Genomic DNA, 56,622 nt, shown 5'->3' on the forward strand with positions numbered 1-56,622 from the left:
TGCAAACTCCACCATAACGATGAACCCGGTGGCCACCAGCGACGCCGCATTCCGGGGTGGGGCATGCCCCACCCCGGAATACACCATCGCCTACACCGGAAATTACACCACGAGCGCGGACGCTAACTTTTTCCTCCATGGCGTCGAGGAAACCGCGCGAGCCTCAGCCGGCGTATTTCGGTCAATTCTGGCGCTCAAGGAACGCATTGAACGCGAGGTTCTGCCGCGCTTCAGCCATCGCCGTCAAGCAAACTCCCAGCAGCTCATGCGCAACCTTTATGCCCGGCCCGTCATTGACGTGAAGGCGGCTACCGAAATGCTGTCCACCACAACCAATACGGCAGCCTCGCTGATCAACGATATGGTTGAGCATGGCGTTCTTCTGGAGGTGACAGGCCAGCGGCGAAACCGGCTATTTTTGTTTCACGAGTATCTTGAGCTGTTCCGCAAGTAGTGCCGAGGGGCGGAGTGAAGCACGCCTCAGCGCTCGCCGCGGGGGCGCACCGATAGCGCTAGCAGGCCCTGATGGGCGATGACGTCGCCGGCGCCGCCGGCGGTCTTGATGGCGCGCTCCGCCTCCAGCATCCGGACAATGGCGCTCTTCAGCCGCTCGGCCGACCAGCGGCGGGCCTGGCCTGCCACCAGTTCCTTTTCCTTCCAGAAAACCGGCGGCCGCAGCGCGCCAATGGCGGCGTCCAGCGCCTCGCCATCGGCCATGCGGGCGCGGATGTCGAGCAGCTGCCACAACCGGCGGGACACAGCGCGCAACAGCGCGATGCCGGCCTCGCCTTCCTCGGCCAGCCGGTCGATCTGGCGGGCGACCTCGTCCGGGCGCTGGCCGAGCACGGCGTTGACCAGCTTGTCATAGCCGGCCTGGCCGAAATCAGCGCCAATGGCTTCAAGGTCGGCCTCGGTCACCGCGCCATTGCCGCCGGTCGCCACGCCCTTGTACAGCGCCAGCTTGTCCAGCTCGTTGCGGGCGATGTCGCGTTCCGGGCCAACCGCCCGCATCAGCAGCTCCAGTGCGTCGCGGTCCAGCGACAGCCCGCGCGCCTGGGCCTCCGTCTGGAGGAACTGCGTCAGCCGGGCGCCTTCCTCGGCGTAGCAGGCGATCGCCAGTGCCGCCGGGCTCTCCTCGGCCAGCTTGCGCAGCTTGGAGGTCTTGGCCAGGTCCCCGGCCGTGGCCACCACCAGATTGCCCGGGGTCGCCAGTTCCAGCAGCGCCTCGACGCCGGCCAGCGCGGCATCGGCGATGCCGGTGACGCGGATCAGCTTGGCGTCGCCGAGAAACGGCAGGCTGGCGGCCTCGTCGGCCAGCCGGCTGGTGTCTTCCGCCGCCTGCTTGCCGTCCAGCTCCACCACCGCGAACGGGTCGTTGAGGTCGGCGACCACCTGGGTGGCGAAGGCCCGCGCCCGCTCGCGGATCAGTGCGTCGTCCGGCCCGAACAGCAGTACCAGGCGAACGCCCGGCTCCAGCCGTTTCAGCGCCGCCTGAAGCTGGGCGGCGTTGGGTTTCACCGGGTGGCGCCGGCGGCCGCCGGCCCGCTGGTCCTGAAGTGCAGCCCGAGCCGGGCGGCGATGGCGCGGGCGGCAAGAGTGGCGTTGCGTTCGCGCGCGGTCTGCTCGGCGGCGACCACCGCGTATTCGCTCTGCACCACGTCGATGCCGGCGTCCGACCGCGCCCGGTCGGTGAGCACCACCTGATTGCTGGCGAGATCGACCAGCTGATAGTCGGCGACCAGCGACACCCGCTTGCGCGCCACCGATTCGTCGCCGCGGATACCGAAGCCCTCGATGGTCTCGGTCATCTTGATGTCCAGCCGGTACCGGACGCTGCCTTCCGGGCGGATCACCCGCAGCAGCTCGTCGCGCAGTAATTGCCCGGCGCGATCCGGCAGCAGCGGCACCTCGATGCCCGCCAGCTGCTGTGCCGCCACGCCCTGGCTGCCGTCGGCATAGATCGGCTGCAGGCCACAGCCGGGCAGGCCCGCCATCAGCGGGGCGGCCAGCAGCATCAGGGCGAGACGGCCGCGCATCAGGCGACCAGATTGACCAGGCGATCGGGCACCACGATCACCTTTTTCGGCGTGGCGCCGGCGAGCGCCCGCTGCACCTTGTCGGAGGCCATCGCGGCGGCCTCGGTGGCGGCCTTGTCCAGACCCTTGGCGAGCACCAGCGTATCGCGCAGCTTGCCGTTGACCTGGATGGCGATGGTCACCTCGTCGACCGCCAGCAGCGCCGGATCGGCCACCGGCCAGGCGGCTTCCGCCACCAGCCCGTCCTGACCCATGTCGCTCCAGGCTTCCTCGGCCAGGTGCGGCATCATCGGCGCCACCAGCTGCACCAGCACCAGCAGGCCCTCGCGCTTGGCCAGGCCCAGCGCGTCCGGGGTGCCGGCCAGTGTGTTGACGAATTCGTACAGCTTGGCCACCGCCTTGTTGAACTGCAGCCCGGCGACATCGCGGGTGACGCCATCAATGGCTTTGTGGGTCGCCTGACGCAGCTTGCGGGCAGCGTCGGCATCGCTGTCGGCGTCGGCGTCACGGACCTCAGGCCAGCTTTCGGCGACCAGCCGCCAGATGCGCTGGGTGAAGCGCCAGGCGCCCTCGATGCCGGACTCGGTCCAGTTGAGGTCGCGTTCCGGCGGGCTGTCGGAGAGCATGAACCAGCGCACGGCATCAGCACCGTACTGATCGACGATTTCCGTGGGATCGACCGTGTTCTTCTTGGATTTGCTCATCTTTTCCGAGCGGCCCAGAGTCACGGACAGCCCGGTTTCCTTCTCGAACACGCCGTCGTCGCGCTTTTCCACCTGGCCCGGTTCGAGCCAGCGGCCATCGAGCGCCTTGTAGGTCTCGTGACAGACCATGCCCTGGGTGAACAGACCCTTGAACGGCTCCTCGATGTCGATCTTGCCGACCGCCTTCAGCGCGCGGGTGAAGAAGCGGCTGTACAGCAGGTGCAGAATCGCGTGCTCGACGCCGCCGATATACTGGTCCACCGGCAGCCACCACTCGGCGGTGGCCTTGTCGAACGGCCGGTCGCCGGGCTGGCTGGCGAAGCGGATGAAGTACCAAGAGGAATCGACAAAGGTGTCGAGGGTGTCGGTCTCCCGCCGGGCCGGCTTGCCGCAGCTCGGGCAGTCGACATGCTTCCAGGTCGGGTGATGGTCGAGCGGGTTGCCCGGCTTGTCGAAGGTGACGTCGTCCGGCAGCGTCACCGGCAGCTGGTCGCGCGGCACCGGCACGGCGCCGCAAGCCTCACAGTGGATGATCGGGATCGGCGTGCCCCAGTAGCGCTGGCGGCTGACGCCCCAGTCGCGCAGGCGATAGGTGGTGGTGCCCTTGCCCCAGCCCTCGGCCTCGGCACGAGCGATGGCGGCGGCCTTGCCGTCCTCGACGCTCATGCCGTCCAGAAAGCCGGAGTTGGCCAGCCGGCCGGGGCCGTCATAGGCTTCCGCGTCCACCGCGAAGGTGGCCGGGTCGGCATCCGCCGGCACCACGACGGCCTTGACCGGCAGATCATACTTGCGGGCGAAGTCGAGGTCGCGCTGGTCGTGCGCCGGGCAGCCGAAGATGGCGCCGGTGCCATAGTCCATCAGCACGAAATTGGCGATGTAGACCGGCAGCTCCCAGTTCGGGTCGAACGGGTGACGGACGGTGAAGCCGGTGGCGAAACCCAGCTTCTCGGCGGTCTCGATGTCGGCGGTCGCGGTGCCCGAGCGGCGGCACTGGGCGATGAAGGCGGCGGCCTCCGGGTTGCCTTGGGCGACCGCATCGGCCAGCGGATGGTCGATGGCGATGGCACAGAAGCTGGCGCCGTAGAGCGTGTCGGGCCGGGTGGTGAACACCTCCACCGTTTCCAGCGTGTCGCCGCTGGCCAGCGTGGCCGGCCGGGCGAGCTGGAAGCGGAACTTCAGACCGGTCGACCTGCCGATCCAGTTCTCCTGCATCAGCCGCACCTTCTCGGGCCACTGGTCGAGCGTGCCCAGCCCGGCGAGCAGGCTGTCGGAGAAGGCGGTGATCTTGAGGAACCACTGGGACAGCTTGCGCCGCTCGATCGGCGCGCCGGAGCGCCAGCCGCGCCCGTCGATCACCTGCTCGTTGGCCAGCACGGTCATGTCGACCGGATCCCAGTTGACCCAGCTTTCCTTGCGATAGACCAGATCGCCGGCCAGCAGGTCGAGGAACAGTGCCTGCTCCTGACCGTAATAGGCGGGGTCGCAGGTCGCCAGCTCGCGCGACCAGTCGATGGCGAAGCCCAGCAGTTTCAGCTGGTCGCGCATGGTGGCGATGTTGGCGTAGGTCCAGTCCTTGGGGTGGACCTTCTTCTCGAAGGCGGCGTTCTCGGCCGGCATGCCGAAGGCGTCCCACCCCATCGGGTGCAGCACTTCATAGCCCTGGGCGCGGCGGAAGCGGGCGATGACGTCGCCCATGGTGTAGTTGCGCACGTGGCCGATGTGGATGCGCCCCGACGGATAGGGGAACATCTCCAGCACATAGGCCTTGGGCCTGGCCGTCTGGTCATGGGCGCGGAAGGTGGCCCGCTCCTCCCACACGCGCTGCCACTTGGCCTCGGCGGCCTTCGGATTGTAACGGGTCATTGCGGTTCTTCGGACTGTCGTCGGTTGCTATGCGGATTTCAGGAGGCGTCGCCCACCGAGCCCTGGCGCAGCTGCCGGGCCCGGGTGAGGATCGCTTCCTCCAGCTTCTGCACGGTGCCGGCCCGCACCACGGCATCCACCCAGGCGCCGTTCTGCAGTTCCTGACGCTGGGTCGAGACCTTCAGCGCGTCGGCGCGCAGATCCTTGTCGAGGATGAACACCGACACCTTGACGCGCTCGGCGGGCGTCTTGGGGTTGACGTACCAGTCAGTGAGGATGACACCGCCGTTGGAGTCCACCTGGGCCATCGGCATGAACGCCAGGGTGTCGAGGGTGGCGCGCCACAGGTAGCTGTTGACGCCGATCTGGGTGATGCGCGCCGGCGCCAGCTTGGCGGGTGCCGGCCGGTCGCTGCCGCCGCACGCGGCCAGCAGGCCAACCATGCCCAAAACCATCAAGTTCCGCCCGCGCACTACCATGTCTGCCTCATTCGACTCGGGGGACAATGTGTCCCGTAAGCGGTCCTTATAGACATGCGCCGGCCAACAGGCCAAGGCCTCAACAGCGCGTCGGCGGCTGCCCGGCGCACGAGTCTGTGGATTCGTCGCCACAGTTTCGCCCCATTGGACTTCAAAAGGCGGATAAAGCGACGGAAAGTCTGGAAATACCACGTATCAAACGCCATAGGAGGGTCAGGGAAGAGTCGAATCATGACCAGGTGGGCATATCTTGCGGGTCTTGCGATGACGGTCGTGGCAGTCAATGCCGCCGCCGCCAGTCCCGTGCGCGCCACCGGCACCAGTCAGTCCCGGGATGGCCAGGCTAGGGATTCCCAGGCCCGGGATGCCAAGGCCTCGACCTCCTACCTCTATTTCCGCGAGAGCGACTCCAGCATCAGCCTCGACCCGCAGGGACCGGGCGCGCTGAAGCCGGCGCTGATCGATGCCAGGCAGCCGGCACGGGCCGTCGCCTCGCCGCTGCGCGACGGCCGCGCCCGCAGCGCCGAACGTTCGTTCCTGTTCACGCCATCGGGCAAGGTTGACCGCAAGGCCTTCACGGTTGGCGTGACCTCGCGCGCCGCTGTCGCCAGCGCCGCCGACAAGACCGCGCCGACCTTCGACGTCGCCGGTTATAATGTCGGCATGGCGCTGGGCTATCAGGGCTTCTCGGTCGAGGCCGGCTACAGCCGCGTCGACGACATCCGCCGCGCCAGCGCGTCGGCCGAGGGCGTCGATGTCGGGCTGTCCTACCGCGGCAAGGACTGGAAGACGACGCTGCAGGTCGCGGGCGAACGCTATGGCGACGCTGACCACCCGACCACGCTGGGCATCGACAAGAGCTACAGTGTCGAGCTGGGGGGCAGCTATCTGCTGACGCCGCGCCTGAGCGTCAACGGCGGTGTCAAGTATCAGGTCACCCATCCGACCGCCGCCATGCGCGCCGGCGAGTCCGACCAGGTCGGCGGCACCGTCTACCTCGGCACCAACTTCAAGTTCTAAGGCGTTTCGCGGCGCAGTGCTGGTGTCAGTGCGCAGGTCGGCCGTGCCACGCGTCGATGGCCCCCCAGCCATGCGCCCGCCGCAAATGCCCCGCCTGATGTGACGTCATGCCACCCAATGCCAGCACGGGCAGGCCGGCGGCGCGGGCCAGACGGGCGAAACCAAGCGGCCCCAGCACCTTGCCGCCTGGGTGGCTACGGGTGGCGAATACCGGCGACAGGAAGGCGGCATCAGCGCCCAGCCGGCGGGCGCGCACCAGCGCCGGCCGGCTGTGCGCCGCCACCGTCAGCCGGAAGCGGCGGTGCGGCCGTCGTTTGCCTGCGCACCGTGCCAGCTGTTCCGGCAAATGGGCGCCGTCAGCACCGGTCCGTAACGCGGCCAGTATCGGCCCTGCCACCAGTACCACATGGCGGTGGCGGCGGGCGGCGCGCACCAGGGCCGCGACCCGTGCCCGCCCGCCCTCGCGAACCCGGACGATGACGCCGACATCGCGCGGCAGCCCGGCGATCAGCGCCAGGGCATCGTCGCCCAGACGATCGTCGGTGAAAAACCAGCGGGAAGGGAGCATCGAGGGAAGCATCAAGGACATCGCGGCACGGGTCTGCAGGTTTAACCCATTGATTATAAATTGATTCACGTTTGAGAGGGCTGCGACATCGCTTCCATCCCGAACGATCAGCCTGTATAGCTCGGCCATGCCCGATCCAGCCACCCCTGTTCCCGCTCCCGCTCCCGCTCCCGCTACGGCCGCCGGACGACTGACCGCCGTGTTCGACCGCATCGCCCGAGCCGCCCGCCCGGCCGGCCGCGATCCGGCCGATGTACAGCTGATCGCCATTTCCAAGACCTTCGGCGCCGATGACATCCGGCCGCTGCTCGCCGCCGGCCAGCGCGCGTTCGGCGAGAACCGGGTGCAGGAAGCGCAGGCCAAATGGCCGGCGCTCAAGGCCGACTACCCGGACGTGCGGCTGCATCTGGTCGGCCAGCTGCAGTCCAACAAGGCGGACGACGCGGTGGCGCTGTTCGATGCCATCCACAGCCTCGATCGCGAGTCGCTGGCCCAGGCGCTGGCGCGTGCGATGGCCAGGCAGGGCCGCCGGCCGGACCTGTTCATCCAGGTCAACATCGGGGCGGAACCGCAGAAGGGCGGCGTCGCGCTCGACGAGCTGCCGGCGTTGCTGGAACAGGCGCGCGGCCTCGACCTGCCAGTGGTCGGCCTGATGTGCGTGCCGCCGGCCGACCAGGCGCCGTCGCCGTTCTTCGCGCTGCTGGCCAAGCTGGCCCGCCGCCATGGCCTGGCGCGGCTGAGCATGGGCATGTCCGGCGACGTCGAGGCAGCGGTGCAGCTGGGCGCCACCGACGTGCGGGTCGGCTCGGCGCTGTTCGGCGCCCGCTGAGGCGACCGGCTGCCGCGCGCGGCTAGCGGATTTCGAGAGTCGAGCCGGTGTCGCAGCCGGCGACAATGGCCAGCAGCGTCGGGCGGGGCACGGCGATGCAGCCCAGCGTCGGCTTCAGGGCGCCGGCGTCGTCAACTTTGCTGCAATGCAGGAAAATCGCCGAGCCCAGCCCCGGTATGACGGGGCGGTCGTTGTGGCCCAGCACGACGATGAGGTCGTAGAGCCCGTCGGCGCGCCACAGCTGCTCGGCACTCACCGGGCAGGGATGGCGTACCGGCTGATTATAGGTGGGGGCATCGGCGGCGTCGCACCAGCCGGCGTCAGGCGTCAAGGCCTCGATCGCCAGCCCGGTGACCGGACGATCCAGCCGGTCGGGGCGGTAATAGAGCCAGCGCAGCGGATAACAGCCCAGCGGCGTCGCGCCATCGCCCTCGCGCTTGTCGGCCGCCGGCCGCACGCCGCCCTTGCCCAGCGCGCAATCGACCGTGCCGCCTGACCAGGTCAGGGTGCGGGTTTGGCTATCGACCAGCAGATGTTCGCTCATGACCGCCACCATACCGAAGCAGCCGCGCGGTGGCGACCGGCCTTACTGGGCGACCTCGGCCTTCTTCAAGCTCTGCAGCTTGTCGAGATTGGCGGCCATGCGGTTGGCGAAGTCGTCTGAGCCAACTTGTCCGCTGGCGGCATCGGCGCCGACCTGGGCCGCCTTGCGGGTCTGTTCGTCCTCCGCACCCTGGCCGAACGCGGTCAGCAGCGCCGTGAACTGGGCGGAACTCATGCTGACCGGCGCCACACCGGCGCCCGTGCCACCTGATGTGGTGCCGGTCGCGGTGGCGCCGGCCGCCGCCACCGCGGCTGCCGCGTTCTGGCTGCCACCGGCCGTGGTCGCCACCTTGCCCGCCGTCGCGCCGGCGGTCGATGTCAGCGGCGGTGTGGCGGTCGCCGTGGCGGTGTCGCCCTTGCTCCCGCCGAACAGGCCGCCGAAGATCTTCTCCACCAGATAGACGCCGGCGCCGACCGCCAGCCCGACCGGCCCGGCCACCGCCGCGCCCAGCCCGAGATGGCCGACGATCTTGGAGGTCTCGGAAATCTTGTCGCCGGTGACGGCGCGATACGCCTGCGACACCCCCGGCACATGCTGAAGCGGATTGACCGCGTCCAGCGCCTGGGCGAACAGCGTCGGCTTGCGGCCCTCCACGACGGTGGTGTTGCTGTAGGTCGTCGCGGCCGATGTGGTGCCTGCGGGCAGGCGCATGTCAATAGTGGTCGAAGCCATGGGTCACCTCTTTGCTGATCCTTGAAGCAAACCGCATGCCAGAAGAAATATCTTTTAATATCAGCCGGTTGCATCTGGCGACGCGCCAAGGCCGGCAAGCCCTGCCGATGCCGGCGCCGCGGGTGCCCTACAGAAGATGCCCGGTGCGGGCCTTCTTGGTCGCCAGGTAGTGGGCGTTGTGCGGATTGGCGGGGAACTGGTGCGCCACCCGTTCGACGACGCGGATTCCGCGCGCCTCCAGCCCGGCCACCTTCTCCGGGTTGTTGGTCATCAGCCGCACCGCGGCGAAGCCGAGCAGCGACAGCATCCGCGCCGCCGGCCAGAAGTCGCGTTCGTCGGTCTCGAAACCCAGCCGCAGATTGGCGTCCACGGTGTCGAAGCCCTGATCCTGCAGTGCATAGGCCCGCAGCTTGTTGACCAGCCCGATGCCCCGGCCCTCCTGGGCAAGATAGAGCAGCACGCCGCCGCCGGCATCGGCGATCGCCTTCAGCGCGCCGCGCAACTGGGGCCCGCAGTCGCACTTCAGCGACCCCAGCAGATCGCCGGTGAAGCACTCCGAATGCAGCCGGGCCAGCACCGGCGCGTGCCGGCTGGGCTCGCCGATGACGATGGCCAGATGCTCCAGCGCCCCGTCGTCGGCGCGAAAGGCAACGATACGCGAGTCGACCGCATCCACCAGCGGTACCCTGGCCTGGGCGACGATCTTCAGCCGGCTGGCGTGGGCCCGGCCATAGTCGAGGATCTCGGCCGTCGCCACCGTGCGCCAGTCGTCGGTGTCGGCGGGTTCGAGCACCACCAGGCCGGCCGGCAGCAGTCGGGCCAGCTTGGCCAGCTCCAGCGCGGCGCGTGCCGCCACACCGTGGTCGCCCAGCGCCAGCGGCCGGAATGGCCCCTTCATCGGCGTCGCCATGTCGGTCACCGGGTCGGCGGCGGCCAGCAGCTGGCCAAGGTCATCCCAGGCTTCGCGTCCCAGCAGCACCGCCTGGTGGCCGGCGGCGCGGCCGTCACTGGTGACTTTCAGGATCTCGGCCCGGCGGCCGGTGATCAGCAGCCGGGCGGTCTGGCCAGCGGTCGCCTCGAAGCGGGCCAGACTGTCGTCGCTGGCAAGATCGAGCGCCATGATCGCCAGCTGCCGGTCGCCGTCGGCCATCACCACCGGGCGGCCGCGACGCAACTCGTCGATGGCGCGTTCGACCGCCAGGCAGGCGGCGTCATCACCGTCGCCCGTCGCGGTGGGTGGCGTCACCACGCGAAACGCGCCACCAGCGGCGCATGGTCGGACGGCTTGGGCCAGCTGCGGGCGTCTTCCAGTACGTCGCAGTGCACGGCCGCCGGCGACAGTTCGGGACTCAGCCAGACATGGTCGAGCCGGCGGCCACGATCGGAGGCGCGCCAGTCGGCGGCACGATAGCTCCACCAGGTGAACAGCCGTTCCGGCGCCGGCACGGTGCGGCGGCCGAGGTCGACCCAGCCGTGGCTGGCCTGCAGCCGGTCGAGCTTTTCCACCTCCATCGGCGTGTGGCTCACCACGTCGAGCAGCTGTTCGTGGCTCCAGACGTCGCTGGGCAGCGGCGCGATATTGAAGTCGCCGACCAGGATGGTCGGCTGGCGCAGCGCTTCCGACCACGCGGTCATGCGGTCGAGGAAGTTCATCTTCTGGCGGAACTTGGGGTTGGTCTTGACGTCCGCCACGTCGCCGCCGGCGGGGACGTAGACATTCTCCAGCCGCACGCCGCCGGGCAGTTCAACGCCGATGTGGCGGGCCTCGTCGTTGCCCTGCCAGTCGTGGCTGACGGTTTCCCTGAGCGGAATGCGGGAGATGATCGCTACCCCGTGGTGCATCCGCTGGCCGTGCAGGTGCAGGTCGGTATAGCCGCGATCGGCGAAGAAGGTGGCCGGGAAGTCGCCATTGGCGGCCTTGGTTTCCTGCAGACACAGGATGTCCGGCTTCTGCTCGTCGAGCAGCCGCTCGACGATGGGCAGCCGGGCCCGGACGGAATTGATGTTCCAGGAAGCGATTTTCAATGAAACGGTCATGGTGCGTAGGTAAGCGAGCACAGGCGGCGGGGCAAGCCGGATGGCGCGCGCGGACGGCAAAACGAAAGGACCCCGCCTCGGGGGCATGAGGCGGGGTCCGGACTGCGCTCGTCACGCATACAGCAGCGGGGTCGGGCAACAGGGGGCAAATCCCGACAGGAGAATTGCTGCTGCCCTTCTAAAATAGGACTCCGCTGCTGAAATTTCAATAACGGCACGACGTGGCGGCTGAGTTTGATCGCCGCCACGGCACGTTCCGTCGTCGTCGGGCAAGGAACACTGTGTTTCCGGCCGTTCGGGAAGGGACGGCGCGCCGGCGGCCGCCGGCGTGCCATGCCATGGGCCACGCTGTTACTTGGGCGCGATCACCATCAGCATCTGCCGGCCTTCCATCCTGGGGTGCTGCTCGACCTTGGCGTACTCCACGCTGTCGGCCTGCACCCGCTCCATCAGCCGCATGCCGAGCTGGTTGTGCGCCATTTCACGACCGCGAAAGCGCAGGGTGATCTTCACCTTGTCGCCGTCCTCGATGAAGCGCTGGATCGCCTTCATCTTGGTCTCGTAGTCGTGCTGGTCGATGCCCGGCCGCATCTTGATTTCCTTGACCTCCTGGGTCTTCTGGCTCTTGCGGGCGGCCGCGGCCTTCTTCTGGTTCTCGTACTTGAACTTGCCAAGATCGAGAATCTTGCACACCGGCGGATCGGCGTTGGGTGAGATTTCCACCAGATCAAGCCCGACCTCGGCGGCAAGGTCGCGCGCCTCCCGGGTATACATCACGCCAAGATTTTCGCCGTTCTGATCGATGACACGGATGCGCGGCGCCTTGATGAACTCATTATAGGCGGGACCGGTCAGCGGCGGCGGGGGCGCCAGGGGGCGCCGGGACGACATGGGCGGACGGATGGCTCAATCTCCTTGATCGTTTCTGACTGCGGGCGGTGCCGGGACGTCCTGTCGGGATTACTCCCCCCGGGTGGACACTCCCGGCCCCCGCCGGCGCGCCACACAGGGCACGCAGGGCGTTTTCGCTATCATGAAACGTCAAGGGCGTAAATGTCGCAATTCGTTCCGGCATTGGCGCGCCGGGCCGGGAACGCTAGCATGAGCGACAGTGTGACGACGTTGCAACGTTTTTGTTCAGGATCATCGCCTGTCATGTCAGTCCTGCCCGGTTCGCAGTCCCGCCCCGCCCTGCCGCTGTCGGTGCTCGACCTCTGTCCGGTGCCAGCCGGCGCCACGCCGGGCCAGGCGATCGCCAACAGCCTCGACCTCGCCCGCGCCACCGAGGCGCTGGGGTACACCCGCTACTGGCTGGCCGAGCACCACAACACGGCGATGCTCGCCTGCTCGGTGCCCGAACTGCTGATCGCCCGCATCGTCGCCGAGACCCGGCATCTGCGGGTCGGCGCTGGCGGCATCATGCTGCCCAACCACGCGCCGCTGCATGTGGCGGAGACCTTCCGGGTGCTGGAGGCGATGGCGCCGGGGCGCATCGACCTCGGCCTGGGTCGGGCGCCGGGCACCGACGGCCGTACCGCCGCCGCGCTGCGCCGCTCGCTGGGCACCGGCACGGCGACCGGCGGCGAGGATGATTTTCCGCGCCAGCTCGCCGAGTTGCTGGCGTTCCTGGAGGACGACTGGCCCGCCGGCCACCCGTTCGCCAGCGTCCAGGCGGCACCCACCGGTGCCGGCATGCCGCTGCCGTGGATTCTCGGCTCCAGCCTCTATGGCGGCGATCTGGCGGCGGCCAACGGCTTCGGCTTCGGGTTCGCCCACCACATCCAGCCGGAATATGCTGAAGAAGCAATGGCGCGCTATCGCCGCCATTTCCGCCCCTCGCGCTTTGCCGCCAAGCCCCACGCCATCCTGGCGGTATCGGCGATCATCGCCGCCACCGACGACGAGGCCGAGGCGCTGGCGGCGACCTATGATCTGGCCATCGTGCGCATCCGGCGCGGCGAGGCCCGGCTGCCGCTGCCCAGCCCGGCGGAGGCGCGCGCCTACCGCTACGATGCCGACGAGGAGCTGGTGCGCCGCCATGCCCGCGGCCGGCTGCAGGTTGGCTCGCCGGAAACGGTGGTCGCCCGGCTGCGGGCGCTGGCGGCGGCGACGCAGGCGGATGAGCTGATGGTGACAAGCCTGGTGCACGACCACGCGGCGCGGGTGACGAGCTATCGTCTGCTCGCCGGGGCGTGGGGGTTGGCCAGGGCCTAGGGGCGAGCCCGCCGTTCCGCCCCTCAGCGGTTGCGCATGAAGTCGGCGACGCCCAGCAGCGCCTTCTCCAGCGCCTCGCGGAAGCGCGGATCGAGGTCCGGCAGGTCGTCGAGCGCCTTGTGCATGCAGAACATCCATTCGTCGCGGGCGGCGGCGTCGATGGCGTAGGGCTTGTGGGCGGCGGTGATGCACACGCTGCCGGTGCGCTGGGCGAACAGCGGCGGGCCGCCGAGCCAGCCGCTCAGCCACTCGAACAGCTTCTGGCGGATGCCGGAGAGGTCCCGCCCGTGCATGGCGCGGATGGTCGCGGCTTCCGGGGCTGAGTCCATGATGTCGTAGAAGCGGTCGACCAGGGTGCGCAGCGCCGTCTCGCCGCCCAGCAACTCATAGGGCGCCACCCGGCGCGGCGCCGCCCGCGGCTCGGCGGCCGGGGTCGCCTGGGGCGTCGCGCAGCCGCCGGCGGCCGCGTCCTGGGCCTGGGTCTGGGTGGCGGTGTCGGTCATCATGCTCTCCCGCTCGGGCGGACCGTCACGCGCCTCGACGGCCGGCCGCTGACCTCGACAGTGGGGCGGTCCGCCTGCCCTGTCAACGCGTGCACCGTGCCACGCGACGGTGCGTCGCAGCGGGGTCCGGCCGCGCCACTTATCGCCTGGCGATCTTCATGCCGGGCTCGCAACAACTTCGGGTTGGCTTGCTCTTGGCGGTCAGGGGCGCTAGTGCCAAGCCGGTATGCGGTAAGGACAGGTTCAATCATGCGGCGTGGCATTATTCTCGCGGGCGGTTCCGGCACGCGGCTTCATCCCCTCACCCTGCCGGTCAGCAAGCAGTTGATGCCCGTCTATGACAAGCCGATGATCTATTATCCGCTGTCGGTGCTGATGCTGGCGGGCATCCGGGAGATCCTCATCATCACCACGCCGGACGATCAGCCGGCCTTCCGCAACCTGCTGGGCGATGGCCGCCAGTGGGGCCTGACGCTGGCATACGCCGCCCAGCCCCGGCCCGAAGGGCTGGCGCAGGCCTATCATATCGGCGCCGACTTCGTCGGCGACCGTCCGTCGGCGCTGGTGCTGGGTGACAACATTTTCTATGGTCATGGCCTGCCGGACCTGTTGCGTCGGGCAGATGCGCGCGAGACCGGCGCCACCGTGTTCGGCTATTATGTCCGCGACCCCAGCGCCTATGGCGTCGTCTCCTTCGACGCCGGGGGCCGGGCGGCGACCATTGAGGAGAAGCCGGTCCAGCCGAAGTCCCACTATGCTGTCACCGGGCTCTACTTCTATGACGGCCGCGCCGTCGACCTCGCCCGCGACATCAAGCCGTCGGCGCGCGGCGAGCTGGAAATCACCGATCTCAACCGCCTGTATCTCGAAGCCGGCCAGCTCAACGTTGAACTGATGGGTCGCGGCTTCGCCTGGCTTGACACCGGCACCCACAATTCATTGCTCGACGCGGCGCAGTATGTCCGCATCATCGAGGAGCGTCAGGGCCTGAAGGTCTGCTGCCCGGAGGAAATCGCCTGGCGCCAGGGCTTCATCGACGATGACCAGCTGCGCGCCGTCGCCGAGCCGCTGAAGAAGAGCGGGTATGGCGACTATCTGCTGCGCCAGATCGCCGAGAAGGCTGGCGCATGAAGGTCATCGACACCGCCCTGCCGGAAGTGAAGCTGCTGGAGCCCCGCGTGTTCGGCGACGATCGCGGCTTCTTCATGGAAACCTGGAACGCCGCGACCTTCGCCAGCCTGGGCCTCGACCTGACCTTCGTGCAGGACAATCACAGCCGGTCCAGCCGTGGCGTGCTGCGCGGCCTGCACTATCAGCTGCGGCGGACGCAGGGCAAGCTGGTGCGGGTGACGGCGGGCGCGGTGTACGATGTCGCGGTCGACATCCGCCGGTCCTCGCCGAATTTCGGCCGCTGGGTAGGCTATGAGCTGTCGGCGGCGAACAAGCGGATGCTGTGGGTGCCCGAGGGCTTTGCCCACGGCTTCCTGACACTCACCGATGGCACCGACTTCCTCTACAAGTGCACGGACCTGTACGCGCCGGAGCACGAGCGGGCGATCGCCTGGAACGATCCCGCCATCGGCATTGACTGGCCGCTGGAGGACATCGTGCCCCAGCTTTCCGCCAAGGACCGCGCCGGCGTGCCGCTTGCCGACGCCGAGGTCTTCGCGTGAAGGTGCTGGTCACCGGTGCGGCGGGCCAGCTTGGCCAGGCGCTGCAACGCTCAGCGCCCGCCGGTGTGGATCTGGTGGCGCTCGATCGTGCGGGGCTCGATCTGGCCGATCCGCTGGCAATCGACCGCGTGGTGGCGCACCAGCAGCCGGCGCTGATCATCAACGCCGCCGCCTATACCGCCGTCGACAAGGCCGAAAGCGAGCCAGTGCTTGCCTACCGGCTCAACAGCGAGGCGCCGGCGGCACTGGCCGCGGCGGCCGCCCGCCACGGCGCCCGCCTGCTCCATGTCTCCACCGATTTCGTGTTCGATGGTCGCAACCCGGAGCCCTACCGGCCCGACCACCCCACGGCGCCGCTGGGCGTCTACGGCGCCAGCAAGCAGGCCGGCGAGGCGGCGGTGCTGGCGGCCGATCCGGGCGCGCTGATCGTCCGCACCGCCTGGGTGCACGCCGCGCGGGGCAACAATTTCGTCAAGACCATGCTGCGGCTGATGGCCGAGCGGCCGGAAGTGCGTGTGGTGGCCGACCAGATAGGCACCCCGACCCATGCGGTGAGTCTGGCACGCGCCCTGTGGGCGCTGGCGGCCAGCGAGGCATGCGGCGTCCTGCACTTCACCGACGCCGGGGTTGCCTCCTGGTACGATTTCGCCGTCGCCATCCAGGAAGAAGCGCTGGCGCTGGGGCTGCTGACCCAGGCGGTGCCGGTGCGGCCCATCACCACCGCCGACTATCCGACACCCGCACGCCGACCGGCCTACAGCGTGCTGGACAAGACCGCGACGACGGCGCTGATCGGACCCGCCGCCCACTGGCGCGTCGAACTGCGCGCCATGCTGGCGATGCTCAAGGAACAAACCCATGGCTAAACTGCTCGTCACCGGTGGCGCCGGCTTCATCGGCGCCAACTTCGTTCGCTACTGGCGGCGTCAGCACCCGAGCGACGCGGTAATCGTGCTCGACGCCCTGACCTATGCCGGCAACCGCGCCAACCTCGACGGGCTCGACGGCGTCGACTTCGTGCATGCGGACATTCGCGACGAGGCCCGCGTCTGCGACCTGTTGCGATCCGGCGTCGACACGCTGGTCCACTTCGCCGCCGAAAGCCATGTCGACCGCTCGATCCACGGCCCCGACGCCTTCATCGACACCAATGTCGTTGGCACCCACAGCCTGCTCAAGGCGGCCCGCAAGGTGTGGCTCGACGAGGGCGCCGGCCGGCCGCACCGCTTCCACCACGTCTCCACCGACGAGGTCTATGGCAGTCTCGGCCCGGCCGACCCGGCCTTTCACGAGGCGACGCCCTATGCGCCCAACTCGCCCTATTCGGCGTCCAAGGCCGCGTCCGACCATCTGGTGCGCGCCTATCATCACACTTACGGGCTGCAGGTGACCACCACCAACTGCTCGAACAACTACGGGCCGTACCAGTTTCCGGAAAAGCTCATTCCGCTGTTCCTGATCAATGCGCTGCACGGCCGGCCGCTGCCGATCTACGGCGACGGCATGAACGTGCGCGACTGGCTGTATGTCGAGGATCATTGCCGCGGCATCGAACTGGTGCTGGCCGGCGGCCGGATCGGCGAGACCTACAACATCGGCGGCGGCGAGGAGCTGCCCAACATGGTGGTGATCGACACGCTGTGCGCGGCGGTCGATGCCGCCTTCGCCGCCGATCCCGACCTCGCCCGGCGCTTCCCCGACGCGCCGGCGGCCGCTGGCCGGGCCTCGGCCAGCCTCAAGACCTATGTCACCGACCGGCCGGGCCATGACCGGCGCTACGCCATCGACGAGACGAAGATCCGCGGTGAGCTGGGCTACCGTGCCGCCCATGGTTTCGAACAGCGTTTCGCCGAGACGCTGGCATGGTATCTCGCCAACGAACCGTGGTGGCGCGCGGTGATGGACGGCAGCTACAAGAGCTGGGTCGAGCGCAACTACGCGACACGCTGAGGTCGGCGGGTCTCGCCGCCTGCGCCGACAACGGCTGCCCGGGTCGCCACGGTCATGCGGCCCGCTCACCCCTTCCGGCCAGATTTAACATTGCGAACCTGAGGGCCATGATCTAGGACCGGCGGTGGGTTCTATCGGGTCTAGTTCAGGTGAGGCCAACAATATTGGTCTCGTGTACATCGCCAGCACAGTAAACGTGGCAAGAGCTGCAGGTATGAACTCAATCCCCTTCGGGAGTGTGCCCGTCAATTGCCAACTGTGGAACAATAATGATCAGCGGAAAGTCGATACTTGTTACCGGTGGAACGGGGTCGTTCGGAAAGGCATTTGTAAAAACGGTCCTGGATCGTTACCCCGACGTCAAGAGACTGGTCATCTACTCGCGCGACGAGCTGAAACAGTTCGAAATGGCGCAGGTCTTTTCGCCCTCGCAATATCCGGCGCTGCGTTACTTCATTGGCGATATCCGAGACAGCAGCCGTCTGCAGCGGGCGCTTGAGAACATCGATATCGTGGTCCACGCGGCCGCGTTGAAACAGGTGCCGGCGGCTGAATATAATCCGTTCGAATGCATCAAGACCAACGTCATCGGGGCGCAGAATCTCATCGATGCTTGCCTCGACAGCAAGGTCCAGCGCATCGTCGCCCTGTCCACCGACAAGGCCGCGGCGCCGATCAATCTCTATGGCGCCACCAAGCTGTGCTCCGACAAGCTGTTCGTGGCCGCCAACAACATCCGGGGCGATCGCGACATCCGCTTCAGCGTCGTCCGCTACGGCAACGTCATGGGCAGCCGTGGCTCGGTCATTCCGTTCTTCATGGAGCGTCGCAAGACGGGTGTTCTCCCCATCACCGATCCGCGCATGACCCGCTTCAACATCTCGTTGCAGGCCGGCGTCGACATGGTGCTGTGGTCGATCGAGAATGCCTGGGGCGGCGAAATTCTGGTCCCGAAGATTCCGTCCTACAACATCACCGACGTTGCGACGGCGATCGCGCCCGAGTGCGAGCAGCGGATCGTCGGCATCCGACCGGGCGAGAAGATCCACGAGGAAATGATCACCGCCAGCGACAGCTACAACACGGTCGACATCGGCGACTATTACGCGATCCTGCCGTCCGCCGGCACGTTCACCGTCGAGGATTATGCCGCCAGGATGCAGGGCACGCGCGTTGCGCCGGGGTTCAGCTACGACAGCGGCAGCAACAGCGAGTTCCTGAGCGTTGAGCAGTTGCGCCAGCTCATCGACGAGCATGTCGTGGGCAAGTTGATCGACTGAGAGGCCGGCACGCGTGACGTTCATCCCCTACAGCTGCCAGACCATCGCGGAGGAGGATGTCGAGGCCGTCGTCGCCGCGCTGCGCTCCGAGTATCTCACCCAGGGGCCGGCGCTGCCGGCCTTCGAGGCGGCCTTCGCCGCCCGCCATCAGGTCGCGCACGCCTGCGCGGTGTCCAACGCGACGGCCGGCCTGCACATCGCGTGCCTGGCGCTGGGCATCGGGCCGGGCTCGCTGGTCTGGACGTCGCCCAACAGCTTTCTCGCCTCGGCGAACTGTGCCCGCTATTGCGGGGCCGACGTCGACTTCGTCGACATCGATCCCCACACCCGCAACATGTCGGTCGTGGCGCTGGCGGAGAAGCTCGCCCGGGCCGACGCGGCCGGCCGCCTGCCCGACCTGCTCATCCCTGTCGATTTCGCCGGCCTGCCCTGCGATCTGCGGGAGATGCGGGCGCTGGCCGACCGCTATGGCTTCCGGATTCTGCAGGATGCGTCGCACGCCACCGGTGCGACCTACCTCGACAAGCCGGTGGGCGCCCAGTGGGCTGACGCGACGGTGTTCAGCTTTCATGCGGTCAAGATCATCACCACCGGCGAGGGTGGTCTGGTCACCACCCAGGATCCGGTGCTGGCCAGGCGGCTGGCGCTGCTGCGCTCGCACGGGATGACGCGGGATGCCGCCGACATGGAGCGGACGCCGGAGGGCCCCTGGGTCTATGAGCAGCATTCGCTGGGTTTCAATTACCGGATGACCGACATCCAGGCCGCGCTGGGGTTGTCCCAGTTGCGCCGGCTTGACCCGCTGCAGCAGGCCCGCATCGCCCTGGCGGACCGTTATGACGCGCTGCTGGCCGATCTGCCCCTGCTGCGGCCAGCGCGTGGCGCGGACCGGCTGTCGTCCTGGCATCTCTATGCGATCGAAGTCGATGACAGCCGCACCACGGTCTCGCGTCTGGCCCTGTTCAATGCGCTGCGCGCCGCCCAGATCGGCGTCAACGTGCACTACATCCCCATTCACACCCAGCCCTATTACGCCCGCCTCGGCTTCAGGCCGGGCGATTTCCCCCATGCCGAGCGCTACTACGCCCGTGCCCTGTCGATCCCGCTGTTTCCGGGCATGTCCGAGGCCCAGCAGGCGCGCGTTGTCGAGGTTCTGCGCCGGACACTGGAGGCCTGACGATGACGACCGGGCGCCTTGCGATCATTCCGGCCCGCGGCGGCAGCAAGCGGATACCGCGCAAGAACATCAAGACCTTCGCCGGCCGGCCGATGATCGTGCATGCCATCGATACCGCACGCCAGTCGGGTCTGTTCGATCGCATCGTGGTCTCGACCGACGATCAGGAGATCGCGGCGGTGGCCACCGCCGCCGGTGCCGAGGTGCCCTTCGAGCGACCCGCCGACCTGGCGGACGACCACACCCCCACGGTGCCGGTGATCGCCCATGCGATCACCGCCTGCCGGCGGCTCGGCTGGACGGTGACCGACGTCTGTTGCATCTACCCCGGTGTCCCCTTCCTTCAGGCGGATGATCTGGCGGCGGCGCTGGCGATGCTGGATGCGCTCGACCGGCAGCGCTACATCTTCCCGGTCGCGCCCTTCCCCTCGCCGATCCAGCGGGCGCTGCGGCGCGACGCCACTGGCCTGGTGCAGCCGTTCAATCCGCAATATGCCGCCACCCGGACGCAGGATCTGGAGCCGGGCTATTTCGATGCCGGGCAGTTTTACTGGGGAAGCGCCGATCTCTGGCTGCAGGGCCTGAACCTCCACGCCAACGGCGCCAGCATCGTTCTGCCGGAGTGGCGGGTGGTGGACATCGATACGCCCGACGACTGGGCGCGGGCTGAACTGATGTTCAAGGCTCTGACGGGCGCCGGCCTCCCATGAGGGTGGCGATCCGCGCCGATGCGTCCCGCCTGATTGGCAGCGGTCACTGGGTGCGCTGCCTTTCGCTGGCCCAGGCGCTGCGGGAGCAGGCCGCCGACGTTGTCCTGATAACGCGTGACGTGCCGCCGCATCTGGCGGAACAGGCCGCCGCGGCCGGAGTGGCGCTGCTGTCGCTGCCCGGCCGGGAGGATGTCCGGACCAGCGCCGAGGACGTCTTCCCTGCCGATGCCCAGCAACAGGATATCGATGACCTGCGTCAGGCGCTGGCGGGCGAGCCACGGTGTGACTGGATCGTGGTCGATCATTACGGCCTCGATGCCCGGTGGGAGGCCCAGGCCGCCACTCTGGCGCCGCACGTCATGGCGATCGACGATCTGGCGCGGGTCCACCAGTGCGCGCTGCTGCTCGACCAGAATTTCTACCTTGATGCCGGGGCGCGCTATGACGGCCGTGTCCCGGCGGACTGCACCTTGTTGCTGGGGCCGCGGTTTGCCCTGCTGCGGCCCGCGTTCGCGGCCGCGCGCGCGGCTGTCGCGCCCCGCGACGGCCCGGTCCGGCGCCTGCACATATTCCTCGGCGGCATGGACCGGGACAATGTGACCGAATGGGTGCTGAGGGCCGCCGCCGGGGTGGTGCCGGCCGGCGTCCAGATCGATGTCGTCATCGGCAGCACGCATCCCGCCCGGGCATCCATCGAGGCCCTGGTCGGCGCCTGGCAGGGCGCCCGCCTTCATGTCGACACCCCTGACATGCCGGCGCTGCTGGCGGCCGCCGACCTTGCCATCGGCGCTGGCGGTACCGCGACGTGGGAGCGCTGCGTGCTCGGCGTGCCGACCCTGGCGGTCTGCATTGCCGAGAACCAGCGTGAACTGCTCGGCCAGAGCGCGCGTGGGGGACTGGTCTGCGCGCCCGACGACGCCTTGGCGTCTCCCGAGATCTTCGCGGGACACCTGCGGGCCTTGCTGGGCAACAGTGGTTTGCGCAACCATCTGTCCCGTGCCGGCCTGGCGCTGTCCGACGGTGCCGGCGCCACCCGGGTGGCCCGGCGGATGAAGGAGTGCTGCGTGTGAAGATCAGTATTCTCTGCACCGATCCCCGCCATCCGGTGAACGCGTGGATCGAGGCCTGGGCGGCCGCGGTATCGTCGCGCGCGGACGTGCGCATCCTGCGTGACTATCGCGAGCTGCAGGGCGGCGACTATCTGTTCCTGGTCTCCTGCCATCAGATCATTCGCAAGCCGACGCGCGACCTGTTCAGGCACACCCTGGTGCTGCACGCCAGCCCGCTGCCGCAGGGGCGCGGGATGTCACCGCATATCTGGGCAATCCTTGAGGGCCAGACGGAGCTGACCCTGACCTTGCTGGAGGCGGAGGATGATCTCGACTCCGGCGCCATCTGGCATCAGATCCGGTTTGAGGTGCCCGCCACCGCACTGGTGGACGAAATCCATCAGCGGCTGTTCGAGGCGGAGATCGCCATGCTCGACTGGGCGCTCGACAATCTGCACACGGCACAGCCCCGCCCGCAGACCGGGGAGCCGAGCTACTATCGCAAGCGGACCCCGGCCGACAGCGAAATTGACCCGGACCGGCCTTTGCGCGAGTCATTCGACTTGCTCAGGGTTGCCGACCCCGACCGGTATCCGGCGTTCTTTTCCTTCCGGGGCCAGACATACCGGATCAAAATCGAGAAGGCTTGAGGGTGATATGATTGCAATCAACGGCCGAGAGATTGGTGCCAGCCAGCGCCCGTACCTGATCGCGGAAATGTCCGGCAATCATAACCAGTCGCTGGAACGCGCGCTGGCGATCGTCGATGCTGCCGCGCGCGCCGGTGCCGATGCCATCAAGCTGCAGACCTATACCGCCGAAACGATGACGCTGGACATCGACGCGCCGGGGTTCGTCATCGACAACCCCGACAGCCTGTGGGCCGGACGGCGTCTTTATGATCTGTACGACGAGGCGCATACGCCCTGGGCCTGGCACAAGCCGCTGATGGAGCGGGCGGCCAGCCACGGCATGCATTGCTTCTCGACCCCGTTTGACGACACCGCGGTCGACTTTCTGGAGGAACTGGGTGTCCCCGCCTACAAGATCGCGTCCTTCGAGTGTACCGACCTCGGGCTGATCGATCGGGTGGCGCGGACCGGCAAGCCGCTGATCATGTCCACCGGCATGGCGAGCCTGACCGAGATCGACGAGGCGGTGCGAACGGCGCGCGCCGCCGGCAACGACCAGATCGTGCTGCTGAAGTGCACCAGCACCTATCCGGCGACGCCGGAAAACACCAACATCCGGACCATTCCGGTGCTGCGCGAGGCGTTCGGTGTGGAAGTCGGCCTTTCCGACCACACCATGGGCTGCGGTGTGGCGGTGGCCTCGGTGGTGCTGGGCGCCTCGGTCATCGAGAAGCACTTCACGTTGCGCCGTGCCGATGGCGGGGTCGATTCCGCCTTTTCGCTGGAACCCGAGGAATTCGCCCAGTTACGCCTGGAGACGGAGCGAGCCTGGCAGGGTCTTGGTCGTGTCACGTTCGGGACCCAGGCGGTGGAGGAAGGATCGGTACAGTTCCGCCGGTCGCTCTACGTGGTGGCCGACCTGAAGGCCGGGGACATGCTGACCGCCGAGAACGTCCGTGCCATTCGGCCAGGCTATGGGCTGGCGCCCAAGCACCTGTCCCTGGTGCTGGGCACCCGGGTGACGCGGGACGTCGCGCGTGGCACGCCGCTGGCATGGGCGCTCATCAAGTAGCGCGATGGTGGGCTCCTTCTCCAGATTGCGTGTTCTTATCGTCGGTTGCGGTAACATCGCCGGCGGGTTCGACGAGCGCCGGCCCGCCGATGCCTTGCCTCTGTCCCACGCCGGCGCCTATCGCCGTGACGGTCGTTTCGACATCGTTGGTTGCATCGAACCCGACGCCGGACGCCGGGCGGCCTTTCAGGCCCATTGGGGCATCCCGCACGGTTACGCCGATTTCAGCGCCGTGCCGCCGTCGGTGACCGCCGACATCATCGCGATCTGCGCCCCCACCGCCTTCCGGTCGGCGCATCTGGAGGCCGCCATCGCCCGGTCGCCGCGGCTGATCTTCTGCGAAAAACCCATCGCACCCACCCTGCACGAGGCGCGCCTTTGGGTAGAGCGCTGCGCGGAGGCGGGCATTCCCCTGGCGATCAATCACACGCGGCGCTGGGCTCCTGATGTGGCCCGGTTGCGTGACGAGTTGCGCCAGCAGTATTGGGGCGAGATCCGCTCGGTCACCGGGACGTACAACAAGGGCATCCTCAACAATGGCAGCCATCTGGTCGACGCGATCCGGCTGCTCCTCGATTGTACGCTTGAGATCGAGGCCGTCGGCGCGCCGCAGTGGGATTTCTGGCCGGACGACCCGACGGTACCGGCCTTGCTGCGAACAGACTCCGGCATCCCCGTCCATCTCACCACGGCGCACGCCGGCGACTATGCGCTGTTCGAACTCCAGCTGGTGACGTCGGCGGGCGTCCTGGTCATGGAGGACGGCGGCCTGCGTTGGCGCATCCGTCGCGCCGGCGACAGCGCGCATTTCGCCGGCTACAAGGCGTTGCTGGCCGCCGAGCAGGTCGACGGGCGCTACATGGAGGCCATGCTTCACGCCGCCGCCAATCTGCATGATGCCGTGCATCATGGCGCGCCGCTGGCCTGCACGGGAGCCAGCGCGCTGGTAACGCAGGCGCTATGCGACGACATCCGGGAAATGGCGACAGGCAGGAGAAAGGCAGCGGATTGATGCCGCAAACATTTTGCGGCTGCGCGTAGGAATTCGTGGAATGCGCTCGTTATTGTCACTGGGGGCGGTGGCATGAGCGCACGTTGATCTGATTTGTGAGGTGGGGAAATGGCGCGCGAGCGAAACCGGCTTTATGCAATATGTTTGTCTGCGGGGGTTCTGCTTCTTGGTGTGGCCATTTATGCCTTGTCGCAAAAATATGTTCTGAATGTGGGAATTGGAAGTTCTCTAGTAATTGACGTCAACAGGTTGTCCATTGGTGTTATTGTCGGTGGACTTATTGGAGTATTTATCTCTTTATATTTTCGTATTTACATCGTAGTTATCTCAATTATTCCAGCAGTTGCGGTAGTTTATTTTATTGTTCTGTCCTGGGTGGGGTATTCTGTCGGCCCCAGCGGGCCGTCGCCGCTGCGTTTCGAAATCAAGGAAATTGCAGATGTGAGATATGCCTACGGCTTTTCCGTGGCGGCATTCACCGGGGATGATGGTCCTGAGGTCACTGTTTCCGACTCTTGGGCCAGTCGATTTCCGGGACCGCCAGAGGCCAAGGTGCTTCTTGTAAATCTCCGGCAAAACAAGCGTCAGGCCATCGTATCGGGGGAACGGTTCGATTTTTCGAAGTCGCCAGTCCGCGACGTCTACTTGTTTGAGCGCCATGTGCCCCATGATATCAATGGCGACGGACGTCTTGATATTGTCGGCGTTGTCAATTCGCACGATGCGGTCGTCGCCTATGTGGCGCCCGCGGCACCCGGCCAGCAATGGCAACGCAAGTTGCTGAGCAACAAGACGCCGGGCGCCGTTAACCTGGCCCTCGGTGACATTGATGGCGATGGTGACGATGACGTCGTCGTGACCATGCGCACGCAGGCGGCCACCTATCCGCATCGTGGCCGCGGCGTGATCTGGTTGCAGAATCCCGGACGAGATGATCGTGGGGGCGAGTGGCCAGTGCGGCAAATCGATGTCTCGGCGTCGTTTGCCGACACGCGTACGGTGCAGCTGGGCGATGTTAACGGTGACGGGCGCGTTGATGTTGTGGTTTCCGATCTTTCGACGGGACTGATGGCCTGGTTCGCGAATGTCGATGGCATGCGCTGGGTGCGTCGTGACATTGATCAGGTGAGCACAAAATATGCTCACTACAGCAAAATGACAGACTGGAATAATGATGGTTGGCCTGACCTGATTGTTGCTCATAGTCGGGGCGTTTCTCTTCTTATTAATATGGGTTATGGTGAGAGCTGGAAAGAAGACCGTATATTTGAGAAATCACGGCTTGTTGTATTCACACCGAGTCCTCATGCGCGCATTATAACAGACGTTGATCGTGGTGATCTCGACGGTGATGGTAAGGACGAGGTGATATTCTCTATTATGACTCCTGGAAAAGAAGATGTCGGGGGATTGTTCTACGGAAAATACGAGAATGGCAAATGGGCAACTTACAAGATTCAGCAAGAGCCTAGATCGATATATGAGGTTCAATATCTGAACACGGACATGGGCGGACCGGCCATATTGTATAATTGCCATGAAAGTGCGATCAGGATGGCGCGCGTCCGCAAAACATCCGATTGACGTTTCCATAAAGACGCGCGCGTTTCGTCGCGGGCTGGGGTGGCGCCATTCCCGATGGACGGGCGCGTCGGTTGGCTTTCGGTGCTGACAAGGCGGCGTTAGGTCCGCGTCACCGGCCAGACCACCGCATTGCCCTTGCCGCGGCCTCACCGAATTGCCGGGAAAACGCCGCCGTCAAAAGGTGGTCGACAGTCATTCTGTCGCCGGCTAAACGTCCACGTCGAGGTTGGCGATGTCGGTATTGCAACCGCGTGACCGGATGCGCAGCAGCCCGACAGCCCGACCGCAGGGGGATGTGGCTGGGTCGCCACACCCTAGCGGCACGGCAAATCGACGTTCGTCTGTCCGGACCCGAACGGTAGCTATCAGGTGGAAACATGAGTGTTGAAAGTCTCGCATGTCTGGGTGGCACGCCCGTCATCGCAGCGCCGCTCGAACCCTTCAAAAGTGTTGGCGAGGACGAGGTGGCCGCCGCTTCCGGGGTGATCCGCACCGGCGTGCTCTCCGCCTACATCGGCGCGCGTGGCGACGGCTTCATGGGCGGCGAGCACGTGCGGGCGTTCGAGCGGCAGGCGGCGGACTATTTCGGCGTCAAGCACGCGCTGGGCGTCAACAGCTGGACCTCGGGTCTCATCGCGGCGGTGGGTGCCGCCGGCATCGAGCCCGGCGACGAGATCATCACGACGCCCTGGACCATGGCGGCCACGGCGACCGCCATCCTGCATTTCAATGGCATCCCGCTGTTCGCCGACATCGAGCGCGACAGCTTCAACATCGACCCGGCGTGCGTCGAGGCGCTGATCGGTCCGCGCACCCGGGCCATCCTCGCGGTCGACATCTTCGGGCAGTCGGCCAACATGCGCGCCCTGCGGGCGATCGCCGACCGGCACGGCCTCATGCTGCTGACCGATACCGCCCAGGCCCCCGGCGCCTTCTATCACGGCGCGCCGACGGGCACGCTGGCGGACATCGGCGGGTTCAGCCTCAATTATCACAAGCACATCCACTGCGGCGAGGGCGGCATCCTGGTCACCAATGATGACCGGCTGGCCCAGCGGCTCCGGCTCCTGCGCAATCACGCCGAAGCGGTGATTGACAGCAACGAGCCGGCAGACCTCTGCAACATGCTGGGTTACAACTTCCGCATGGGGGAAATCGAGGCGGCGATCGCTTCGGTCCAGCTCGGCAAGCTGGCCGCCAGGGTGGAATCGCGCCAGCGGGCCGCGGCCCAGCTGAACGCGGGGCTTGCCGGTCTTGCCGGCCTGCGGACCCCGGTTGTTTCGGAGGGCTGCACGCATGTCTATTACGTCTATGGCCTGACGCTGGACACCGGGCAGCTCGGCGTGTCGCGCCAGCAGATCGTTGATGCTCTGCGCGCCGAGGGCGTTCCCGGCCTGATGGTCGGCTATCAGAACCTGCACCTGCTGCCCCTGTTCCGCAACCGCATCGCCTATGGCACGCAGGGTTTCCCGTGGACGTCGCCGTATGCCGGCCGTGACATCACCTACGGGCCAGGCCTGTGCCCGGTCGCCGAGGAGCTGCACGCCAGCAGCTTCATGGGGCTCAACCTGTGCATGTTCGAGTTCGCGCCGGCGGACGTGGAGCTGATGATCAGCGCCTTCCGCAAGGTGTGGAACAACCTGGATGCGTTGCGGGCGCAGGCGGCGGCCTGACGGCCGCGCCTTCGGTGGCCGGTGGCCCGGCGCCCGTCGAGCGATGCGAAGAGGTTGAATGACTCCAGACCTTCACGGCCGGCTGACCCGGATTCGCCCTTTCCAGGAAGGCGATCTCACGCCGGATTATATCGGGTGGCTCAATGATCCCGAAGTGGTCCGCTACAGCAACCAGCGCTTCCGGCGGCATGATGTCGACAGTTGCCGCGCCTACCTGGCCAGCTTCGCCGGCAGCAGCAACCATTTCCTGAGTGTGCGACGGGCCGACGACGATCGCCCGGTCGGTACGATGACCGCCTATCTGCAACCGCATCACGGCACGGCCGATGTCGGAATCATGATCGGCGCCCGTGATGTCTGGGGGCTGGGCTATGGTCAGGATGCCTGGAATCAGGTGCTTGCCTGGCTGCTGGCGCGACCGGACATTCGCAAGGTGACAGCCGGGACCCTGGCCTGCAACACGGGGATGATCCGCCTGGCCGAGCGATCCGGCATGACGCTCGAAGGCCGGCGCGTCGGCCAGGAGATCGTCGAGGGCGTGCCGACCGATATCCTCTACTTCGCGAAGTTCGCGCATGATTGATCTGCCGGCCCCCCTCGCCGTGGTCTGTCATGATGCCGGCGCCGCGAACATCATCCTGAGCTGGCTGAAGGCCTCCCCGGGGCTGGACGTGCGGCCGGCGATGGCCGGTCCGGCGGCCGCATTGTGGCAACGGATCTTTGCCGACCGTCCGCTGCTGCCATCCGTCGAGGACGCGCTCGATGGCGCCGCCGCCCTGCTGAGCGGGACCGGCTGGGCCAGCGACCTGGAGCACGTCGCGCGCCTGCAGGCCCGGCGGCGTGGCCTGCCCTCGGTCGCCGTCATTGATCACTGGGTGAACTACCGGGCGCGTTTCGTCCGCGACGGTCAGGAGGTCTTGCCGGACGCCTTCTGGGTGACTGACGCCCCTGCCGAGGCCGAGGCCCGGCGCTGTTTTCCGGGCGCGCCGGTGGTCGTCCGGCCCAATCTGTATCTTGAGGAGCAGGTCGGCCGGATTCCGGCCAGCCCGCCAGCGGGCGGAAATGATGTGCTCTACATTCTGGAGCCGGCGCGCAGCACCTGGGGGCGCTCCACGCCGGGCGAGTTTCAGGCGCTGGACTATTTCATGGCCCATCGCCAGCGGGCGGGCATTGATCCGGACGCTGCCATCTGGCTCAGGCCGCACCCTTCCGACCCGGCGGGAAAATATGACGACTGGCTGTCCCGGCAGACGGGCGTGCGGGTTGGCCTGGACCGGCATGCCGACCTTGCCGCGGCGGTGGGCAACGCCCGTATCGTCGCGGGTTGCGAGTCCTTCGCGCTGGTAGTAGCGCTGTCGGCGGGTCGGCGGGTCGTCTGCACCCTGCCGCCCTGGGCGCCACCGTGTTCGTTGCCCCATGCCGGGTTGATTCACCTTAAGTCCCTCGCGTCACCGGACGAAATTTGAGTGATCGGATGAAATACTGCCCCCGCTGCCTGCAGCCCGATACGCGGCCGAACACGAAGTTCACCGACGCCGGCATTTGCCCTGCCTGTGACTATTTCGAGCGGTTGCAGTACGTCGACTGGCAGGAGCGCTTCGAGATTCTCGAGGATCTGCTGGCGAACTACCGCCGCAAGCCGGGGCAGGAGTTCGACTGCATCATCGGTGTCAGCGGCGGCAAGGACAGTACGCGTCAGGCGCTGTGGGTGCGCGACAAGCTGGGCCTGAAACCCTTGCTGGCCTGCCTCAGTTACCCGCCGGAGCAGGTGACCGAACGAGGCGTCGACAATATCTCGAACCTGATCGAGCAGGGCTTCGACGTCGTCATTTCGGCGCCGGCACCCGGCACCTGGCGCAAGCTGATGCGCGAGTCCTTCCTGCGCTTCACCAACTGGGCGAAGTCAACCGAACTCGCCCTGTTCAGCTCGGTGCCGCAGTTGGCCATCCGCTATGGCATTCCGCTTATCCTGTGGGGCGAGAACCCCGGCCTGCAGCTGGGCGACCTCAAGACGCTGGGCCGCACCGGCTATGACGGCAACAATCTGCGCTACATGAACACCCTGTCGGGCGGCGCGCTGGACTGGATGGTCGAGGCGGGCGTGCCGGCCGCCGAACTGCTGCCCTATCATTATCCCGCCCCCGAGGCGTTCGAGGCCCATGGCCTGCAGATCGTCTATCTCGGCTGGTTTCTCGGCGACTGGTCGCTGGTGAACAACGGCATGTATTCCGCCGCCAGCGGCCTGCGCATCCGTGAGGACACGGTCGACAATACCGGCGATCTGGCCGGCGTCACCTCGCTCGACGAGGACTGGGTGACGCTCAATCAGATGATCAAATACTACAAGTTCGGGTTCGGCCGCGTCACCGACTACGTGAACGAGGAAATCCGGCTGGGACGACTGACACGCGACGCGGCCATCACGCTGGTCGAGAAGTACGATGACGCCTGCTCGCCGGCCTATATCGCGGATTTCTGCGACTACATCGGCATCGGCGTCGACGCCTTCTGGGATCAGGTGCGCCGGTCGACCAATCCGGATCTGTTCGAGATCAAGCCGTCGGGCGAGATTGTCCGCCGCTTCAAGGTCGGAGTGGGGCTGTGACCCGGCGTACCATCGGCATCATCGACTATGGCGCCGGCAACCTGTCGTCGGTCCAGCGGGCGCTGCACACGCTGGGTTACCGTTGCCGGGTCAGCAATGAAAGCACGGTCCTCGACGAGGTTGATCTGCTGCTGCTGCCCGGCGTGGGGGCATTTCCGGCGGCCATGGCTGGCCTGTCGGGTCTGGGGCTGGATACCTACCTGCGACAGCAGGCGCGGCTGGGGCGGCCCCTCATCGGTATCTGTCTGGGTATGCAGTTGCTCGTCGACGTGTCGACGGAGCATCGGGTTACGGCGGGCCTCGGCCTCATCCCCGGCACCGTCGCGCCGCTGACACCGGCGCGCTGGCACATCGGCTGGAATAACCTGGAGGTCATCGGTCAGGATCCGTTGCTGCGGCCGAGCGACGGCCAGGCCTTCTATTTCAATCACAGCTATGCGCTGCAGGTGCCGCCGGAGTATCAGGTCGGCATCGCCCGCTTGCGGGAGCCCTTCACCGTGGCCATCCGGCGCGGGCCGATTGTCGGCCTGCAGTTTCATCCCGAAAAGAGCCAGGGCGCGGGCCGGCAGTTGCTGCGGAATCTCATCGAGGGGCTGTGCTCGTGATCAGGAAGCGTTTGGCCGCGGTGGTCACCGTGCGTGACGGCCAGGCCGTCCAGTCGTTTGGCTATCGTCGCTATCTGCCGCTCGGCCGGCCCGAGATCCTGGTCGAGAACCTCGATCGCTGGGGCGCCGACGAGATCATCCTCCAGTGCATTGACCGGGGGGGCGCCGGCCCGGACTTCGCGCTGCTGGAGCGGGTCAGCCGTCTTGGCCTGTCGACGCCGCTGATCTACGTTGGCGGAATCCGCTCCGTCGACCAGGCGGTGCGGGCGGTGCAGTCGGGGGCTGATCGTATCGGTGTCGATGCCCTGCTGCGGGACGATCCGGCGACAGTCGCGACCCTGGCCGAACCGCTGGGCGCGCAGGCCGTCATTGCGGCGCTGCCGGTGGCGCGCGCGCCGGAGGGTCTGCACTGGTACGATTATCGCAACGGCACCAGCCGCCCGCTGGCGGGGCCTGTCCTTCAGGTGCTGGACTCCGGCGCGGTGTCGGAGGTCATGCTGATCGACTGGCGCCATGAAGGCTCACCCGCTGGCTTCGACATGGCCCTGCCCGATGCCTTTCCCCTGCCCGGCATGCCGCTCATTCCGTTCGGCGGGCTCAGTGAGCCCGACCAGATGCGGTCGCTGCTCGAACGCCCGGCCGTTGCCGCCATAGCGGTCGGCAACTTCCTCAGTTACCGGGAGCACGCCGTGCAGACGCTGAAGCAGCAACTTGCCGGCGTACCGCTGCGCCCGCCCTTTTACGATCGCCGGATGTGGAGCTGATCGATGCGTATCGATACGTGCCGCCGTTGCCTGTATGCCCGGCCCCATCCGCTGGGCCTTGTCCTGGATGACGAGGGCATCTGTTCGGGTTGCCGCGTTCATGAGGAGAAGGATCGCCTGGACTGGGAGGCGCGCTGGCATCAGCTGGAGCGTGTTGTCGCACCGTATCGCAGCCGGACCGGCGACACCTACGACTGCATCGTGCCCGTCAGCGGCGCCAACGACTCCTACTGGATCGTCCACCTGGTCAAGGAGCGTCTGGGCCTCAACCCGTTGCTGGTGAGCTACAACAAGCAGTTCAACACCGCTGTCGGTGTCAGGAATCTGGCCAATCTGCGCATTCGCTTCAATTGCGACATCCTGATGCAGAATGTGAACGCCCTGTCGGTGAAGAAGATCACCCGGACGACCTTGCGCAAGCTGGGAAGCATCTACTGGCATTGCCTGGCCGGCCAGACGGTGTTCCCGGTGCAGACCGCAGTGCGCTACAAGGTGCCGCTGATCATCTGGGGGGCGCACCAGGGCCTGGAGCAGGTCGGTATGTTCTCCCACGAACATGAAGTCGAGATGAGCCGGCGCTATCGCAAGGATCATGACATCATGGGCTGCGAGGATCGCGAGCTGCTGTCGATCTTCGATACCCTCGGCGAGGACGACGTCCGCCATTACCGCTATCCCGACGACGCGGATCTGGAGGCCGTTGGCGTCCGGGGCATCTATCTTGGCAACTATGTGCGCTGGGACCCCAAGGCCCAGCACGAGGCGATGATCGCGGCGCACGATTACCGCACGACCGCCTTCGGCCGGACCTTCGATTGCTACGACCATGTCGACTGCCACAACTACATGGAGATCCATGACCTGCTGAAGCTGTACAAGCACGGCTACTCCAAGGTCACCGATCATGCGTCGCGGGAAATCCGCCACGGCCGGCTGTCGCGCGAGGCGGCGCTGGCGCTGGTCCGGCGCCACGAGCTGGTGCCCCCGCGCCACGTCGACAAATTCTGCGACTGGCTGGGTATCGATCCGCGCGGGTTGCAGTTCCTCATGGACCAGCACCGCAATCCTGCCTATTGGACGCAGACCGCGCCGGGCCAATGGGCCTTCCATGGCTGGAGCAGTCTGCACGGCGACGTCGATCCATCCCGCGGCGATGACGCCATCGACTTCCAGGTCACGGCGCCCGTCGCCGGCACGTCGCGCGGCGGCTACATCACGGTTGGCAAAGGCTACCCATGACACCCACCATCCTTTGCCTGTCGCGTTCGTATCTCTCTCACCTGTTGCCGACCCTGGGCGCCCGCGACACCCGGGCGCGTTATCTGCACATCGTCCAGACCGACAAGGAAGCGGCACGGGTGGCGGCGGCCGGCGGCGAGGTTGTCCTCAACATTCAGGCCGTGGTGCGCGAGGCCCTGAGCCAGTCGTCGGCGCCGGTCTGGCAGGAGCCGGACGATTTCCGCGCGACAACGGGCTTCCCCTGGTCGCCCATCCATGCCGACCGCTATCTGCCGGCTTTTCCGCCGCCGGTCCGCGCCCGGATCGCCGGTGCCTTGTTCGCCGCGCTGCAGGATCTGTTCGCCCGTTACCGGATCACGGCCTTTCTCAGCGAGCCCGTCGCGCTGTTCGTGACCCATGCCATCTTCTATCTGTGTCGCCGCCACGATGTCCGGCTGCTGATGTGGGCCAACAGCTATTTTCCCGACTATTTCTACTTTGCCGACGCGATCGAGATTTCGCGGCCGGTGCGCCGCGAGGCCATGCCCGAGGCCGAAATCGCCTCCCTGCGCGACCGCGTGGCGGCGTTTGTCCACGGCGTGGTCGCCGATCGCGCCGGTCCGGCCTATCATCATTCTTTCCTGGCCCGCCAGCTGTCCCGCTTCAGCTATTTCAAGCAGCGCCGGGGCGAGGAGCCACTGGTGCTGCGGCCGGGCATCGGCAGCCGGCTGATGCAGTGCGGCCGCCTGGGGCGGGCCGTCGCGGCGCGGATGCTGTTCCCGCGGTGGTCGGACTTCATGACCGCGGGCGCGGTGGGCGAGCACCGTGCCTTCCTGCGGGCATTGTTCACGCCCCGGTCCATCTATGATCCCCTGCCGGCAGACTATGCGCCCGGCAACGTGATGTACCCGTTGCAATATGAGCCGGAAGCCTCGTTGCTCTATTTCGCGCCGGATTTCTGCAACCAGCTCGCCTTCGTCGAGACGTTGCTGCGCGCGCTGCCGGACGGGCATCTGCTGTGGGTCAAGGAACACCCCAACCAGTTCGGCGCCCTGGGCGCCCGCCCGTGGCAGGCCCTGCGCAAGCGATACAGCGCGCTGCGTTTCGTGCACGGGCGCGAAAGCGGCCGCCAGCTGATCCGCAAGGCCGGACTGGTGGCGGCGATCTCCAGCAGCGCCGGCATGGATGCGTTGCTGCTGGGCCGCCGGGTCCTGGTGGCGGGGCAGGTCTATTACCGTCATTTCACGGGCGCGATCCCGGTGTCATCGCCGGGCGACATCGCGCGCCAGCTCAATGACGCTTCCAATTACGGTCCGGTGGACAATCTGGAGGCCAATATCGAGGAGCTGGTCCGGTTTGGTTCGGCCTGTCATCCGGGCGACCCGCAACCGGCCCATGACCTGTTCACCGAGGCCAATCTGGATCGGCTTGTCGCGGCCATCCACGCCGAGACCGGATGGGCTGAACCAGGCCCAGTGGGAGACCGCGATTGAAACGCTGGCTGTTGGCCCTCTGGTCGATCGAGGTGCATATCCGCGCGATCATCGGGCTTGCGCGTTATCTTGATCGGCGACTGCCGTGGGCGGGACACTATGTCGCCCTCGTCATCGATCGACTCCTGCTGATACTCTATGGTGTCGATGTGACGTCGGCGCGCGTGAATGTGCGCAAGTTGTCTGTTTCACATCCAGTCGGGGTGTTGCTGGGCGGTAATGGTATCGTATCGCCGGGTCGCGTTGTTGTAATGGCGGGGGTGAAGTTTGTTGGTCGCAGCCCGACGAACCCAGAATACTTGGCCCGCCACAAAGAAGGCAGGGTATTTGTCCTGGGAGATAACGTCGTTATAGGGGCCGGTAGCATTCTCGTCGGTCCGCTTGACGTTTGTGATAACGTTGTTATCGGTGCGATGTCGCTGGTAAATCGTTCCATTACTGAGCCCGGCGTCTATGTGGGCATACCTGCTGTCAAAATTAGCGATGATGTAACCGAGGAATGGGTTGCACATCTTTGATTTATCGGAGGTGGACATGTCGTTAGGCCGGACTGCCGCGAGTTTTCTCCGCTGGCGCCTGGTGCCGGTGCGTTATGCCGGCCGCGTCGCGCGGCTGCGTCCGCGCCATTTCCGGCGGCTGCCGCCGGTCCGGACGGCTTTGGCGGCGGAGATCGCTCGGGAAGGTTACGCCATCGGCCCTGTGCTGGGCGCGTCGGAAACCGCCGCCATCAATGAGCGCTATCGCCCGCGGATCGCCGGTGTGGCGCGCAAGGATGACGGCCATCCGTTCGTCAACCTGCTGACGGCGGCCGACCTCTCGGCCGATGACCCGGTTGTGCGCCTGGCCTTTTCGCCGCAGATTCTGGATGTCGCGGCTGACTATTTCGGCGGGGCGTGCATTCTCGACAGCATCCAGGTGCTGTATTCCTATCCGACCGAAATGCCGCTGCGCGAGAGCCAGAAGTGGCACAAGGACTATGGCGATTCGCGCTCATTCCACTGCATCATCTACCTCAATGACGTGCTGACCGAGGCTGACGGTCCCTTTGTCTTCGTCAACAGGAGCGACACCGGGAAGATTGGCGCGGCCCCGATCATCCGCCGCATTCCCGATGACAGGTTCCTCCAGGAACTGGGGCCCGGCAAGGTTCGCAGTTTCCTGGCGCCTGCCGGCTCGTCGGTCTATGTCGACCCGGCGGCCTGCTATCATTACGGCAGCCGATGCCGCAACGACGGGGGGCGGCTGGCGTTGTTCGTGACATTCAATTCCACCACGCCGTTCGTGGCGCCGATGCCGATTGTAAGCCAGAACCGGCGGGCGCTGTTCGAGATTGCGCGGTCGCTGCGTGGCGATTTGAGTGTGTCGTTTCTTGAAGATTTGCTGGAACTGTCATGATGGCGTTTGATCGCTGCCTGCCGATGGCCGTCGAGTCCTGACGTAGGAGTCCCGGCACCACCATGACATCGTTTCTCTTCTGGATGCTCGTGGCGGCCGGACTGGGCTTCCTGAAAGCCATCGTGCTCGCACAGACAATGGTGCCGCTGGAATACGGGCATTACGTCACGATCCTGGGCGGTGCCCTGCTGGCCGGCACGATCCTGAGTTTCGGCGCGGTGGAGGTGACGGCGAAGCTCTACCCCCGCCTCTGGGTGGACGAGCGCCGGCCTGAGATCCGCGACCACGCGGCGCGGCTGATGCGGCGTCTGGGCGCCCGGTTTCTGCTGGCGACCGGCGTGGTGGCGCTGGCGGCCCACGTCGTTGACATCGGCTATTCGCCATTCATCTACATGTGCGCCGGCCTGCTGGGCCTGCTGAGCCTTTTCCTGAACGTGGTCGCGGCCCTGGTCCGGGCTGTCGGGCAGGATTCGCTGCTGCAGCGGTTTACGCTGACACGCGCCGGCATTTCGTTCGTGCTGACGTGCGTGGCGGGCTGGAAATGGGGCGGCGTCGGCGCCATTCTCGGCGAGGCCGTCGCCGCCGGGCTGAGCCTGCTGCTGGCGCGCTGGTCGGTATTCGCGCGGTTCTCGGGCGAGGCGGTACCCGACGCGCCGAAGATCGAGGAGACCGGGGGCGGCAATCTTTATCTGTCCCGACTGCTGACCTCATCAACCGAGTTATCCGACCGCGGGTTCGTCAACGCGGCGCTCGGCGCGGCGACCGCCGGCACTTACGGTGTTCTGGCGCTTGTCTTCCAGGCGGGCCAGTTGCTTGCCAATACCATGGCGCAGCGCATTGGCCCGTCGGTCGTCAAGATGGCGCACAGTGGCTACGGCGCCAAAGCCGGCCTCGTTGCCATGAAAGAGGCCGCCCTGCTGATGTTCATGGCGTCGGCGGGGATACTGGTGATGATCGGCGGTCTCAAATACAGCGGCATGTTCGACAGCATTTTCGGGAAATATGATATCGGATACGGCCATATCCTGCTGGCAAGCGGCATATCATTCTTCCAGATCTACAATATATTGATATTTGTCCTCATTGCGGAAGACCGGGAGCGTCAGGTTCTGTGGGCCAGTGTGGCCTCGGCGATCTTTTTCTACGGCGCCTATGCATGGGGCGCTATGCAGCGACTGGATCTGTACTGGTTTCTGGCCTCGATATTAATGTCGAAGGTCGTGCTGTCGCTGGCGCTGCTGTTCTTTATGCGAACGGGCGCTTCCGCCCCGCGCTCCGGGTCGGGCGGCGGTTCCGCCCCCTGATCGGGCATGCCATGCGGCCACCCTTCAGCCTGATGTTGTCGCCGCGAATGTCTCGCGCCAGCCGGTGAAGGGTTGATCCGGGGCCGCCGTCGGGGCATCTCTCCTGCGTCCTCACATCCAGGTGGAATTGGCGAGCATGAAAATTCTGATCACGGGTGGCGCTGGCTTCATCGGCCAGGCGCTGAGCCTCAAGTTGCGCGGCCTGGGCCATGACGTGCTGGTGATCGACAACCTGTCACCACAGATCCACGGCGAGCTGCCGCAACTCACGCTGCCCGAGGGCGTCACCTTTGTGCGTCTGGATGCGGGCCAGCTGGGCGATCGGCTCGATCTCGTCGACGGCTGCGATGCCGTCTATCATCTGGCGGCGGAAACCGGCACCGCACAGTCGATGTATGAGGTCCGCAAATATGTTGGCGTGAATGACGGCGGCACGGCGGCGCTGCTGGAAGCCATCGGCAAGTGCAGTCACCGTCCCCGGCGGCTGATCCTGGCATCAAGCCGCAGTGTCTATGGCGAGGGCGCGTACGTCTCGGCGGCGGCGCCAACGGCGGTCATCCAGCCCGCGCCGCGGACCAGGGAGCAGCTGCTGGCCGGCCAGTGGGAGATCATCGCCGACGACGGCGAGCCGCTGAAGCCCGTGCCAACACCGGAAACGCTGCCGTTTGCGCCGGGCTCGGTCTATGCGGCGACCAAAGCCGCGCAGGAGCTGCTGGTGTCTTCCGCCGCCGCGGCGCTGGGCTACACGCCAGTCATCTTCCGCTTCCAGAATGTGTTTGGCGCCGGGCAGTCGCTGCGCAATCCCTACACCGGGATCATCTCGATCTTCTTCAACCGCGCCCGACAGGGCCTGGAAATCCCCATCTACGAGGACGGCCTGGAGTCGCGCGATTTCGTGTACATCGACGACATCGTCGAGGGCCTGGTCCGTGGCCTGGACGCCGATGTGCCGCCGGGTGCCGTGATGAATCTGGGGGCCGGGGTTCCGACCTCGGTTTCCCGGCTGGCGCGGGTGCTGCTGTCGGCGGCCGGTCTCGATGTACCGGTGCGGGTCACCGGGCAGTTTCGCGTTGGCGACATCCGCCATTGCTATGCCGACCTCGCCCGGGCGCGCGCCATTCTGGGTTTCGAACCGCGGGTGTCGCTGGAGGAGGGCCTGCGGCGATTCTGTGCCTGGGCGGCGACCCAGCCGGTTCATGTCGATCAGCTCGACAAGGCCACCGAGGAGCTGCGCCGCAAGGGGCTCGCGAAATGATCACCCGTTGACGGCGGTGTCGCTGCGGTGATCGGGGCATCCCGGCGACGGCAGCCCCATCATTTCCTGCAGATCGTCGACAAAGCGGTCGATGGACAGAAAATAGTCCTCCGCATCGCTCAGTGGCGGCAGCGGTGCCGGTCGGGGGTCCAGCCCGCCGGCCTGCGGCGCCTCGTCCAGCAAGACGACGCGGGACTGCAGGCTCGCCGGCAACCGCCGGACATGACGGTTGAAGGTTACCAGCCGGGCGCCGGCGCGTAACGCTTCAAAGGTGCGGGCGGTGAGGCCGTTCTGGGCGGGGTGGGGAATGTCGAGCACATAACACGAGCGGAACAGGGTGTCGGCGATCTCCTGGCGGGAGAACGCCGTCGTCGACACGATGCGGCGAAAGGCGAAGTCGTCGATGCGGCGCAACGCCTTCAGCAGGAAGACCAGCCTTGAGTGGCTGAAGATCTTGAGATCGACCTGATCGGCCACCGCAGGGAAATGACGCAGCACCCGGCGCAGCAGGGTCGAGCGGTTGGAGTGCAGCGTACCGCAGAAGGACAGCGCGATGTCACGGGGCGCACCGCTGCCATGCAGTCGGGCGCTGAAAACGTCATCGGCGAACAGCGGAATATAGCGCAGATTGAGCCGCTGGGCGTCGACGGGGTCGAAGGTGGCGAGCGCCGTCAGCTCGCTGCGCAGGTGAATGAAGTCCGGTTTGTTGCGAAGGCTGTCCCAGCTGTAGAAGAACAGCTTGAGCCCCCGCGCCCGCAGCCGCGCCGCATGCGCAGGCCCGACGGCTTCCGCGTTGATCATCAGCACGTGGGTGAAGCCCTCGTCGATGATCGTCTCGATGATGCCCGCCAGATGCCGTTCGCGTGCCCCGGGCAGGGCTTTGTGCAAGCCGGCCCGATAATAGATCTTGGCGGCAACACTGTTGGCGTGACGCTCGTCGAAGAACCGGGCCTCGATGCCGCGCTGCTGCAGCCGGGCCACAACCGCCTGGACATAGGAAAAGAAATTCGGTCCGATGACTGCCAGTTTCATGTTTCTTTGATCCAGACTAGGCGGAAGCGACATCCGGGCCGGATCGTGGCCGCACGACCGCCGGGACGCCGGCGGCAAGGCTGCCGGCCGGAACATCGCTCAACACGACGGCATTGGCGGCGACAACCACATTGCTGGCGATGTGCACCGGCCCCAGCACCTTGGCGCCAACCGAGAGGGTGACATGGTCGCTGATTGTGGGTCTGGTGGCGGGGTCATAGCCGAAATCAGCTTCGCGGGCGCCCAATGTCACCTGGTGGAAGATGGTGACATTGCTGCCGATGGCGGCGGCACCCAGCACCGTCCCCTGGGTGTGGGGCAGCACCAGGCCCGGCCCGATTTCCAGTCTCGCCGGCACCTCGATGCCGAACAGGACAAAATTGACGAAGCTCCAGAATTTGGCGGTGCGCCGCCAGCCCGCGCCGTGACAGGCCCCGGCAAGCCGAATCAGGACAACCGGCAGAAAGCGGGGACTGAAGTGGGCGCTCCAGCGGCGCTTGCGCGCCGGCATCGCCGAAAGTTGATTGAGCCTGTTCCAGTCCGCATCAAGCAGGAAGGAGAGAGGCAATGCCATGGTCGGAAAGCTCGCAGAGAAGGGTGGCGGGACGCGCTGTCCTGCCTGCGCATACAGGCGACGGCGCTGTCTGACCAGTCCCGCAGTCGGTGGCGCGCGTCCGCCGGCGAGGGCGTCAGGCATATCACTGCAGGGGAGCTGCTTCACAGCAACTGGTGGAGCCGAGGGGAATCGAACCCCTGACCTCTACAATGCCATTGTAGCGCTCTCCCAACTGAGCTACGGCCCCGAAAACCAGACGCGGCGCTTGGGTTCGCCGCTATGTCGAGGCGGGGCTATTACTAGATGGCCGCCGCCGGTGCAAGCACCTAATCGGTGCTCGCCGAACAATCTTTATTCTTCTTCCATGCCCGGGTCGACGACCTCCGACAGGTCGGCGTCGTCGTCGTCCAGGCTGACGTCGCCGGTGCTGTCGTCGGCGTCTTCCAGATCCGCGTCCAGCAGGTCGTCGGCCTCGATCAGCTCCGCTTCCTCGCCATCCACCCGGGCCTTGGCCTTGGCGGCGTCCTCGAACGGCAGCGGCTGCTTCGACTTCAGGATCGGCTCCGGCACCCAGGCATTCCCGCAGTTGATGCAGGTTACCGGGTCAGCCTTGCCCAGATCATAAAAGCGCGTGTTGCACCGCGGGCAGGTCTGCTTGGAACCCCATTCCGGTTTGACCACGCTTGGCCTCCTCAGAGCGGCTCCGCCGATGAGCGCGGAGCAGGCAAAAGGTTGAACAGCGGCGCAAGACTGGCTTCGCCGCGAAGTGGCGGCGTCCTTGCCACAGCGCCCCACCGCTGTCAAAAGGATTCGCGTTTGGCGACCCCCCGGTCGCCCCTGCTTCCAGGTTCCACAGAAAGTTCGTTCGTGCCGCAGCTGATTGCCTGTTCCGCGTCGTCGCTTTCGGGCCGTGTCCGTGTGCCCGGTGACAAGTCCATCTCGCATCGGGCGCTGATGCTGGGCTGTCTGGCCGTCGGCGAAACCCGGATCGAGGGTCTGCTGGAGGGCGAGGACGTGCTGGCCACCGCGGCCGCCATGCGTGCCTTCGGCGCCCATGTCGAGAAGCTGCCCGACCTTGATGGCGTCACCGGCCGCTGGCGGGTTCAGGGCGTTGGCGTCGGCAGCCTGCTGGAGCCGGTGACGGCGCTGGAGATGGGCAATTCGGGCACCTCGACGCGGCTGATCATGGGGCTGGTCGCCAGCCACCCGATCACCGCCACCTTCACCGGCGACGCCTCGCTCAGCCGGCGGCCGATGCAGCGGGTGATGACGCCGCTGGCCGAGATGGGCGCCCGCTTCACCGCCCGCGACGGCGACAAGCTGCCGATGACCGTTACCGGCCGCTATCCCTGCGTGCCCATCCGCTACACCCTGCCGGTGGCCTCGGCCCAGGTGAAGTCGGCGATCCTGCTGGCGGGCCTCAACACGCCGGGCATCACCACCGTCATCGAGCGGGAACCCACCCGCGACCACAGTGAACGGATGCTGCGCGGCTTCGGCGCCGACATCCGTATCGAGGAGACGCCACAGGGACGCGCCATCTCGGTGGTCGGCGAGGCGACCTTGCGGCCGGCCGACATCGTGGTCCCCGGCGACCCGTCGTCGGCCGCCTTCCCGGTGGTGGCGGCGGCCATCGTCCCGGGGTCAGACGTGGTGGTGGAGAATGTCGGCATCAACCCCACCCGCGCCGGCCTGTTCGCGGTGCTGCGCGAAATGGGCGCCGACCTCGGCTTCGAGAATGAACGCGAGGTGGGGGGCGAGCCGGTGGCCGACATCCGGGTGCGCGGACGCGCGCTGCGCGGCGTCGAGGTGCCGCCGGAGATCGCGCCGACCATGATCGACGAATACCCCATCCTGGCGGTCGCCGCCGCCTTCGCCGCCGGCCGCACCATCATGCGCGGCATCGGCGAGCTGCGGGTGAAGGAGTCCGACCGCATCGCCATGATGGCGGCGGGCCTGGCGGCTTGCGGTGTCGGGGTCATCGAGGAGCCGGAGGGACTGATCGTCGAGGGCACGGGCGGCGAGCCGGTGGCCGGTGGCGCCACCATCGAGACCCGGCTCGACCACCGCATCGCCATGAGCTTCGCCGTGCTCGGGTTGCGGGCACGCGCCGCCGTCACCATTGACGACGCCGCGCCCATCGCCACCAGCTTTCCCGCCTTCCTCAATCTGATGACCGGACTTGGCGCGCCGCTGGCGCTGGCGGAGGTGGCGGCGTGATCATCGCGGTTGACGGCCCGTCGGCCTCCGGCAAGGGCACGCTCGCCAGGCGACTGGCACGCCACTACGGCCTGAAGCATCTCGACACCGGCGCGCTCTACCGCGTCACCGGGCTTGCCGTGCGGCTGGCCGGCGGTGATCCGGCGGACCCGGTGGCGGCGGAAGCGGCCGCCCGCGCGCTCGATCTGTCGCTGCTGGAACACCCCGACCTGCGCACCGAGGACGCCGGCGCCGCGGCCTCGAAGGTCGCCGCCATTCCGGCGGTGCGCGCGGCGCTGCTGCAGTTCCAGCGTGATTTCGCCCACGAGGCGCCCGGCGCGGTGCTGGACGGGCGGGACATCGGCACTGTCGTCTGCCCCGAGGCGGACGCCAAGCTGTTCGTGGTGGCGCGCGCCGACATCCGGGCCCGGCGCCGGTTCGACGAGCTGTCGGCGCGTGGCGACTCGGTGGACTATGCCGCCGTGCTGGCCGACATCGAGGCGCGCGACGCGCGGGATTCGTCGCGCGCGGTGGCGCCGCTGGCGCCGGCTGACGACGCACTCTTGCTCGATACCAGCGAATTGGCTATAGACGCCGCGTTTTCCGAGGCTGTGCGCCTCATCGAAAGCAGGATCGGCTCACGCCACGCGCGGCCCTGACGGCCCGGACGACCCCGTCGCCCGCCGGCCATGTATCGGGACCACGCGCGCGAGCGCCAGCATCAGTAGCGTGACCGGCGGGGGAACAAGGCCCCGGCCGACGCTGCTGTTTTGGCGTTCCGGCCTCTGAGCCCAAGGCCGGCGGGCGCGGATGGTCCGCGTCGGCTGTGGCAAGACCGCCGGAACCAACCGGCAGGCCGGAAAGACCACTGAAAGGACTTACAACCTGATGTCTATCGCAAACCCGACCCGCGACGATTTCGCGGCAATGCTCGAAAGCTCCCTTGGCGCCGCCCAGTCGTTTGACGGCCGCGTCGTGAAGGGCACGGTCACCGCCATCGACAACGACATGGTGATCGTCGATGTCGGCCTCAAGTCCGAGGGCCGCATCCCGCTCAAGGAATTCGCGCCGCATGGCGAAAAGGCCGACATCAATGTCGGCGACCTCATCGACGTCTATGTCGACCGCATCGAGAACGCCATGGGCGAGGCCATGCTGTCGCGCGATCGCGCGCGCCGTGAAGCCGCCTGGGACAAGCTGGAATCGCTGTATGCCGAGGGCACCCGCGTTGACGGCGTGATCTTCGGTCGCGTCAAGGGCGGTTTCACCGTCGATCTCTCCGGCGCCGTGGCCTTCCTGCCCGGCAGCCAGGTCGACATCCGCCCGATCCGCGACGTCACCCCGCTGATGAACATCCCGCAGCCGTTCCAGATCCTGAAGATGGACCGCCGCCGCGGCAACATCGTCGTTTCCCGCCGCGCCGTGCTGGAAGAGACCCGCGCCGAGCAGCGTTCGGGCCTTATCCAGACCCTGGTCGAGGGTCAGGTCATCGAGGGCGTGGTCAAGAACATCACCGACTACGGTGCGTTCATCGATCTCGGCGGCATCGACGGCCTGCTGCACGTCACCGACATGAGCTACCGCCGCGTCGGCCACCCGTCGGAAGTGCTGAACATCGGCGACACCGTGCGCGTCCAGATCATCCGCATCAACCGCGACACCCAGCGCATCTCGCTGGGCATGAAGCAGCTTGAGTCGGATCCGTGGGAAGGCGCGGGCGCCAAGTATCCGATCGGCGCCAAGTTCTCGGGTCGTGTCACCAACATCACCGACTACGGCGCGTTCGTGGAACTGGAGCCGGGCGTCGAGGGCCTGGTGCACGTTTCCGAGATGAGCTGGGTGAAGAAGAACGTCCACCCGGGCAAGATCGTCTCCACCTCGCAGGAAGTGGAAGTGATGATCCTGGAGGTCGACGAGGACAAGCGCCGTATCTCGCTGGGCCTGAAGCAGTGCGCCGACAATCCGTGGGCCGTGTTCGCCGAGAAGTATCCGGTGGGCGCCACCGTCGAGGGCGAGGTCAAGAACACCACCGAGTTCGGCCTGTTCATCGGTCTCGATGGCGAGGTCGACGGCATGGTCCACATGTCCGACGTTGCCTGGGGCAAGTCTGGCGAGGACGCGCTGGCCGGCTTCCGCCGCGGCGAGATGGTCAAGGCGGTGGTGCTCGATGTCGACATCGAGAAGGAACGCATCAGCCTTGGCATCAAGCAGCTTGACCAGGCCGGTCAGGCGGCGTCCGACAAGCGTCGTGGCGATGTCGTCACCTGCGTCGTCACCGACGTGAAGGACAGCGGCATCGACGTCCAGATCGGCGATGGCGGCCCGATCGCCTTCATCAAGCGTTCGGACCTCAGCCGCGACCGCGACGAACAGCGTCCGGACCGCTTCCAGGTTGGCCAGAAGGTCGATGCCCTGGTGGTTGGTGTCGACCGTCAGACCAAGAAGATGCAGCTGTCCATCAAGGCGCTGGAAATCGCCGAGGAGCAGCAGGCGGTGCAGCAGTACGGCTCGTCCGACTCGGGCGCGTCGCTGGGCGACATCCTGGGTGCGGCGCTCAGCAAGGCCAAGGATCCTCGCTGATACGGCGATATCCAATTGGACAGTCGACGATGAAAGAGGCCCCGCCAACCCTGGCGGGGCCTTTTTTTCATGCAAAATCCTGTCCGGTGGTCGCATCCACCCGTGCAGGCCCTCGCCGGTGCTTGACGGACAAGCCCAAGGTTTGGCACCACTTGGGCGTTGTGTGTGTGGACGCGGCCCGGGTTGAACACGGACGCCGGTCGTTAATTGGCATGGGGGAACCGATGATCAAATCGGAGCTTGTTCAAAAGCTTGCCGACAAGAACCCGGAGTTGCACCACAAGACGGTGGAACGGGTCGTCACCACGGTGTTCAACGAGATCGTCGAGGCGCTGGCACGCGGCCAGCGCGTCGAATTGCGCGGGTTCGGTGCCTTCTCCACCCGTGCCCGCGTCGCCCGCACCGGCCGCAACCCCCGCACCGGCGAGGCCGTGCCGGTGAACGCCAAGCATGTCCCCTATTTCAAGTGCGGCAAGGAACTGCGCGAGCGTCTGAACAAGTAAGGCGTCGCGAAATCGTCACGTCTGGCGTGCCGCTACTGGAAAGCGGCCGGCGGGTCCGCTATCACCCTGATATCGCCATCATGTGGATTCCCGATGCGGATCATTCGTTGGACCATCTCGCTCGTTGTCATTGCCGTGCTCGCCTGGTTCGCCGCGCGCAACTGGACGCCGGTCACCGTCAATCTGGTCCCACCGACCCAGATCGTGCTGCCGCTGCCGCTGCTGGTGTTCGCGCTGCTGATTCTGGGCGCCGTGCCGCCGTCGCTGGCCCACGCGTTCGACAAGTGGCGCTGGCAGCGCCGGGTGCGTAAGGCGGAGGCGGCCACCAGTGCCAAGGCGCTGGAGCTGGCTGAACTGCGCGGTGACCGGGAGCGGCAGATGCCGCTCGATGAGGCAGAGGCGGTTCTGCGGGCCCGCGCCCAGGCGGCCGGCGCGGCGTCCGGCGGGGACATGCCGGTCCAGGCGCGATCGATCGCCCTGCCGCCGGGCGCCTGAGGGCTGCCAGTCCGCCCGGAGTGACCGCTGCCATGACCGTCAACCCGATCTATTGCGCCATCGATACCCCTGACGTGGCCGACGCGCTGGCGCTGGCCCGCCGCATCGCGCCTCACGTGGGCGGTCTCAAGCTGGGGCTGGAGTTCTTCTGCGCCGCGGGGCCCGAGGGCGTCCGCCGCGTCGCCGGCGAGACCGGCCTGCCGCTGTTTCTCGACCTCAAGTTCCACGACATCCCCAACACCGTCGCCGGCGCCGTGCGCTCGGTGATGGGGCTGGCGCCGGCGATTCTCACCGTCCACGCCGGTGGCGGCCCGGCCATGCTGAAGGCGGCGGTTGCCGCCGCCCGCGAGGTCTCGCCCGCCACCCGGGTGGTCGGCGTCACGGTGCTCACCAGCCTGGACGCCGCCGATCTCGCCGCCGTCGGGGTGCCGGCAAGCCCGGCCGACCAGGTGGCGCGGCTGGCCGACCTTGCGCGCGAAACCGGGCTCGACGGCATCGTCTGCTCGCCCCACGAGGTGGCCGGCGTCGCCGCCCGCTGGGCCGGCGGCTACTTCGTCGTCCCCGGCATCCGGCCGGCCGGCAGCGCCACCGGCGACCAGAAGCGGGTGATGTCGCCTGCCGAGGCGCTGGCCGCCGGTGCCGGCGCGCTGGTGATCGGCCGGCCGATCACCGAGGCTGTCGATCCGGCGGCCAGTGCCGCGGCCATCGCCGCCAGCCTGGCATCGGTGCCGTGAGGCCACAGCCATGACGCTCGACGTCAAGATCTGCGGTCTCACAACGCCGGAGACGCTGGAGGCCGCTATCGGTGCCGGCGCCAGCCATGTCGGCTTCGTGGTCTTTCCCAGGAGTCCGCGCCACCTCGATTTCGAGCGCGGCGCGGCGTTGCGGACCCGGGTGCCGGCGCGGGTGGCCAGCGTCGCCCTGCTCGTCGACCCCGACGACACGCTGGTCGACCAGGCGGTGCGGGCGCTGCGGCCGGACATCATCCAGCTGCACGGCCAGGAGACGCCGGACCGCTGCCTTGATGTGCGCCAGCGCTGGAAGGTCGGCGTCTGGAAGGCCCAGGGGGTGCGCACGGCCACTGACGTGCAGACGGCCGGTCGCTATGCCGGCACGGTCGACCTCTTGCTGTTCGACGCCAAACCGCCTACACCCCCGCCGGGCGAAACGGTACTGCCGGGCGGCACCGGCGTGCGCTTCGACTGGCGTCTGCTTGACGGGCTGCGGCTGCCGATGCGCTGGGGTCTGGCGGGCGGTCTCGATGCCGACACCGTCGGCGAGGCGGTCCGGCTGACCCGGCCGGCGCTGGTGGATGTGTCATCGGGCGTCGAGGATGCGCCGGGAGTGAAATCGGTGGCGAGGATCAAGGCCTTCATGGCAGCGGCACGAGCGGGATGACGACAATGCTCAACAGTTACCGGGCCGGACCCGACGAGCGTGGCCATTTCGGCGCCTTCGGCGGCCGCTATGTCGCCGAGACGCTGATGCCGCTGATCCTCGATCTTGAGGCGGCCTATCGCGCCGCCCGGCAGGATCCGGCGTTCCAGGGCGAGTTCGAGGGCCTGCTCAGGCACTTCGTCGGCCGGCCGAGCGCGCTTTACTACGCCGAGCGCCTGACCGAGCATCTGGGCGGCGCCCGGATCTACTTCAAGCGCGAGGATCTCAACCACACCGGCGCGCACAAGATCAACAACTGCATCGGCCAGATCCTGCTGGCTCGCCGCATGGGCAAGACCCGCATCATCGCCGAGACCGGCGCCGGTCAGCACGGCGTGGCCACGGCGACGGTCGCCGCCCGCTTCGGCCTGCCCTGCGTCATCTACATGGGCGCGCGCGACATCGAGCGGCAGGCACCCAACGTGTTCCGCATGAAGCTGCTGGGCGCGGAAGTCCGTCCGGTCACCTCGGGCAGCCAGACGCTCAAGGACGCCATGAACGAGGCGCTGCGCGACTGGGTGACCAATGTGCACGACACCTTCTACATCATCGGCACCGCCGCCGGCCCGCACCCCTACCCCGAGCTGGTGCGCGACTTCCAGTCGGTGATCGGTCGGGAAGCCCGCGAGCAGATTCTCGCCGCCGAGGGCCGGCTGCCGGACAGCCTGGTGGCGGCGGTGGGCGGCGGCTCCAATGCCATCGGTCTGTTCCATCCGTTCCTCGACGATCCGTCGGTGCAGATGTTCGGCGTCGAGGCGGCCGGACACGGGCTCGACACCGAGCAGCACGCGGCGAGTCTCGCCGGGGGTACGCCGGGCGTGCTCCATGGCAACAAGACCTATCTGCTGCAGGACGCCGACGGTCAGATCAGCGAGGCGCACTCCATTTCCGCCGGGCTGGATTACCCCGGCATCGGCCCCGAACACGCCTGGCTGCATTCGGTCGGCCGGGTCAGCTACGTGCCGGCCACCGATCAGGAGGCGGTGTCGGCCTTCCAGCTGTGCACCCGCGTCGAGGGCATCATCCCCGCGCTGGAGTGTGCCCACGCGCTGGCCTACATCATCCGCACGGCGCCCGCCCTGTCGCGCGATCATTTGTGCCTGATGAACCTCAGCGGCCGGGGCGACAAGGACATCGGCACCATTGCCGATCTGCTGGGGGTGAAGCTGTGAGCGACCGTATCGCCGCCCGTTTCACCGCGCTGAAGGAGGAAGGTCGGGCCGGCCTCGTCACCTTCATCACCGCCGGTGACCCCGATCTCGCCACCTCCGCCGCCATCCTCGCGGCCCTGCCCGCCGCCGGGGCGGACATCATCGAGCTGGGCGTGCCGTTCACCGACCCGATGGCCGATGGCCCGGCGATCCAGGAGGCCAACCTGCGGGCGCTGGCCGCCGGCATCAGCCTGCGCAAGATCCTGGGGCTGGTGCGCGACTTCAGGGCGACCGACGACGCCACGCCGATCGTGCTGATGGGCTATTTCAACCCGATCCACGCCTATGGCGTCGACGCCTTCGTGGCCGACGCGCGCGCCGCCGGCGTCGATGGCCTGATCGTTGTCGACGTGCCGCCGGAGGAAGACATCGAGATCGGCGTGCCGGCCCGTGCCGCCGGCCTGCATTTCGTCCGCCTGGCGACGCCGACCACCGATGAGAAGCGGATGCCGGCGGTGGTCAACGCCGCCTCCGGCTTCCTCTACTATGTCTCGGTCGCCGGCATCACCGGCGGCGCGACGGGCGAGGCGACCGCCGTCGGCGCGGCGGTGGAGCGGCTTAAGGCGGCCGGCAACCTGCCGGTGGTGGTTGGCTTCGGCATCAAGACACCCGAACAGGCGGCGGCGACCGCCCGGCTGGCCGACGGCGTGGTGGTGGGCTCCGCCATCGTGTCGCTGATCGGCGAGGCGGCCAGGACCGGCGCCACCGACATTCCGGCGCGGGTGGCGGCGATGGTGTCGGGCCTGGCGGCCGGGGTGCGGTCCGCGCGTTCATCGGAGGTGGCGGCATGAGCTGGTTGACCCGACTGCGGCCGAAACTGAAATTCCCGCGCCGGCGCGACACGCCCGACAATCTCTGGCACAAGTGCCGCAACTGCGGGCAGATGATCTTCCGCAAGGATTTTCTCGCCAACCTGTCGGTGTGCAGCCACTGCGACTTCCACGAGCGCATCGGTCCGGCCGAGCGGTTCGCCCAGCTGTTCGACGGCGGCGCGCATGAGCGCGTGGCCCTGCCGGCGGTGAAGGAAGACCCGCTGCACTTCAAGGACCAGAAGAAATACGTCGACCGCATCCGCGAGGCCCGCGCCTCCACCGGCGCCGACGAGGCGGTGGCGGTGGCCCACGGCCGGGTCGGCGGCGTCGAGACGGTGGTGCTGGTGCAGGACTTCGCCTTCATGGCCGGTTCGATGGGTCTGGCCGTCGGCGAGGCGTTCCTGGCCGCCGCCCGCGAGGCGATCGCCCGCAAATGCCCGATGGTGGCCTTCACCGCCGCCGGCGGCGCGCGGATGCAGGAAGGCATCCTGTCGCTGATGCAGATGCCGCGCACGACGGTCGCCATCGCCGAGCTGCGCGAGGCCCGCCTGCCCTACATCGTCGTGCTGACCGACCCGACCACCGGTGGCGTCACCGCCTCCTACGCCATGCTGGGCGATGTCCAGCTCGCCGAGCCCGGTGCGCTGATCGGCTTCGCCGGCCGCCGCGTCATCGAGCAGACCATCCGCGAGAAGCTGCCCGACGGCTTCCAGCGGTCGGAATATCTCTACGACCACGGCATGCTGGACCAGGTGGTGCCGCGGCGCGAGCTGCGGGCGACGCTGGCCCGGCTGATCGGCCTGCTGATGCTGCCCAAGCCGGCACTGCCGCGCGCGCCGCTGCCGGCACCGCAGGCCTGACCCGGGCCGGGGCTGATGGAAAACCGCGTCGTCGATGCTCTTCTGTCACAGGCGCGGCAGCTCCACCCGCAGGATATCGACCTGTCGCTCGACCGGCTGGCGCGCCTGCTCGACCGGCTCGGCAATCCGCAGGACCGGCTGCCGCCGGTGTTCCACGTCGCCGGCACCAACGGCAAGGGCTCGACCGTCGCCTTCCTGCGCGCCTGTCTGGAGGCCGCCGGCAACCGGGTGCATGTCTACACCTCGCCGCATCTGGTGCGGGTCAACGAGCGCATCCGGCTGGCTGGCAAGCTGATCGACGACGACGCGCTGGTGGCCACCTTGCGCGACGTGCTGCAGGTCAACGCCGGCGCGCCGATCACGGTGTTCGAGATCATCACCGCGGCGGCCTTTCTGGCCTTCTCCCGGGTGCCGGCGGATGCCTGCGTGCTGGAGGTTGGCATGGGTGGCCGGCTGGACGCCACCAATGTCGTCAAGCAGCCCGCCGCCTGCGGCATTGCCCAACTCGGCCTCGACCACACCCAGTTCCTCGGCAGCACCATCCTCGACATCGCCGGCGAGAAGGCCGGCATCGCCAAGGCCGGGGTGCCACTGGTGCTGTCGCGCTATCCGCGCACGGTGACCGCGCGCATCGGTGAGGTCGCCGGCGTCGTCGGTGCCCGGCTGCTGCTGCGCGGCCAGGACTGGGACGCGACGCTCTACAACAACGCGCTGCATTACAAGGACGATGCCGGCAAGCTGGAACTGCCGGCGCCCCGGCTGATCGGCGCCCATCAGATCGACAACGCCGGGCTCGCCATCGCCATGCTGCGCCACCAGGGCGCGGTGCCGGTGCCCGATGCTGCCTTCCGCGCCGGCATGGGCTGGGCGGAGTGGCCGGCACGGCTGCAACGTCTGAGCAGCGGCGCGCTGCATGAGCTGCTGCCGGCCGGCGCCGAGCTGTGGCTCGATGGCGGCCACAATCCGCTGGCCGGCCGGGTGCTTGCGGATCGTTTTCGTGCCCACAACCTCGCCGAACGGCCCTTCTATCTGGTGCTCGGCCTGCTGACGACCAAGGACGCGGCGGGCTTCCTGCGCCCCTTCGCCGGCCGGGCGACGGCGCTGTACGCGGTGCCGATCCCCGGTCATGACAGCCATTCGCCCACGACGCTGGCCGGTCTGGCGGAAGCGATCGCGGTGCCCGGTCGCACGGCGGACTCGGTCGCCGCCGCACTGAAGGCGATCGCCCGTGGTGCCGACCGCCAGCGGCCGCCGGTGGTGCTGGTGTGCGGTTCGCTCTATCTTGCCGGCACGGTGCTTGAAGAGTCGGGGTTGCTGCCCAGCTGAGCCAGCGCCTTGGCGAGTTCGGTGATCACCACCAGCCCCGCCGCCATCGCCAGCACCGTCAGCCACAGATCGCCGGCCACCGGCCCGGATCCCAGTGTGCTCCCCACCCACGGCAGATACTGGCTAGCCACCTGCAGGCCGAGGCCGGCCGCCACCGCCAGCAGCAGCACCGGATTGCCCAGCGGCGACCGCAGGAAAGCCGGCGCGCGCTCCGAGCGCACGGTGAGCACGATGGCGTTCTCGAACAGTACCATCAGCAGCAGCACCACGTTGCGGGCGGCCTCCACCTCGGCGCCGTCCGCCAGCAGCCGTTGATAGAGCCAGATCGCCGTCACCATCATGTACAGTGACACCGGCAGCATCACCGCCAGCATCCGGCGGTCGAGCAGGGACTCGGCGCTGGTGCGCGGCGGCCGGCGCAGGGTGTCGCGTTCGCCGCGCTCGAAGGCCAGCCCGATGTCCTGCACGCCGTTGGTCACCAGATTCAGCCACAGCAGCTGCACCGCTGTGAGCGGTGGCGGCAGCCCCAGCGCCAGCGCCGCGACAAAGAGCAGGATCTCGGCGAGTCCGGTCGTCAGCAGCATCAGCACGATCTTGCGGATGTTATCATAGACCACCCGCCCTTCCTCGACGCCATGAACGATGGAGGCGAAGTTGTCGTCGGTGAGCAGCAGGTCGGCGGCCTCGCGGGCGACGTCGGTGCCGCCAGCACCCATCGCCACGCCGATGTCGGCGGCCGTCAGCGCCGGCGCGTCGTTGACGCCGTCGCCGGTCACCGCCACCCAGTGGCCGGCGCGCTGCATCGCCTGGACGATGGCCAGCTTCTGCGCCGGCTCGACGCGGGCGAAGATGGCGCTGCGGGCCACCCGCGCGTCGAACGCCGCCGGATCGTCGGCCAGCCGCGCCAGTTCAGCACCGGTCACCACCGCGTCCGGCGCGACGGCAAGCCCGATGGCGCGGCCGATGGCCAGCGCGGTGGCCGGGTGGTCGCCGGTCACCATGGTGACGCCGATGCCAGCGGCCCGGCAGTCGGCGATGGCCGCCGGCACTTCGGGGCGCACCGGGTCGATCAGGCCGACGAAGCCCAGCAGGGAGAGATCGTGCAAGGCGCTGGCGATACCGTCGGCGGGGGGCGTATCCAGCGTGCGCCCTGCCACCGCCAGCACCCGGTAGCCCGCCGCCGCGAACGTCTCCGCCAGCCCATGGGCCGGGTGGTCGGCACCCGCGCCGCACATCGGCAGTACGGTTTCCGCCGCGCCCTTGACCAGCAGGCGCGGGATGCCGGCCTGCGACACCACCACCGCGCCCGAACGGCGCGCCGGCTCATAGGGCAGCAGGTCTACCAGTGCCGCCGCCCCGCGCAGGGCGGTCACGTCGAGGGCGGCACCGTCGGCGAGCGCCAGCAGGGCGGCGTCCACCGCATCGTCGCCGTCGCCCTCGGCCTCGTTGCACAATACCAGGGCCTCCATCAGGTCGGCGACCACCGGTGTCGCCAGCGTCGCGGCATCGAGGGCGGCACGATCCAGCGCGCGACCGTCAGGCAGCACCAGCCGTTCAGCGGCCAGCCGGTTGACGGTGAGCGTGCCGGTCTTGTCGGTGGCGATCATCGAGCAGGCGCCCAGCCCCTCCACCGCCGGCAGGGCGCGGACGATGACGTGGCGCCCGGCCATGCGGCGGGCGGCGATCGACAGCGCCACGGTGATGGCCACCGGAAGGCCCTCGGGGATCGCCGACACCGCGAGCGCCACGGCGAGGAAGAAGATGTCGGCCGCGCCCATGCCGCGGGCGTATTGCAGCAGCCCCAGCAGGATGATGATGGCGACGGTCGCCACGGCCAGCCAGCGGCTGAACCGCTCCAGCCGCACCAGCAGCGGTGGCGGCACCGGCGGGACATCCGCCAGCGACAGGGCGATCTGTCCCAGCGCGGTACCGCCGCCGGTCGCCACCACCACGCCCTCGGCCCGACCCTGCGCCACGGTGGTGCCGGCGTGCAGCAGGGTGGCGCGCTCCGCCAGCATGGCATGGTCAGCGACGACGGCGCGGGCGTCCTTGACGACGGCGCCGGACTCGCCGGTCAGCGCCGCTTCATTGACGGTGAGGTCGATGGCACTGAGCAGGCGGATGTCGGCCGGCACCCGCTGGCCGGCGGTCAGCAGCACGATATCGCCGGCCACCAGCTGGTCCGCCGGCACATCGGCCAGCCGCCCGTCGCGGCGGACCCGGGCGGCAAGCCGGATCATCCGCTGCAAGGCGGCGGCGCTGTCGCCGGCCTGCCACTCCTGAAAGGCGCCGATGCCGGCGTTCAGGCTGAGCACCACGAGGATGAAGCCCGCGTCGGTCCAGTCGCCGAGCAGGATCGACACTCCGGCGGCGGCCAGCAGCAGGTAGATCAGCGGGCTGAGGAACTGGCGGCCGAACAGCCGGACAAGGCCCGGCGGCGGTTTGTGCGGCAGCCGGTTGGCGCCATCACGCGCCAGCCGGGCTTGCGCCTCGGCGGTGCTCAGGCCACCGGGGCTACTGTCGAGGCGTGCCAGACAGGCCTCGGGCGCCAGCCGGTGCCAGCACCCGGGGACATCGGTCATTCGGCGTCGTTGGCGCCGACCTCGTAGCGCTCGGAATAGCGTCGGGTGATACGCTCGACGGGCAGCAGAATGAATACGTCGACGGTGTTGAACTGGTGGTCGACGAAAGCGCCATCACCGATCAGGCAGCCCAGCCGCAGATAGCCCTTGATCAGCGGCGGCAGCGCCCGCAGCCCGTCCTTGGGATCATAGCTGCCGGGCGCCAGCCGGTCCATCGGCACATAATGGTTGGGCAGCGCCCGCACCCGCAGATCCTCCGGTACCAGATGGTGGTGGTGGAGGTAGGACAGCGGCAGCGCATGCTCGGCCGGGTCGGTGCCGTGCAGCGAGGCGCAGCCGAACATGTAGCCGATGCGGTTGGTGTGCAGGTAGGAGGCGATGCCGCGCCACAGCAGGTTGATGGTGGTGTTGTTGCGGTAGGCGGCGGCGACGCAGGAACGGCCCAGTTCCAGCAGCTGCCGCCCCTCGCCGATGCGGTTCTGGAAGGTCATGCCGAGCAGCGGCGACAGATCATATTCAGCGCTGGAATAGAAGCCGCGGTGCTGCTGGGCCACCACCTGGCGCAGCAGCCGATAGGTGCCCACCACATGCGGCTTGCCGTCGAGGCCGTGGTCGATCACCAGCAGGTGGTCACAGATGCTGTCGTAGTCGTCGATGTCGCGTCGGGCCGCCCGTACCGGCAATGTCGGCGTCGCCCCCATTTCCTCGTAGAAAATCTGGTAGCGCAGCGCCTGGGCGGCGGCGATTTCCTCCTCCGAGGTGGCGAGCCGGACGTCGAGCTGGCCGGCCTTGTGGATGTAGGGGGCGGCAGCCAGCGTAGCGGCGGCCACGGCGGTCGATCCAATGGTCTGATAGGGCATGGGACCTCTTGCGGCTTTGTGCCGGTCATCACCGCGGACCTGTCGCGGGCGGTCGGCACTTCCTAAGAACGCGTTAATCCCGGATTGTGACAATTGTGTCAAACCTGCGGCGACAAATGCAACGTTTCTGTCGCCCGGTGTGTTGTCAGGGTGACGAGGCGCGGTCAGCAGGGGGCGCCGACGTTGCCGTGAACCCGCGCCGCCACAGCAGCCACAGCAGCAGCAGACCCGGCAGCGCGACGATCGTGGTCAGCACATAGAAGCCGACCCAGCCGAACATCTCGGCGAGATAACCGGACGGTGTCGACAGCCAGGTGCGCCCGACCGCCGCCAGCGACGACAGCAGGGCGAACTGGGTGGCGGTATAGGCGACGTTGGCCAGCCCCGACAGATAGGTGACGAACACGGTCAACCCGAGCCCGGAGGTGAAGTTCTCGATGCCCACCGACAGGCCCAGCATCAGCGGATCGTGGCCCACCATGGCCAGCGCGGCGAAGCCGAGGTTGGAGACCATCATCAGCACCCCGGAGACGAACAGTGCCCGCCCGAGCCCCAGCAGGTTGACGAACGGGGCGGCGGCGGCGGCGCCGGCGATCAGCGCCCAGAAGCCCACCAGTTTGTTGGCCTCGATATATTCGATGTCACTGAAGCCCAGCTCGACGATCAGCGGGTTCTGCATCACCTGGCCCATGGCGTCGCCGAGTTTGTAGATCAGCACGAACAGCAGGATCAGGCTGGCGCCGGTCCAGCCGTTGCGGCGGAAGAACTCGGCGAACGGGCCGATCAGGGTCGTTCGCAGCCAGGCGCCCAGCCGGGCGGTCAGCGGACGGGCATCCGCCGGAGTCATGCCGTCATCCCGGCTGGCGCCCTGGTGCGCGGTGGTGCCGGCCCACAGCGCGGCCAGCGCGCCCGGCACTACCAGCAACGCCGTGACGGCGTAGGCGAGCGCCCAGCCCAGTCCGGCGGCCGTGGCCAGATAGACGGTGCCGGCGCCGGCCAGCAGGTTGCCGGTACGATAGCCGAACTGGTTGAGCGCGGTGCCATGGGGCAGCTGTTCGGGCGGCAGGATCTCGATGCGGTAGGCATCGATGACGATGTCCTGGGTCGCCGACAGGAAGGCGACGATGATCGCCCACAGGGCGAAGGCGCCGAGGTCCGTCACCGGATCGCTGAAGCCGAGCTTGACGATGGCGCCGGCAAGCAGCAGCTGCACCAGCAGCAGCCAGGCCCGTCGCTGGCCCAGCAGTGGCGTGAGCAGTGGCAACCGGATACGGTCGATCAGCGGTGACCACAGGAACTTCAGCGTGTAGGGCGTGGTCAGGCCGACCGCGAAGCCGATGGTCTTCTTGTCGATGCCGACCTTGCTCAGCCAGTAGGTCATGGTGGCGATCAGCAGGGTCAGCGGGAAGCCGCTGGAGATGCCGAGCAGGAAGGCGGCCAGCGGCCGGGGACGAAAATAAAGACCGATGGCGTGCAGGACGGACGGCCTGGCGGCGGGCGCTGAAGCGGGCTCTGACATGGCCGCATCCTAGCGAGGTCCGGGCGGTTGGGAAGGGGCTTGCACGCCGGCCGCATCGGCGCGAAGCTCGGGCGCAACAAGAACAAGGGGGATGGGTGATGGAGATGCCCGTCGCAAGGGTGCCCACGCCGGGTCAGCTGGCGCTGGCGCGGGCCATTCCACAGATGGCCGGCCGCGAGGCCCGCGTGCAGTCAAGCCTGCCGGCGGCGGTCTATCTCGACCCCGAGCGGTTCGCCCGCGAGCAGGCGCGGCTGTTCCGACGGCTGCCGGTGGCGGTGGCGCCCGGCGCGCTGCTGCCCGAGCCCGGCATGGCGGTGACCCACGACGGCTATGGTATGCCGCTGCTGCTGACCCGCGACGCGCGCGGGCAGGCGCGCGCCTTCCTCAACGTCTGCCGCCATCGCGGCACCCGGCTGGTGGAAACCGACGCGCCGACGCGCGCGCCCCGGCTGGTGTGCCCCTATCACGCCTGGACCTACGGGCTGGACGGCCGGCTGGTCGGCCTGCCGCGCCCCGAGACCTTCCCCGACCTCGACAAGGGCGCCCACGGATTGACGCCGCTGGCCTGCGCCGAGCGCGGCGGCGTGCTGTGGGTCGGCCTCGATACCGCGGCGGACTACGACTTCAATGGCGATCTCACCGCGCTGGCGGCGGACTTCGACGCCCTGGG

At 67.5% G+C, this 56,622-nt stretch carries 56 protein-coding genes, 1 tRNA gene and 1 pseudogene (1 of these 58 only partly in view); 40 read left to right on the forward strand and 18 right to left on the reverse strand.

Annotated features, from left to right (window positions below; translation table 11 throughout):
• Nucleotides 1–454 (forward strand): annotated as a pseudogene (locus tag ABU113_RS08535) (hypothetical protein); the annotation flags it as partial.
• A gap of 26 nt (nt 455–480) precedes the next feature.
• On the opposite strand, the gene holA reads toward ABU113_RS08535, so the two are convergent.
• The 4 genes from holA to ABU113_RS08555 are packed head-to-tail and all read right to left on the reverse strand — an operon-like array spanning nt 481 to nt 5,046.
• A complete protein-coding gene (holA, locus tag ABU113_RS08540) occupies nt 481–1,518 on the reverse strand; it encodes a DNA polymerase III subunit delta (RefSeq protein ID WP_454559088.1) in 1,038 nt (345 codons plus the stop codon).
• The gene (locus tag ABU113_RS08545) at nt 1,515–2,036 is read right to left on the reverse strand and encodes an LPS assembly lipoprotein LptE (RefSeq protein ID WP_454559089.1); all 522 of its coding nucleotides are present in this window, start codon (nt 2,034–2,036) and stop codon (nt 1,515–1,517) included. Before ABU113_RS08545 ends, holA begins: the two co-directional genes overlap by 4 nt.
• Nucleotides 2,036–4,603, reverse strand: coding sequence for a leucine--tRNA ligase (gene leuS / locus ABU113_RS08550; RefSeq protein WP_454559090.1), 2,568 nt, complete (start codon nt 4,601–4,603; stop codon nt 2,036–2,038). Before leuS ends, ABU113_RS08545 begins: the two co-directional genes overlap by 1 nt.
• Nucleotides 4,604–4,641: 38 nt before the next feature.
• On the reverse strand, nt 4,642–5,046 hold the full coding sequence (locus tag ABU113_RS08555; RefSeq protein WP_454559091.1) for a DUF3576 domain-containing protein: 405 nt from the start codon (nt 5,044–5,046) through the stop codon (nt 4,642–4,644).
• A gap of 300 nt (nt 5,047–5,346) precedes the next feature.
• Here ABU113_RS08555 and ABU113_RS08560 point away from each other — a divergent pair, with 300 nt between their 5' ends.
• The gene (locus tag ABU113_RS08560) at nt 5,347–6,102 is read left to right on the forward strand and encodes a porin (protein ID WP_454559092.1); all 756 of its coding nucleotides are present in this window, start codon (nt 5,347–5,349) and stop codon (nt 6,100–6,102) included.
• A gap of 25 nt (nt 6,103–6,127) precedes the next feature.
• On the opposite strand, the gene ABU113_RS08565 is transcribed toward ABU113_RS08560, so the two are convergent.
• Nucleotides 6,128–6,670: a thiamine phosphate synthase gene (locus ABU113_RS08565; protein ID WP_454559093.1), complete on the reverse strand. Its 543-nt coding sequence runs from the start codon at nt 6,668–6,670 to the stop codon at nt 6,128–6,130.
• Between the two features lie 127 nt (nt 6,671–6,797).
• Between ABU113_RS08565 and ABU113_RS08570 the strand changes: the two genes are divergently transcribed.
• Entirely contained in the window at nt 6,798–7,499 is a 702-nt protein-coding gene (locus tag ABU113_RS08570; RefSeq protein WP_454559094.1) for a YggS family pyridoxal phosphate-dependent enzyme, read from the forward strand.
• A gap of 22 nt (nt 7,500–7,521) precedes the next feature.
• Here ABU113_RS08570 and ABU113_RS08575 read toward each other — a convergent pair whose 3' ends face one another.
• The 5 genes from ABU113_RS08575 to infC all read right to left on the reverse strand — a co-directional run bounded on the left by ABU113_RS08575 (nt 7,522) and on the right by infC (nt 11,703).
• Nucleotides 7,522–8,043: a L,D-transpeptidase family protein gene (locus ABU113_RS08575; RefSeq protein ID WP_454559095.1), complete on the reverse strand. Its 522-nt coding sequence runs from the start codon at nt 8,041–8,043 to the stop codon at nt 7,522–7,524.
• Nucleotides 8,044–8,085: 42 nt separating this feature from the next.
• On the reverse strand, nt 8,086–8,754 hold the full coding sequence (locus ABU113_RS08580) for a hypothetical protein (protein ID WP_454559096.1): 669 nt from the start codon (nt 8,752–8,754) through the stop codon (nt 8,086–8,088).
• Between the two features lie 148 nt (nt 8,755–8,902).
• Nucleotides 8,903–10,024: a GTP cyclohydrolase II gene (ribA, locus tag ABU113_RS08585; protein WP_454559097.1), complete on the reverse strand. Its 1,122-nt coding sequence runs from the start codon at nt 10,022–10,024 to the stop codon at nt 8,903–8,905.
• Complete coding sequence (locus tag ABU113_RS08590; RefSeq protein WP_454559098.1) at nt 10,018–10,812, reverse strand: exodeoxyribonuclease III; 795 nt, start codon at nt 10,810–10,812, stop codon at nt 10,018–10,020. Before ABU113_RS08590 ends, ribA begins: the two co-directional genes overlap by 7 nt.
• 351 nt (nt 10,813–11,163) lie before the next feature.
• The gene (gene infC, locus ABU113_RS08595; RefSeq protein ID WP_454559099.1) at nt 11,164–11,703 is read right to left on the reverse strand and encodes a translation initiation factor IF-3; all 540 of its coding nucleotides are present in this window, start codon (nt 11,701–11,703) and stop codon (nt 11,164–11,166) included.
• A 264-nt stretch (nt 11,704–11,967) separates the two neighbouring features.
• On the opposite strand from infC, the gene ABU113_RS08600 reads away from it, so the two are divergent.
• Nucleotides 11,968–13,026: an LLM class flavin-dependent oxidoreductase gene (locus ABU113_RS08600; RefSeq protein ID WP_454559100.1), complete on the forward strand. Its 1,059-nt coding sequence runs from the start codon at nt 11,968–11,970 to the stop codon at nt 13,024–13,026.
• Between the two features lie 23 nt (nt 13,027–13,049).
• Here ABU113_RS08600 and ABU113_RS08605 read toward each other — a convergent pair whose 3' ends face one another.
• The gene (locus ABU113_RS08605) at nt 13,050–13,529 is read right to left on the reverse strand and encodes a group II truncated hemoglobin (RefSeq protein WP_454559101.1); all 480 of its coding nucleotides are present in this window, start codon (nt 13,527–13,529) and stop codon (nt 13,050–13,052) included.
• A gap of 249 nt (nt 13,530–13,778) precedes the next feature.
• On the opposite strand from ABU113_RS08605, the gene rfbA reads away from it, so the two are divergent.
• The 24 genes from rfbA (at nt 13,779) to ABU113_RS08725 (ending at nt 37,980) form a co-directional block, all read left to right on the forward strand.
• Nucleotides 13,779–14,660, forward strand: a complete 882-nt coding sequence (rfbA, locus tag ABU113_RS08610) for a glucose-1-phosphate thymidylyltransferase RfbA (RefSeq protein ID WP_454559102.1) — start codon at nt 13,779–13,781, stop codon at nt 14,658–14,660.
• Nucleotides 14,657–15,202: a dTDP-4-dehydrorhamnose 3,5-epimerase gene (gene rfbC, locus ABU113_RS08615; RefSeq protein ID WP_454559103.1), complete on the forward strand. Its 546-nt coding sequence runs from the start codon at nt 14,657–14,659 to the stop codon at nt 15,200–15,202. Before rfbA ends, rfbC begins: the two co-directional genes overlap by 4 nt.
• Nucleotides 15,199–16,068: a dTDP-4-dehydrorhamnose reductase gene (gene rfbD, locus ABU113_RS08620; protein WP_454559104.1), complete on the forward strand. Its 870-nt coding sequence runs from the start codon at nt 15,199–15,201 to the stop codon at nt 16,066–16,068. The genes rfbC and rfbD overlap by 4 nt, the downstream gene beginning before the upstream one ends.
• Entirely contained in the window at nt 16,061–17,152 is a 1,092-nt protein-coding gene (rfbB, locus tag ABU113_RS08625; protein WP_454559105.1) for a dTDP-glucose 4,6-dehydratase, read from the forward strand. The genes rfbD and rfbB overlap by 8 nt, the downstream gene beginning before the upstream one ends.
• Nucleotides 17,153–17,421: 269 nt before the next feature.
• Nucleotides 17,422–18,432 (forward strand): UDP-N-acetylglucosamine 4,6-dehydratase (inverting), encoded by a 1,011-nt coding sequence (pseB, locus tag ABU113_RS08630; RefSeq protein ID WP_454559106.1) that lies wholly within the window; start codon nt 17,422–17,424, stop codon nt 18,430–18,432.
• Nucleotides 18,433–18,445: 13 nt separating this feature from the next.
• Entirely contained in the window at nt 18,446–19,609 is a 1,164-nt protein-coding gene (pseC, locus tag ABU113_RS08635) for a UDP-4-amino-4,6-dideoxy-N-acetyl-beta-L-altrosamine transaminase (protein WP_454559107.1), read from the forward strand.
• Nucleotides 19,610–19,611: 2 nt separating this feature from the next.
• Nucleotides 19,612–20,319, forward strand: a complete 708-nt coding sequence (gene pseF, locus ABU113_RS08640; protein WP_454559108.1) for a pseudaminic acid cytidylyltransferase — start codon at nt 19,612–19,614, stop codon at nt 20,317–20,319.
• Complete coding sequence (pseG, locus tag ABU113_RS08645) at nt 20,316–21,389, forward strand: UDP-2,4-diacetamido-2,4,6-trideoxy-beta-L-altropyranose hydrolase (protein ID WP_454559109.1); 1,074 nt, start codon at nt 20,316–20,318, stop codon at nt 21,387–21,389. Before pseF ends, pseG begins: the two co-directional genes overlap by 4 nt.
• On the forward strand, nt 21,386–22,018 hold the full coding sequence (locus tag ABU113_RS08650; protein WP_454559110.1) for a formyltransferase family protein: 633 nt from the start codon (nt 21,386–21,388) through the stop codon (nt 22,016–22,018). Before pseG ends, ABU113_RS08650 begins: the two co-directional genes overlap by 4 nt.
• 7 nt (nt 22,019–22,025) lie before the next feature.
• The gene (pseI, locus tag ABU113_RS08655) at nt 22,026–23,072 is read left to right on the forward strand and encodes a pseudaminic acid synthase (RefSeq protein WP_454559111.1); all 1,047 of its coding nucleotides are present in this window, start codon (nt 22,026–22,028) and stop codon (nt 23,070–23,072) included.
• A gap of 25 nt (nt 23,073–23,097) precedes the next feature.
• Nucleotides 23,098–24,084, forward strand: coding sequence for a Gfo/Idh/MocA family protein (locus ABU113_RS08660; RefSeq protein WP_454559112.1), 987 nt, complete (start codon nt 23,098–23,100; stop codon nt 24,082–24,084).
• 108 nt (nt 24,085–24,192) lie between these two features.
• On the forward strand, nt 24,193–25,668 hold the full coding sequence (locus ABU113_RS08665) for an FG-GAP repeat domain-containing protein (protein ID WP_454559113.1): 1,476 nt from the start codon (nt 24,193–24,195) through the stop codon (nt 25,666–25,668).
• A 377-nt stretch (nt 25,669–26,045) separates the two neighbouring features.
• A complete protein-coding gene (locus tag ABU113_RS08670; RefSeq protein ID WP_454559114.1) occupies nt 26,046–27,341 on the forward strand; it encodes a DegT/DnrJ/EryC1/StrS family aminotransferase in 1,296 nt (431 codons plus the stop codon).
• A 58-nt stretch (nt 27,342–27,399) separates the two neighbouring features.
• A complete protein-coding gene (locus tag ABU113_RS08675) occupies nt 27,400–27,924 on the forward strand; it encodes a GNAT family N-acetyltransferase (protein ID WP_454559115.1) in 525 nt (174 codons plus the stop codon).
• Nucleotides 27,917–28,807, forward strand: a complete 891-nt coding sequence (locus ABU113_RS08680) for a hypothetical protein (RefSeq protein ID WP_454559116.1) — start codon at nt 27,917–27,919, stop codon at nt 28,805–28,807. The genes ABU113_RS08675 and ABU113_RS08680 overlap by 8 nt, the downstream gene beginning before the upstream one ends.
• An 8-nt stretch (nt 28,808–28,815) precedes the next feature.
• Nucleotides 28,816–29,946, forward strand: a complete 1,131-nt coding sequence (locus ABU113_RS08685; RefSeq protein ID WP_454559117.1) for an N-acetyl sugar amidotransferase — start codon at nt 28,816–28,818, stop codon at nt 29,944–29,946.
• Complete coding sequence (hisH, locus tag ABU113_RS08690) at nt 29,943–30,551, forward strand: imidazole glycerol phosphate synthase subunit HisH (protein ID WP_454559118.1); 609 nt, start codon at nt 29,943–29,945, stop codon at nt 30,549–30,551. The genes ABU113_RS08685 and hisH overlap by 4 nt, the downstream gene beginning before the upstream one ends.
• Entirely contained in the window at nt 30,548–31,315 is a 768-nt protein-coding gene (locus tag ABU113_RS08695; protein ID WP_454559119.1) for a HisA/HisF-related TIM barrel protein, read from the forward strand. The genes hisH and ABU113_RS08695 overlap by 4 nt, the downstream gene beginning before the upstream one ends.
• 3 nt (nt 31,316–31,318) lie before the next feature.
• Entirely contained in the window at nt 31,319–32,554 is a 1,236-nt protein-coding gene (locus tag ABU113_RS08700; RefSeq protein ID WP_454559120.1) for an N-acetyl sugar amidotransferase, read from the forward strand.
• Nucleotides 32,551–34,026: a capsular polysaccharide export protein, LipB/KpsS family gene (locus ABU113_RS08705; RefSeq protein ID WP_454559121.1), complete on the forward strand. Its 1,476-nt coding sequence runs from the start codon at nt 32,551–32,553 to the stop codon at nt 34,024–34,026. Before ABU113_RS08700 ends, ABU113_RS08705 begins: the two co-directional genes overlap by 4 nt.
• A complete protein-coding gene (locus tag ABU113_RS08710) occupies nt 34,023–34,544 on the forward strand; it encodes a hypothetical protein (protein ID WP_454559122.1) in 522 nt (173 codons plus the stop codon). Before ABU113_RS08705 ends, ABU113_RS08710 begins: the two co-directional genes overlap by 4 nt.
• Nucleotides 34,545–34,560: 16 nt before the next feature.
• Entirely contained in the window at nt 34,561–35,421 is an 861-nt protein-coding gene (locus ABU113_RS08715) for a hypothetical protein (RefSeq protein ID WP_454559123.1), read from the forward strand.
• A gap of 62 nt (nt 35,422–35,483) precedes the next feature.
• A complete protein-coding gene (locus ABU113_RS08720; protein ID WP_454559124.1) occupies nt 35,484–36,725 on the forward strand; it encodes a hypothetical protein in 1,242 nt (413 codons plus the stop codon).
• 136 nt (nt 36,726–36,861) lie between these two features.
• Nucleotides 36,862–37,980, forward strand: a complete 1,119-nt coding sequence (locus tag ABU113_RS08725; RefSeq protein ID WP_454559125.1) for an NAD-dependent epimerase/dehydratase family protein — start codon at nt 36,862–36,864, stop codon at nt 37,978–37,980.
• Here the strand turns inward: ABU113_RS08725 and ABU113_RS08730 are convergent, their stop codons facing one another.
• The 4 genes from ABU113_RS08730 to ABU113_RS08745 all read right to left on the reverse strand — a co-directional run bounded on the left by ABU113_RS08730 (nt 37,981) and on the right by ABU113_RS08745 (nt 40,249).
• Entirely contained in the window at nt 37,981–39,012 is a 1,032-nt protein-coding gene (locus tag ABU113_RS08730; protein WP_454559126.1) for a hypothetical protein, read from the reverse strand.
• Between the two features lie 16 nt (nt 39,013–39,028).
• Nucleotides 39,029–39,586, reverse strand: a complete 558-nt coding sequence (locus ABU113_RS08735) for a serine O-acetyltransferase (RefSeq protein WP_454559127.1) — start codon at nt 39,584–39,586, stop codon at nt 39,029–39,031.
• 153 nt (nt 39,587–39,739) lie between these two features.
• Nucleotides 39,740–39,815 (reverse strand) — tRNA-Ala (locus tag ABU113_RS08740).
• A gap of 104 nt (nt 39,816–39,919) precedes the next feature.
• Nucleotides 39,920–40,249 carry a TIGR02300 family protein gene (locus ABU113_RS08745; protein WP_454559128.1) on the reverse strand — a complete coding sequence of 110 codons (330 nt, stop codon included), beginning with the start codon at nt 40,247–40,249 and terminating at the stop codon, nt 39,920–39,922.
• 186 nt (nt 40,250–40,435) lie between these two features.
• Between ABU113_RS08745 and aroA the strand changes: the two genes are divergently transcribed.
• The 11 genes from aroA to ABU113_RS08800 all read left to right on the forward strand — a co-directional run bounded on the left by aroA (nt 40,436) and on the right by ABU113_RS08800 (nt 50,991).
• Nucleotides 40,436–41,788 carry a 3-phosphoshikimate 1-carboxyvinyltransferase gene (aroA, locus tag ABU113_RS08750; RefSeq protein WP_454559129.1) on the forward strand — a complete coding sequence of 451 codons (1,353 nt, stop codon included), beginning with the start codon at nt 40,436–40,438 and terminating at the stop codon, nt 41,786–41,788.
• A complete protein-coding gene (cmk, locus tag ABU113_RS08755; protein ID WP_454559130.1) occupies nt 41,785–42,426 on the forward strand; it encodes a (d)CMP kinase in 642 nt (213 codons plus the stop codon). The genes aroA and cmk overlap by 4 nt, the downstream gene beginning before the upstream one ends.
• Nucleotides 42,427–42,652: 226 nt before the next feature.
• Nucleotides 42,653–44,347 (forward strand): 30S ribosomal protein S1, encoded by a 1,695-nt coding sequence (gene rpsA, locus ABU113_RS08760; protein ID WP_454559190.1) that lies wholly within the window; start codon nt 42,653–42,655, stop codon nt 44,345–44,347.
• 224 nt (nt 44,348–44,571) lie between these two features.
• Nucleotides 44,572–44,850, forward strand: coding sequence for an integration host factor subunit beta (gene ihfB, locus ABU113_RS08765; protein WP_454559131.1), 279 nt, complete (start codon nt 44,572–44,574; stop codon nt 44,848–44,850).
• 93 nt (nt 44,851–44,943) lie between these two features.
• Nucleotides 44,944–45,345 carry a hypothetical protein gene (locus tag ABU113_RS08770; RefSeq protein WP_454559132.1) on the forward strand — a complete coding sequence of 134 codons (402 nt, stop codon included), beginning with the start codon at nt 44,944–44,946 and terminating at the stop codon, nt 45,343–45,345.
• A gap of 32 nt (nt 45,346–45,377) precedes the next feature.
• A complete protein-coding gene (pyrF, locus tag ABU113_RS08775; RefSeq protein WP_454559191.1) occupies nt 45,378–46,079 on the forward strand; it encodes an orotidine-5'-phosphate decarboxylase in 702 nt (233 codons plus the stop codon).
• A 10-nt stretch (nt 46,080–46,089) separates the two neighbouring features.
• Nucleotides 46,090–46,743, forward strand: a complete 654-nt coding sequence (locus tag ABU113_RS08780) for a phosphoribosylanthranilate isomerase (RefSeq protein ID WP_454559133.1) — start codon at nt 46,090–46,092, stop codon at nt 46,741–46,743.
• Entirely contained in the window at nt 46,740–47,954 is a 1,215-nt protein-coding gene (trpB, locus tag ABU113_RS08785; protein WP_454559134.1) for a tryptophan synthase subunit beta, read from the forward strand. The genes ABU113_RS08780 and trpB overlap by 4 nt, the downstream gene beginning before the upstream one ends.
• Nucleotides 47,951–48,784, forward strand: a complete 834-nt coding sequence (trpA, locus tag ABU113_RS08790) for a tryptophan synthase subunit alpha (protein WP_454559135.1) — start codon at nt 47,951–47,953, stop codon at nt 48,782–48,784. Before trpB ends, trpA begins: the two co-directional genes overlap by 4 nt.
• A complete protein-coding gene (gene accD, locus ABU113_RS08795) occupies nt 48,781–49,665 on the forward strand; it encodes an acetyl-CoA carboxylase, carboxyltransferase subunit beta (RefSeq protein WP_454559136.1) in 885 nt (294 codons plus the stop codon). The genes trpA and accD overlap by 4 nt, the downstream gene beginning before the upstream one ends.
• A 15-nt stretch (nt 49,666–49,680) precedes the next feature.
• Complete coding sequence (locus ABU113_RS08800) at nt 49,681–50,991, forward strand: bifunctional folylpolyglutamate synthase/dihydrofolate synthase (protein WP_454559137.1); 1,311 nt, start codon at nt 49,681–49,683, stop codon at nt 50,989–50,991.
• Here ABU113_RS08800 and ABU113_RS08805 read toward each other — a convergent pair.
• The 3 genes from ABU113_RS08805 to ABU113_RS08815 form a co-directional block, all read right to left on the reverse strand.
• A complete protein-coding gene (locus ABU113_RS08805) occupies nt 50,943–53,573 on the reverse strand; it encodes a cation-translocating P-type ATPase (protein WP_454559138.1) in 2,631 nt (876 codons plus the stop codon). The genes ABU113_RS08800 and ABU113_RS08805 overlap by 49 nt on opposite strands.
• Nucleotides 53,570–54,433 carry a GNAT family N-acetyltransferase gene (locus ABU113_RS08810; protein WP_454559139.1) on the reverse strand — a complete coding sequence of 288 codons (864 nt, stop codon included), beginning with the start codon at nt 54,431–54,433 and terminating at the stop codon, nt 53,570–53,572. The genes ABU113_RS08805 and ABU113_RS08810 overlap by 4 nt, the downstream gene beginning before the upstream one ends.
• A gap of 145 nt (nt 54,434–54,578) precedes the next feature.
• Nucleotides 54,579–55,952, reverse strand: a complete 1,374-nt coding sequence (locus tag ABU113_RS08815) for an AmpG family muropeptide MFS transporter (protein WP_454559140.1) — start codon at nt 55,950–55,952, stop codon at nt 54,579–54,581.
• A 98-nt stretch (nt 55,953–56,050) separates the two neighbouring features.
• Here ABU113_RS08815 and ABU113_RS08820 point away from each other — a divergent pair, with 98 nt between their 5' ends.
• A protein-coding gene (locus tag ABU113_RS08820) for an aromatic ring-hydroxylating oxygenase subunit alpha (protein WP_454559141.1) crosses the window boundary here: on the forward strand, nt 56,051–56,622 show its 5' end (the start). Its footprint extends 580 nt past the window's final position; 572 of the gene's 1,152 nt are visible here — the first part of the coding sequence; it begins with the start codon at nt 56,051–56,053; its stop codon lies beyond the right edge, outside the window.

It is taken from the genome of Parapedomonas caeni (genome assembly GCF_041060555.1).
GTDB lineage: Bacteria > Pseudomonadota > Alphaproteobacteria > Sphingomonadales > Sphingomonadaceae > CAUJIW01.

Coding starts and splice junctions, on each gene's coding strand:
- ABU113_RS08545 (WP_454559089.1), bottom strand. CDS start 2,036: ATGCGCGGCCGTCTCGCCCTGATGCTGCTGGCCGCCCCGCTGATGGCG.
- leuS (WP_454559090.1), bottom strand. CDS start 4,603: ATGACCCGTTACAATCCGAAGGCCGCCGAGGCCAAGTGGCAGCGCGTG.
- ABU113_RS08555 (WP_454559091.1), bottom strand. CDS start 5,046: ATGGTTGGCCTGCTGGCCGCGTGCGGCGGCAGCGACCGGCCGGCACCC.
- ABU113_RS08560 (WP_454559092.1), top strand. CDS start 5,347: ATGACGGTCGTGGCAGTCAATGCCGCCGCCGCCAGTCCCGTGCGCGCC.
- ABU113_RS08565 (WP_454559093.1), bottom strand. CDS start 6,670: ATGCTCCCTTCCCGCTGGTTTTTCACCGACGATCGTCTGGGCGACGAT.
- ABU113_RS08570 (WP_454559094.1), top strand. CDS start 6,798: ATGCCCGATCCAGCCACCCCTGTTCCCGCTCCCGCTCCCGCTCCCGCT.
- ABU113_RS08575 (WP_454559095.1), bottom strand. CDS start 8,043: ATGAGCGAACATCTGCTGGTCGATAGCCAAACCCGCACCCTGACCTGG.
- ABU113_RS08580 (WP_454559096.1), bottom strand. CDS start 8,754: ATGCGCCTGCCCGCAGGCACCACATCGGCCGCGACGACCTACAGCAAC.
- ABU113_RS08590 (WP_454559098.1), bottom strand. CDS start 10,812: ATGACCGTTTCATTGAAAATCGCTTCCTGGAACATCAATTCCGTCCGG.
- infC (WP_454559099.1), bottom strand. CDS start 11,703: ATGTCGTCCCGGCGCCCCCTGGCGCCCCCGCCGCCGCTGACCGGTCCC.
- ABU113_RS08600 (WP_454559100.1), top strand. CDS start 11,968: ATGTCAGTCCTGCCCGGTTCGCAGTCCCGCCCCGCCCTGCCGCTGTCG.
- ABU113_RS08605 (WP_454559101.1), bottom strand. CDS start 13,529: ATGACCGACACCGCCACCCAGACCCAGGCCCAGGACGCGGCCGCCGGC.
- rfbA (WP_454559102.1), top strand. CDS start 13,779: ATGCGGCGTGGCATTATTCTCGCGGGCGGTTCCGGCACGCGGCTTCAT.
- rfbC (WP_454559103.1), top strand. CDS start 14,657: ATGAAGGTCATCGACACCGCCCTGCCGGAAGTGAAGCTGCTGGAGCCC.
- rfbB (WP_454559105.1), top strand. CDS start 16,061: ATGGCTAAACTGCTCGTCACCGGTGGCGCCGGCTTCATCGGCGCCAAC.
- pseB (WP_454559106.1), top strand. CDS start 17,422: ATGATCAGCGGAAAGTCGATACTTGTTACCGGTGGAACGGGGTCGTTC.
- pseF (WP_454559108.1), top strand. CDS start 19,612: ATGACGACCGGGCGCCTTGCGATCATTCCGGCCCGCGGCGGCAGCAAG.
- pseG (WP_454559109.1), top strand. CDS start 20,316: ATGAGGGTGGCGATCCGCGCCGATGCGTCCCGCCTGATTGGCAGCGGT.
- pseI (WP_454559111.1), top strand. CDS start 22,026: ATGATTGCAATCAACGGCCGAGAGATTGGTGCCAGCCAGCGCCCGTAC.
- ABU113_RS08665 (WP_454559113.1), top strand. CDS start 24,193: ATGGCGCGCGAGCGAAACCGGCTTTATGCAATATGTTTGTCTGCGGGG.
- ABU113_RS08670 (WP_454559114.1), top strand. CDS start 26,046: ATGAGTGTTGAAAGTCTCGCATGTCTGGGTGGCACGCCCGTCATCGCA.
- ABU113_RS08675 (WP_454559115.1), top strand. CDS start 27,400: ATGACTCCAGACCTTCACGGCCGGCTGACCCGGATTCGCCCTTTCCAG.
- ABU113_RS08680 (WP_454559116.1), top strand. CDS start 27,917: ATGATTGATCTGCCGGCCCCCCTCGCCGTGGTCTGTCATGATGCCGGC.
- ABU113_RS08685 (WP_454559117.1), top strand. CDS start 28,816: ATGAAATACTGCCCCCGCTGCCTGCAGCCCGATACGCGGCCGAACACG.
- ABU113_RS08700 (WP_454559120.1), top strand. CDS start 31,319: ATGCGTATCGATACGTGCCGCCGTTGCCTGTATGCCCGGCCCCATCCG.
- ABU113_RS08705 (WP_454559121.1), top strand. CDS start 32,551: ATGACACCCACCATCCTTTGCCTGTCGCGTTCGTATCTCTCTCACCTG.
- ABU113_RS08715 (WP_454559123.1), top strand. CDS start 34,561: ATGTCGTTAGGCCGGACTGCCGCGAGTTTTCTCCGCTGGCGCCTGGTG.
- ABU113_RS08720 (WP_454559124.1), top strand. CDS start 35,484: ATGACATCGTTTCTCTTCTGGATGCTCGTGGCGGCCGGACTGGGCTTC.
- ABU113_RS08725 (WP_454559125.1), top strand. CDS start 36,862: ATGAAAATTCTGATCACGGGTGGCGCTGGCTTCATCGGCCAGGCGCTG.
- ABU113_RS08730 (WP_454559126.1), bottom strand. CDS start 39,012: ATGAAACTGGCAGTCATCGGACCGAATTTCTTTTCCTATGTCCAGGCG.
- ABU113_RS08735 (WP_454559127.1), bottom strand. CDS start 39,586: ATGGCATTGCCTCTCTCCTTCCTGCTTGATGCGGACTGGAACAGGCTC.
- ihfB (WP_454559131.1), top strand. CDS start 44,572: ATGATCAAATCGGAGCTTGTTCAAAAGCTTGCCGACAAGAACCCGGAG.
- ABU113_RS08770 (WP_454559132.1), top strand. CDS start 44,944: ATGCGGATCATTCGTTGGACCATCTCGCTCGTTGTCATTGCCGTGCTC.
- pyrF (WP_454559191.1), top strand. CDS start 45,378: ATGACCGTCAACCCGATCTATTGCGCCATCGATACCCCTGACGTGGCC.
- ABU113_RS08780 (WP_454559133.1), top strand. CDS start 46,090: ATGACGCTCGACGTCAAGATCTGCGGTCTCACAACGCCGGAGACGCTG.
- trpB (WP_454559134.1), top strand. CDS start 46,740: ATGACGACAATGCTCAACAGTTACCGGGCCGGACCCGACGAGCGTGGC.
- accD (WP_454559136.1), top strand. CDS start 48,781: ATGAGCTGGTTGACCCGACTGCGGCCGAAACTGAAATTCCCGCGCCGG.
- ABU113_RS08800 (WP_454559137.1), top strand. CDS start 49,681: ATGGAAAACCGCGTCGTCGATGCTCTTCTGTCACAGGCGCGGCAGCTC.
- ABU113_RS08805 (WP_454559138.1), bottom strand. CDS start 53,573: ATGACCGATGTCCCCGGGTGCTGGCACCGGCTGGCGCCCGAGGCCTGT.
- ABU113_RS08810 (WP_454559139.1), bottom strand. CDS start 54,433: ATGCCCTATCAGACCATTGGATCGACCGCCGTGGCCGCCGCTACGCTG.
- ABU113_RS08815 (WP_454559140.1), bottom strand. CDS start 55,952: ATGTCAGAGCCCGCTTCAGCGCCCGCCGCCAGGCCGTCCGTCCTGCAC.